We start from the raw sequence: 43478 nt of genomic DNA, 5'->3' as shown, positions 1-43478 counted from the left end.
GGCGTAGCACTGCGCCCCCATTAACGCGGCGGTGACCGTACCGCACACGGAGCCCAGCATGATGGATGGAATCACGCGCAGCGGGTCAGCGGCAGCAAAGGGAATGGCCCCTTCAGTCACGCCGACGCAGCCCATCACCAGCGCCGCTTTGCCGGCTTCGCGTTCTTCATTGTTAAAGTTTTTACGGTTGATAAGTGTCGCTAACCCCAGCCCCAGCGGAGGGACACAGATACCAACAGCAGCGATAGCGACTACGGTGTAGACACCCTGAGAAACACAGATCAGCATGAAGGCGTAGGCCACTTTATTCACCGGGCCGCCCATATCGAACGCCAGCATCAGCCCCATAATCACCGCCAGCACCACGATGCTGCCTTGCTGCATCCCTTGCAGCCAGTGTGTCAGGCTGTTGGTCAGCATGCCAACCGGCTCACCCAGGCCCCACATCATGATGCCAGCCGTAATCAGCGTACCGATAATGGGGATAACGAAAATAGGCATCACCGAGCGCAGGACTTTATGCACCGGAATTTTCTTCAGGTAGTAAACAACGATACCGCCGATAATCCCGGCAATCAGTGCGCCGAAGAAACCGGCGCCAAAGCTGTTGCCGACCCAGGCACCAATCGCGCAGGGTGCCAGAGCGGAGCGCTCGGCGATGGAGTAGCCAATGTAGGCGGCGAGGAATGGCACCATCAGCGTCAGGCCCGCGACGCCAATATCAAACAGTTTTTTCAGGTTAGGATCGGTGGCAACATCCGGGACAGCACCCTTGCCGTACAGCATGACGGAGACCGCCAGTAAGATACCGCCCGCTACGACAAACGGGATCATGTGCGACACGCCCGTCATCAAATGCTGACGGGTATTTCTGAGTATTTGTACTAATTCTTTCATCAGTCGCTCCCGGGCTTTATTTGCCCATGTCTATTAAGGTGTTGTGGCAACAATAGGCAATTGGCAGCGGGACAGACAGTGGATAAAAAGTGCATTTACTGGATTTTTGTAATGTCAGCAGAAAAATGCGAGCGACCTCTAAAGTTGGCGTTATCTCCGTCTTTATAAGCCAGACAGACAACCTGTGAGGTTGGTCTCATTTTCCAATAGGCAATACATTTGTCCAGTTTTTGACATAAATGTCAGATAGCCGCGCCGATAACAAGCCCCCTATTCTGTTACCCATATCGAATGATTTGGGAGATAGGGTTATGACGTTGGTTGTTGAATTTGTCTGCGAATTACCGAATGGCGTGCACGCCCGTCCTGCCAGCCATGTCGAAACGCTGTGCAACACGTTTAGCTGCGATATTGAATGGCATAACCTACGGGCGGACCGCAAGGGCAACGCTAAGAGCGCATTGGCGATTATCGGTACCGATACGCTGGCGGGCGATAGCTGCCAACTACTGATTAGCGGTAATGATGAGCAAGCCGCCCATGAGCGCCTCACCGCATGGCTAAAAGAGGAGTTTCCGCTGTGCGATGCTCCACTGGCTCAGGCGGTCAGCGTGGAACAAGAAGCGCCACCTGAATCGTTAACCCGTTTGAATCCCACGCTGTTCCGCGCCCAGCCGGTCTGCAACGGCAGCGCAGGCGGCGTGCTCACCCCCCTTGCCGCGCTGGATCTTAATAACCTCGGCGAACTGCCACCAGCAAAAAGCCCAGAGCAAGAGCAGTCTGCACTCGATAGCGGTTTAACCCTGTTAGTCAAAACCCTGGAGCTGCGTCTGCTGGAAAATGACAGCACCGCCAGCGCGATTCTCGAAGCTCACCGTTCACTGGCCACCGACACTTCGCTACGCCAGCATCTGCTGGCAGGCGTTAACGGCGGTTTGAGCTGTGCGGAAGCGATCATCGAAAGCACTCGCCACTTTTGCGATGAATTTGCCCGTTCGAGCAGCAGCTATTTGCAAGAACGCGCGCTCGATATGCGCGATGTGGGCTTCCAGCTGCTGCAGCATATCTATGGCGAACAGCGCTTCCCGGCACCAGGGCAGCTTACTCAGCCGTCTATCTGCGTTGCCGAAGAATTAACCCCAAGCCAGTTTCTCGAGCTGGATAAAACGCTGCTCAAAGGTCTGCTGCTGGAAAGCGGCGGCACAACCTCGCACACGGTGATCCTCGCGCGCTCCTTTAATATCCCAACGCTTGTTGGCGTCGATATTTCCGCGCTAATGCCGTGGCAGAATCAAACCGTCTATCTTGACGGCAACGCCGGTGCGGTGGTTGTCGCCCCAGATGAAGCCATCACCCGCTATTACCAGCAGGAGGCCCGTGTACAGGCAGCCGTTCGCGAACAGCAAAGCGAATGGCTTCACAAAGAGGCGCGTAGCGCCGATGGCATTCGTCTGGAGGTTGCCGCCAATATCGCGCACTCGGTGGAAGCACAGGCGGCGTTTGGCAACGGTGCGGAGGCGGTTGGCCTGTTCCGTACTGAAATGCTCTATATGGACCGCACCAGCGAGCCGAGCGAAAGCGAGCTGTACAACATATTCTGTCAGGCGCTGGAGTCGGCTGACGGGCGCAGCATTATCATTCGCACCATGGATATTGGCGGCGATAAGCCGGTGGACTATCTCAACATCCCGGCGGAAAACAACCCGTTCCTCGGCTATCGCGCGGTACGTATTTATGAAGAGTACTCACAGCTTTTCACTACCCAGCTGCGAGCGATTCTGCGCGCATCGGCGCACGGCAGCCTGAAAATCATGATTCCGATGATCTCCTCGATGGAAGAGATCCTATGGGTCAAAGAAAAAGTTGCCGAAGCCAAACAACAGCTCCGTAACGAACACGTGCCGTTTGATGAACGTATTCCGCTGGGCATCATGCTGGAAGTGCCGTCGGTGATGTTTATCATCGACCAATGCTGTGAAGAGATTGATTTCTTTAGCATCGGCAGCAATGACCTGACGCAATATCTGCTGGCAGTGGATCGCGACAACGCCAAAGTGACCCGCCATTACAACAGCCTGAACCCGGCCTTTCTGCGCGCACTCGACTTCGCTGTACAGGCGGTGCATCGTCAGGGGAAATGGATTGGCCTGTGCGGCGAGCTGGGGGCAAAAGGCTCAGTACTGCCGCTGCTGGTTGGCCTCGGGCTGGATGAAATCAGCATGAGCGCGCCATCAATTCCGGCGACCAAAGCGCGTCTGGCGCAGCTTGATAGCCGTGCCTGCCGCCAGCTGCTCAATCAGGCCATGGCCTGCCGCACGTCACTTGAAGTGGAGCACCTGCTGGCCCAATTCCGCATGAGTCAGCAGGATGCCCCGCTGATTACGCCACGCTGTATCTCGCTGGATAACGATTGGCGCAGTAAAGAAGAAGTGCTCAAGGGCATGACCGATAACTTGCTGCTCGCCAGGCGCTGCCGCTACCCGCGTAAACTGGAAGCCGATTTATGGGCGCGTGAAGCAGTGTTCTCTACCGGCCTCGGCTTTAGCTTTGCGATTCCACACAGCAAGTCCGAACATATCGAACAATCGACCATCAGCGTCGCCCGGCTGCCCGCACCCATCGCCTGGGGTGATGAAGAAGCGCAGTTCATTATTATGCTGACGCTCAACAAACATGCCGCCGGCGACCAGCACATGCGCATTTTCTCGCGCCTGGCGCGCCGCATCATGCATGCCGAATTCCGCAGCTCTCTGGTTAACGCCGCCTCTGCCGACGCCATTGCCAGCCTGCTGCAACATGAACTGGAACTTTAAGAGGAAATAGCATGGAACTGTATCTGGATACCGCCAATGTGCAGGAAGTTGAACGCCTGGCCCGAATTTTCCCGATTGCTGGCGTAACCACCAACCCGAGCATTGTGGCTGCCAGCCGAGAGTCTATCTGGGACGTGCTGCCGCGCCTGAAACACGCCATTGGTGAACACGGTACGCTGTTCGCCCAAACCATGAGCCGCGATGCCGACGGCATGGTGACCGACGCGCGTAAACTCCACGAGGCAATTCCCGGCATTGTGGTCAAAGTCCCGGTGACAACGGAAGGACTGGCGGCGATCAAACAGCTCAAAAGAGAAGGTATTACGACTCTGGGCACCGCCGTCTATAGCGCCTCACAGGGCCTGCTCGCGGCGCTGGCCGGCGCGAAGTACGTGGCCCCTTACGTCAATCGCGTAGACGCCCAGGGCGGTGACGGTATCCGCATGGTACAGGAGCTGCAAACGCTGCTGGAGCTGCACGCACCTGACAGTAAAGTACTGGCCGCCAGCTTTAAAACACCTCGCCAGGCGCTGGACTGTTTATTAACAGGATGTGAAGCCATCACCCTTCCTTTAGATGTAGCGCAACAAATGCTCGGCACACCCGCGGTAGAGTCAGCTATAGAGAAGTTCGAGCAAGACTGGAAAAACGCATTTGGAAATCTAAACCTGTAGGGGAGAAATGTATGGATCGCATTATTCAATCACCAGGTAAGTATATTCAGGGCGCCGACGTCATCATGCGTCTTGGTGAATACCTCACGCCAATGGCTAACAGCTGGCTGGTCGTCGGCGACAAGTTTGTGCTGGGATTTGCTGAAGAGACGCTGCGTAAGAGCCTGACCGGCGCAGGCCTGTCGGTCGAAATCGCCCCGTTTGGCGGCGAGTGTTCGCAAAACGAAATCAATCGCCTGCAAGATGTGGCGAGCAGCGCAAAATGCAACGCGATTCTCGGTATTGGCGGCGGTAAAACGCTGGATACCGCCAAAGCGCTGGCCCACTTTATGAATCTGCCGGTCGCCATTGTGCCGACCATCGCGTCCACCGATGCCCCGTGTAGCGCGCTCTCTGTGCTCTACACCGACGACGGTGAATTTGACCGCTACCTGATGCTGCCGCATAACCCAAACATGGTTATCGTCGACAGCAAAATCGTCGCCGGAGCCCCAGCGCGTCTGCTGGCAGCCGGGATTGGCGATGCACTGGCCACCTGGTTTGAAGCGCGCGCCTGCGCTCGCAGCGGTGCGACTACCATGGCCGGCGGCCAATGCACTCAGGCCGCACTGGCACTCGCCGAGCTGTGCTACAACACGCTGATCGAGGAAGGTGAAAAAGCGATGCTCGCCGCCGAGCAGCACGTGGTCACCCCGGCGCTGGAGCGCGTCATTGAAGCCAACACCTATCTCAGCGGCGTCGGTTTTGAAAGCGGCGGCCTGGCAGCAGCGCATGCGATCCACAATGGCATGACGGCGATTCCGGATGCGCACCACTACTACCACGGTGAAAAAGTGGCGTTTGGCACGCTCACTCAGCTGGTGCTGGAAAATGCGTCGGTGGAAGAGATTGAGACCGTTGCCGCACTGTGCCACAGCGTTGGCCTGCCAATTACTCTGGCACAGCTGGATATTAAAGAAGATATTCCGGCGAAAATGCGCCTGGTGGCAGAAGCCGCCTGCGCGGAAGGCGAGACCATTCACAACATGCCAGGCGGTGCCGATCCTGACCGCGTTTACGCGGCGCTATTGGTTGCCGACCAATACGGACAGCGCTTCTTGCACGAGTGGGAGTAATTTCCCCTCGTCGAATGCCACAAACGAAAATCCCCGCTTACGCGGGGATTTTTTTATACCGTTGAGCCCTTACAGCAGGTCAAAACGATCCAGGTTCATCACTTTCACCCAAGCCGCGACGAAGTCTTTCACAAACTTCTCTTTCGCATCGCTGGAAGCATAAACTTCCGCCAATGCGCGCAGTACGGCGTTAGAGCCAAAGACCAGATCAGCGCGGGTAGCCGTGTATTTCACTTCACCGCTGGCGCGATCGCGGCCTTCGAACAGTTCAGAAGAAGCATCGGTCGCTTTCCACTCGGTGCGCATATCCAGCAGGTTGGCAAAGAAGTCAGTGCTGAGTACGCCCACGTTGTCGGTCAGAACACCGTGCTGGCTTTCATCAAAGTTCGCGCCCAGCACGCGCAGGCCGCCTACCAGCACCGTCATTTCCGGGGCAGTCAGCGTCAGCAGCTGTGCTTTATCAATCAGCAGAGACTCAGTGGTTGCTTCGCCTGGTGCTGCGCGATAGTTACGGAACCCATCGGCAATCGGTTTGAGCAGCTCAAACATCTCGATGTCCGTCTGATCCTGACGTGCATCGACGCGGCCCGGAGCAAATGGCACCTTGATGTTCACGCCAGCCGCTTGCGCCGCCTTCTCTACGCCGACAACGCCGGCCAGCACGATGATATCGGCCAGCGACGCTTTGTGCGCCGACTTATAGATACCTTCCAGCACAGGCAGAACGCGTGCCGCCGTAGCGTTGACGTCCCAGCCTCTCTGTGGAGCCAGCGCCAGACGTGCGCCGTTAGCGCCGCCGCGTTTGTCACCGCCACGGAAGGTGGAAGCCGAAGCCCAGGCAACGGAAACCAGCTCACTCACGGTCAGGCCAGACGCCGCGATCTCAGCCTTCAGGCTTTCGATATCATCAGCGGATGGCTGGAAGAACGGATGCGGCAGCGGATCCTGCCAAATCAGATCTTCTTTTGGCACTTCCGGGCCGATGTAACGCGCTTTTGGCCCCATATCACGGTGGGTCAATTTGAACCACGCGCGGGCAAAGGCTTCGTTAAAGGCCTGCGGATCGTTGAGGAAGCGGCGAGAAATTTTCTCGAAGTCCGGGTCAAAACGCAGCGTCAGGTCGGTAACCAACATGGTTGGCTTACGTTTTTTCGACGGATCAAACGGGTCAGGGATCAGATCCGGTGCATCCACCGCTTCAAACTGGATTGCGCCAGCTGGGCTGCGAGTCTGTACCCATTCGTATTTGAACAGGTTCTCGAAGAAGTAGTTGCTCCACTGGGTTGGCGTCTGTGTCCAGACCACTTCCAGGCCAGAAGTGATGGCGTCTGCGCCTGCGCCGCTGCCGAAGCTGTTTGCCCAGCCAAGACCCTGTGATTCAATAGGTGCAGCTTCCGGGTCAGCACCCACGTGCGTAGCTTCCGCCGCGCCGTGAGTTTTACCCAGCGTATGACCACCGGCGATCAGCGCCACGGTCTCTTCGTCGTCCATCCCCATGTTACCGAAGGTGGCGCGAATTGCCGATGCTGCCGACAGCGGTTCACCGCTGGCGTTTGGCCCTTCCGGGTTCACGTAGATGAGGCCCATTTCGGTGGCTGCCAGCGGACGTTTCGCTAGCTCTTCTGGGTCACGGTGCGCCAGCCAGGCTTTTTCATCACCCCAGTTAACGTCCAGATCCGGTTCCCACACGTCTTCACGACCCGCACCGAAGCCAAAGGTACGGAAACCGGAGTTTTCCAGCGCCACGTTACCGGCAAGGATATACAGATCCGCCCAGGAAATTTTCTGGCCGTATTTTTGTTTGATTGGCCACAGCAGACGTCGCGCCTTATCCAGGCTGACGTTGTCCGGCCAGGAGTTCAGCGGGGCAAAACGTTGTTGGCCACGACCTGCGCCGCCACGACCGTCCATTGAACGGTAGGTACCCGCACCGTGCCATGCCATGCGGATAAACAGCCCTACGTAGCTGCCCCAGTCGGCTGGCCACCAGGATTGGGAATCGGTTAACAGCGCGCGAATATCACCCTTTAACGCGGAGTAGTCCAGTTTGCTGAATTCTTTACGGTAATCGAAATCCTCGCCCAGCGGGTTGGACCGATTGGAATGCTGATTAAGAAGATCGACGCGAAGCTGCTTCGGCCACCAGTCTTTGCTACTGGTGCCAGCGCCTGCGCTCTGATCGTGCCCACCACCGTGGTGGAAAGGACATTTACCTGCGTTCTGGTTATCGTCTGGCGTGCTCATCACTATGCTCCCTTACAGTATTTATCGTTAAGATATACACCCATGCTGATAAGTTATAGCTGAAATGACCCACGGATTTGATAGTTAATTCCTCTTATTTTTTCCTTGTCAGAGAGGAATTTCTACGCAGGTCAGTCTTATCCTCACATATTTAGGGGTAATTGACTGTGATCGATAGGGAGAATTAATAATAAACCACTTAAAAAATAGGGATTACCTCAACGCTTAGTGTGAGTGTGCAGCTGGGAGGGCCGTTTTTTCAGGCTGACAATGGCCAGAGCAAAGACAATCAATGCGATGCCAAAACCTTCCAGGATGTCGGGCTGTTCACCTAATAACCACCAGGAAAACAGCACGCCAAACACCGGAACCGCCAACGTACTCAGGCTAGCAATACTGGCAGGTAGATTGCGCAGGACGTATAGCCACAGACTCCAGGCCAACGCCGTCGCCAGAATGGCGCTATAGCCCAACGCCCAGAAGACGCCCGGCTGCCAATCTATCGGCCGTTGCGGAACCAGTAATGCCACGACGCTCATCACCAACGCGGCATACAGCATCTGCCAGCTGGTGAGCGCCAGCAGATCCAACCCGGGATGGCGCTGATACAGACGTTTAGCAACAATCGCGCTCGCCCCCCAACTGATGCCGGAAAGGATCGCCAGCAGTGCGCTTTTTAACGATGTGAGGTCAAGTTGCCACGGCTGCATGACCAAACATAGCCCCGCAGCTGCCACGCCTATCGCGCCATATTGCAGCCGCCGCATACGTTCGCTGAGAAACAGCGCCGCCATAATGACCACCCAAAACGGCATGGTATAGGTGAGGATAGCCACCTTGCCCGCCCCACCGCTCATCAACGCCCACTGGGCGAGGCCAATCATGCCGCAGGTTTGCAGCAGCGCAATAGCCAGGGTGTAGCCGAAGGGCGTTGACCGCATACCGCGACCACGAATAAGTAGCACGATAAACAATAGAAATGCGCCAAAAATACAGCGAAGTGCAGTGAAATCGAAGGCGCCAATGTAAAGCGTCACCTGTTTCATCGCAATCCAGCTGTAGCTCCAGATGAGCGTCAGCAGCAGCAGGCCAACCAGCGCCAGCGGATTGCTTTTCCCTTCGGTAGACATGGTCGTTCCGTAACAGTGATGTGATGACCGTTACTATACTGCGCAAAAGCCCTGTCTAAACAGGGCTTTTATCTGGAACAGCCCGAAGAGGGCTGCTTGATATGATTTACCAGAGAAAGCGTCTATTGCCTTCTGCTGGAAGGTTACGCCGGACGCACACCCAGCGTGTGGCAGATGGCATAGCTCATTTCCGCACGGTTCAGAGTGTAGAAGTGGAAGTCCTTCACCCCTTCACGGCTGAGAATTTTCACCATATCCATCGCGATGTTCGCGCCCACCAGCTTACGGGTTTCGGCATCATCATCCAGACCGTTGAACATCTGCGACATCCAGGACGGAATGCGCACGTTGGTCATGTCGGCAAATTTCTTCGCCTGCTTAAAGTTTGATACTGGCAAAATGCCAGGGATAATTTCTACGTCGATACCGGCGGTTACGCAGCGGTCGCGAAATCGCAGATAGCTTTCCACATCGAAGAAGAATTGAGTGATCGCGCGGTTAGCCCCGGCGTCCACTTTACGCTTCAGGTTAAGCAGATCGGCCTGCGCACTTTTCGCTTCCGGATGCACTTCCGGGTAAGCCGCGACGGAGATATCAAAGTCAGCCACGTCTTTTAACAGCGTGACCAGGTCGGCAGCGTACATGTCCGGCTTGCCGCTGCCCGGCGGCAGGTCACCGCGCAGGGCCACAATATGGCGAATACCGTTGTCCCAGTAATCCTGGGCGATAGCGCGCAGTTCATCGCGGCTAGCGTCAATACAGGTCAGATGTGGCACGGCTTCCAGACCGGTACGATCTTTAATGCCTTTAATAATGCTGTGCGTACGGTCGCGCTCACCGGAGTTTGCGCCGTAGGTTACCGAAACGAATTTCGGCTTCAGGCTGCTTAGGCGATCGATAGAGTTCCACAGCGTTTGCTCCATTTCACTGGTGCGCGGCGGGAAAAACTCAAAGGAAACGTTAATCTGCCCGACTTCGGCCAGACTCTGGTTCAGCGCTTCCCGCTGGTTGGCGTGAAAAAAGCTCATACCTTACCTCATCAATCGCGTGTCATTATTGTTGTGTTGTGAACATCTATCCGTTTAGACGTCTGGATGTAAAAATGCCGCAAAAGGAGACAGGCGTCAATAGAAAGATCGGTTTAAAAAGTGAGTAATCCTCAGCGAAGGTGAAATTAATTCATCTGCCCGCGCATTACCCCATTTACCGTCAACTCCCAGAACGCCATTTTGCTAACAACCTCACTTTTTATACGCAATTAAAATTGGGATGTACATCGCATATTTCTCATACACCCGACGCCGAGACCAAAATTCTATTGCAGACGTTAATGGGTTGTTTCACGATAAGTAGAACGTTCTACTAAAACGTTATACTCACTATAAACAGGGTTATGAAAAGCACGCACGAAGAGGCGGCTATTCGGGGGAAATCAGTATGAGTCTGATATCGAGTGTCATTAAATCGCTTTCTAAACTGTCGATGATTGGTCGCGCGCTGATGCTGCCGATCTCGCTGCTGCCTGCGGCCGGTCTGCTGTTGGCATTTGGGGATAAATTCCATCTTCCGCTGATGATGAACGCAGGCGGGATTATCTTTGATAACCTGCCGATGCTGTTCGCTATCGGTTCTGCGGTTGGCCTGGCGTCTGAATCCGGCATCGCCGCGCTGTCGGCGGCCGTTTCGGTCTTCGTCACCAACATCACCATCAGTACGGTACTCAGTATTACCCCTGAAATGGCGGGACAAGGCGGGAAATACGCGATGGTTGTCGGTATTCCAACCCTGCAGATGGGCGTCTTTGGCGGCCTGATCTGCGGTATCCTCGCCGCCTGGTGCTATAACCGCTTCCATAAAATGCAGTTGCCGGAGTTCCTCGGCTTCTTCTCCGGCAAGCGTTTCGTCGCTATCGCTACCGCCCTGTTGTCATTCGTACTCGGGCTGATTCTGCCGTACATTTGGCAGCATATTCAGGCGGGTATCGATGCGCTGTCCGTGATTATCAACGGCGATAATCAGGCCGCGTCGACCTTCATCTTCGGGCTGGTTGAACGTGCGCTGATCCCACTGGGCCTGCACCACATCTGGTATCCATCTTTCTGGTACTCGTTTGGTGACTACACCACCCACGCAGGCCAGGTGATTCACGGTGACCAGACTATTTGGTTCAAAATGCTGGAAGAGGGTGTCAAATCCTTCAGCAGCGACACCTACCAGGACGCCGGTAAGTTCATGCAGGGTGAATTCCCGCTGATGCTGTTCGCACTGCCGGCTGCCTGTCTGGCGATGTATCACGAAGCGCACACCAAGAATAAGAAAATCGCTGCCGGTATTCTGTTCTCTGCCGCGCTGACCTGCTTCCTGACCGGGATCACCGAGCCGGTCGAGTTCACCTTCATCTTCGTCGCGCCGATTCTCTACGTCTTTAACGCCATCATGGCTGGTCTCTCCTATATGGTGATGTACCTGCTGCATGCGCATATCGCCAAGTCGTTCTCCGCCGGGCTTATCGACTACATCTCGTTTGGTATCCTGCCATCGTTTAACGGCTATCAGACTAACTTCCTCAACGCCATTATCGTTGGCGTGCCGATGGGGCTGATTTACTACTTCACCTTCCGCTTTGTCATTCGCCGTTTCGACGTGAAAACGCCGGGCCGCACGGAAACCACGGTAACCGCCAACGACAAGAGCGACACCGAGCTGGCTACCGATATCATCGGCCTGCTGGGCGGTGAGCAAAATATTGCCTCCGTGGGCTCCTGCATCACCCGACTGCGTCTTGAAGTAGAAGATAAAAAGGCGGTGGATAAGGATGGTCTTAACAATATCGGCGCACGAGGGGTAGTTTTCGTCGGCGATAACGGCATTCAGGTGATATTTGGCGCGCGAGCGCAATTTATCGCGCAAACCATGTCGACGATGATTGGCAAATAATCATAAGATTGTCAGCGGTTGGAGGTTCCCATTCCTGATGGGAGCCTCCTTGTTTTCTGTGGATTAGCGGTCTGCTCAGGGAGCGATTTTGAAGAAAGTCAGCATTATTGATGTCGCCAAAAAGGCGGGCGTCTCGGTCTCGACCGTGTCGCTGGTGCTTCGCCAGAAAGGTAAAATCTCCGATGCGACGATCGAGAAAGTGCAGGCTGCCATCAATGAGCTGGGCTATGTTCACAACATTGCCGCCGCCAACCTTCGCGCCAACACCTCCAATCTGATTGGCCTGATCTTAAGAGACTTTAGCGACAGCTTCTCCATCAAAGTAATGGCCAGCATCGTTCAGGAGCTAGAGTCGCAGGGCTTTATGGTCTTTCTCGGCCAACCGCTTAACGAGCATGAACATCTTGAGCGTTGCCTGCTATCGTTTAAGCAGCAGGGTGTCGCTGGGGTTATCTATCTGGCATCGGATGTAAACCGCGATACGCTTCCCGCACAAATTCGCCAGTGTCCGCTGCCGTTGGTCGTGGTGTCACAATCGCCGATCAAAGAAGCCTGTAATCTGGTGCTGCGCGATAACCAACAGGCAGCAAGCCTTGCCACGCGCTATCTTATCGAACGCGGACATCGTTACATCGCCTATCTGGGCGGACAAAATAACAATCTGATTCGTCAGCAGCGGTTGGAGGGTTTTCGCAACACCTTAACCCGCTACGGCATTACGCCACGGGAAGAATTTATCCCCGCCTGCGGCGATGATACCCACGCCGCCAGTATCGCCACCCGTCAGTTGCTGGAAAACAATAACGCCATCACCGCCGTGCTGTGCCATTCTCCGGACGCGATGATCGGCTGCATTGATGGGATTCATAAAGTGGGCCGCACCGTGGGGAAGGACGTGTTTCTGACCCAACAGGTCGCACTGATTGGCTTTGAGGATATGCTGCACATCAACCTCACTTCGCCGGCGTTTAGCTATGTCTCCTCGGCGAGCGAAGAGACCGGCCGCCAGGCGGCAACGCTGATGATCCGTAAGCTCAGAGAACCGACGCTGCAAAATCAGTCCATCACGCTTTCCGGACAGTTGGTCACCCGCGAATCAGCTTAAAGTAGATCGGCCAGCCCGCGCAGCCGCGCCTCATTTTCCGCCAGCATTACCAATCCACAACGCACGTTGAGCACCCCGTCGCTGAGCGGGCGAAACACCACGCCCTGCCGCTGAATGGCGGCAAACGACGCCGGAAACAGGCTTAAGCCATCACCACGGGCAATGCGCGCCAGCAGGATGTCATGTTCCAGCGGCTCTTCAATACAGGTTGGCGCATAGCCCGCACGACGGAAAATACCCCGCGTGTAGTCAAAAAAGGCGGGGTTACGCTCACGCTTAAACCAAAACAGCGGTCGCGAATTCAGCGCGCTCAACGTCAGCAAATTTGCCTCGGCCTCCGGCCAGCGAGAAGGCAACGCGGCAATCAGCGGTTCTTGTAGAATGAGTGGGATAACGGAAAGCCCTTCCGTCTCTAGCGGCAGCGCCACCAGCGCGGCGTCCAGCTTCCCGCGCCGAACCTGACGCACCAGCTCCGGCGAACCGTGACGCACAATACTTAATGCCTCAAATCGGGCTTCAAGACATATTTCCAGCTCGCTAAACACGCCCTGCTCAAAGGCCGTGGTCAACCCTAAACGCAGCGACGGCACGCCGCTTTGCGCAAACTTAGCGAGTACCGCGTAGGTTTTATCCTGCTGCGACAGCAGCGGGCGGACAATATCCAGCACCCGCTGTCCTTCCTCGGTCAGGGTCAATCCTTTGGTATGGCGAACAAAAAGCGTCAGCCCCAGCCGTTCTTCAAGCTGGCGAATGTGGCGGCTGAGCGGAGGCTGCGACATAAACAGTCGCTGCGCCGCGCGGCTCATATTGTTCTCTTCCGCCACCACGGCAAAGTAGCGCAGCAGGCGAATATCGAGAGAGTGAAGTGCGGAATTCGTCATACCAAAAAGGTATCACGGAATCGGTATTATCCAAATCGTTCTGCGCGCCCTATCCTCACGCCATACCCACATCAATGAGGAATAAGTCATGCCTTCAGAACGCTTTATTACCGGTCAGAAAATGCTGCAACAGGTGGATGGCAAAGGCGGCGATGCGGTCGTCGAGAGCTTAAAAGACATCGCTCCCGACTTTGCCCGCTATCTGCTGGAGTTTCCTTTTGGCGATATCTATGCACGCCCGGGTCTCGACTTACGCAGCCGGGAAATCGCTACCGTCGCCGCGCTCACCGCGCTAGGCAACGCCGCACCGCAGCTGAAGGTGCATATTGCCGCGGCGCTACATGTGGGATTAACCCAAGAGGAGATTATCGAAGTCATCATGCAGATGGCGGTTTATGCTGGATTCCCAGCGGCATTGAACGGGCTGTTTGCGGCAAAAGAAGTATTTGCGAAGCAGTAAACCGACCGACGCATGATGCGCAGGCCGGATAAGAAAAGGCAGGTTACAGCAGCTGTGCCAGGCGGTTGATATCCGACTGAATGGCCCCGGCGGTCACGTCGCGACCGGCACCCGGCCCGCGAATAACCAGTGGGTTATCACGATACCAGCGGCTTTCGATAGCAAACACGTTATCGCACGGCAGCAGCGCCGCCAGCGGATGTTCCTGACGCACCGCCTCTACGCCAACGCGCGCTTTGCCGTTGGCGTCAAAACGCGCCACATAGCGTAGCACCAGCCCCATTTCCTGCGCCGCTTCCAAACGCTGGATCATTTGCTCGTTGAGCTCATCACCATTTTCAAAGAAATGGTCGATAGAGCCACCTTCACAATGCGCGGGAACCAGCGATTCAACGCGTACCTGATCCGGCTCGATATCGTAACCCGCTTCGCGCGCCAGAATCACCAGCTTACGCATCACGTCTTTCCCAGACAGGTCAACGCGCGGGTCCGGCTCAGTTAGCCCCTGCTGCCACGCCTGATCGACCAAATCGGTAAACGGCACGGTGCCATCAAACTGTAGAAACAGCCACGAGAGTGTCCCGGAGAAAATACCGCTGATGGCCAGAATGCTATCGCCGCTGTCGATCAAATCGCGCACAGTATGGTTAACCGGCAGACCCGCACCAACGGTGGCGTTATACAACCAGTGACGGCCGGTTTTTTCGAAGGCATCGTGGATTTGGCGATACTTGTCGCTGGAGCTCGCTCCGGCCAGTTTGTTGGCGCTGATCACATGGAAACCATGGCTGGCGAAATCCAGATACTGATCGGCCAGCTGTTCACTGGCGGTAATATCCAGCACCACTAAATCATCGTATGGGTGAGCGCGCATCCACAGGAATAATGATTCTTCATCCTGCTCAACGGCCTCGTCATCGAAGAAGGCCAGCGCACGACTGGCATCAAGCCCTTCGTAGCTCAGCAGGCTGCGGCGGCTATCCACCACGCCCGCCAGCACAAATTCAAAACCGGTACGCGCCGAGAGCGTACCCTGCTCACGAGCAAACAGCTCCAGCCAGCGGGAGCCGATGTTGCCTTTACCAAACAGCACCAGACCAATGCGTTTTTCCGCGCGGAACAGCGACTGATGCAGCCCCTGAATCAGGCTTTCGGTTGGGCCAGCACGCAGTACGGCCACCAGGCTAATGCCCTCTTCCGACTGCCAGGTAAACTCAACCGGCTGACCCTTAAGCTGCTGCCAGAAACGGTGGCAGTGCAGCGGGTTACGGGTGACACCCGCCCCCACCATCGCTACCAGCGCCAGCCCCTGGCGCAAGCGCAGTTCACCCGGCAGGCCAGCTTCATCAAGAATTCGCAGCGCACTGTCGGCGACTTCGGAGGTATAGCAGAACTGCAGAAGTCGATGATCGGTATGAACACCAACAGCCAGTGGGCGGATCTGCGCACGCTTAAGCAGTTGATCAATTTCTTTATGTGCCAGTTTAAAGTCCTGGCTGCCCGGAACGCGGAACTCGATCAGACAGACGTCATCGTGGCTGGTGACAATGCGTGCGCCCGTACCGGATGCCAGCACGCGTTCAATGCGCGTTGAACCCTGTTCGGGGGTGTAACTACAGCGTAATTGCAGGTCGATATCGCTGCCGGAAACCGGCTGTAGCGTACGGGTATGCAGTACCGGTGCCGCCAGACGCGCCAGCTCACTGGCTTCATCCAGACGCAGCAGCGGCAGCAGACAGGCATCTTTCACTTTACGCGGGTCGGCGCTGTAGACACCGGCGACGTCGCTCCAGATGGTGACGCGGGAAACGCCCGCCAGTGCACCGATTTGCGTGGCCGAGTAGTCAGAGCCGTTACGCCCCAGCAGCACGGTTTCACCCGCGTTGTTGCGGCTGATAAACCCAGTGACTACCAGGCGTTTACCCGGGTGTTGAGCCATCAGCTGTTGCAGCAGAGGATAGGACAAACCTTCATCCACCTGTGGCTGTGCACTGCGCTCCGCGCGTAAAAAGGCGCGCGCGTCGAGCCATGCCGCATCAAGACCCTGTAGCTTCAGCACTTCTGCCATCAGACGCGCCGACCACAGCTCACCGTGACCGACCACTTCCGCATACACAGTATCATTAACGCCGGCATCCAGAAGCCCTGCCAGGCGCTCGAGGTCGTGGATAAAATCGGCAATCATGCCGTCAGCAATTTCTGCCGGCAGCAGGCCGCTAATCAGGTCCGACTGATAGCGGCGCAGCGTCTGCTGAACCTGATGCGCAGAGAGGCGATCGGTCTGGCTGAGTTTGAGCCAGTTGATCAGCTGGTTGGTGGTGCTCCCGGCGGCGGAAACCACCATCATATCGCCGGGCTGCGAGTACTCCGCCATAATCCCGGCAACGCGCAGGTAACACTTCACATCCGCCAGACTACTCCCACCAAATTTATGCAGCTGACGCTCTTTCGCCCCTGCCTGCGCAATCACACTCATGTTTACCCCTCGGCTGCAATCCGGAATCCATTTTCCAGATCGGCAATTAAGTCTTCACTATCTTCAATACCGGTTGAGATACGCAATAGCGTCTCAGAAATACCTGCAGCGGCACGCGCTTCTGGCGCCATGCCCGCGTGCGTCATGGTTGCCGCATGAGAGATCAGGCTCTCTACGCCACCCAGCGACTCTGCCAGCGTGAACAGCGACAGTCCACTCAGGAAACGACGCAGCGTTTGCTCGTCGCCGTCGAGCTCAAAGCTCAGCATCGCACCAAAACCTTTCTGCTGACGCGAGGCAATTTCGTGACCCTGGTTTTCCGGCAGAGAAGGATGATACAGCTTTTTCACCAGCGGCTGTGTTTTCAGGAAGTCGACAATCGCATAAGCGTTGCGTTGCGCCACTTCCATGCGTGGAGACAGCGTACGCAGGCCGCGCAGCAGCAGGTAGCTGTCGAAAGCGCTGCCGGTGACGCCGATATTATTCGCCCACCATGCCAGTTCTGTGACGGTATCAGGATCTTTTGCAATCACCACGCCTGCCACCACGTCAGAGTGACCGTTCAGGTATTTGGTGCAGGAGTGCAGCACCAGATCGGCACCTAACGCCAACGGGTTTTGCAGCGCCGGGCTTAGGAAGGTATTATCCACCACGCTCACCGCGCCAGCTTCGCGGGCCAGCTGGCAGATTTTCGCAATATCAACCACGCGCAGCAGTGGGTTGCTTGGGCTTTCCACCAGCACCAACTTCGGTTTCTCTGCCAGCGCCGCTTTCAGCGCCGCATCGTTACCCTGATCGACAAACAGCACGCGATAGCAGCCGCGTTTAGCCAGGCTGTCAAACAGACGATAGCTGCCGCCATAGCAGTCATGCGGCGCAACCAGCAGGTCGCCCGGCTTCAGGAAAACGGTGGTCACCAGATGAATCGCCGACATCCCCGTATTGGTCATCACGGCGCCAGCGCCCCCTTCCAGCTCGGCCAGCGCCCGCTGAACCACATCGCGCGTCGGGTTACCGCGACGGGAGTAGTCATGCGCACGCGGCTCATTAAAACCGGTGAAGTTGTAGGTGCTGGAAAGATGGATAGGCGGGACAACACAACCGTACTGCTCGTCGTCATTTAAACCGCTACGCACTGCGATGGTGGCCTGTTTACGGGTCATGAGGATTCGTTCCTGGCAAGGTCGGTGAAAAGTCAGACTCCAGAGTAAACATACTTTACATAGCCGTCAATACATCTAGACTTCTAAACTTCTTTGCGTATAGATTGAGCTATTGGCAAATAGCCGTTAAAATTATATGCATTAGCGCACATCTGCGAAGGCTAAACTCGTGCCAGAACGGGGCCCGTACGGTAAACTGCGCGCGATCATGGTCGTGAACCGGCCTGTTAACTAATGACTAGAGGATTAAAGGTATCTCATGGCTGAATGGAGCGGCGAATATATCAGCCCATACGCTGAGCACGGTAAGAAGAGTGAGCAAGTAAAAAAAATTACGGTTTCCATTCCTCTGAAGGTGTTGAAGATCCTCACCGATGAACGCACGCGTCGTCAGGTCAACAACCTGCGTCACGCCACGAACAGCGAATTGCTGTGTGAAGCGTTCCTGCATGCCTTTACCGGTCAACCGTTACCTAACGATGAAGACCTGCGTAAAGAACGCAGCGATGAAATTCCAGAAGCAGCAAAACTGATCATGCGTGAGCTGGGGATTGACCCAGAGACGTGGGAGTACTGATCTCATGAAAAGCCGGTAAACGTCTGCGTTTACCGGCTTTTTCGTTTCATGGGAGGATTATTTTACTTCATACTCCGGTAGCGAGCGGGCGCCAATAAACTGCGCCACCGTCGCGTTATCCGGCACCGCGGTCAACGCGCCTTTTTGCGTGGTCGCCAATGCGCCACAAGCGCTTGCCTGTGCCATCGCCCGATGCAGCTGCGCGAAATCTTCGGGCATGCCATGTTCGGCAATTCCCGACAGCAGCCCCGCCATAAAGGCATCACCTGCCCCGGTCGTATCCACACTCTCAACTGCATAACCATTAAAATGAGTCACCTTACCGTGCCAGAGCACCATCGCGCCCTGCGCACCGTAGGTGATCACTTTCAGCCGAGCAGGATAGGTCGCAATCGCCGCCACCGCCTGGCTGAAATCCTGCGTCTGGGTAAGCCAGTACCACTCCTCTTCCGAGAGCTTCAGAATATCGGCTTGCAGAGCAAACTGGTGCACCGTTTCTAGCATGATTTGGGGCTCAGGCCACATCTGCGCCCGCAGATTAACATCGAAGCTCAGCAGGCCATTTTGCGGCTTAAGCCGCGCAATCGCCTCCGTTAGAGTCTCCCGGCAAACGGGCGCCACCAGCGCCAGGGAGCAGAAGTGCAACATGTCCGCGCCAAAAGCCGGTAACGCCTGCTGGGACAAAAACTGATCGGCTGAGGGACTCACGAGAAAGGTAAAGTTCCGCTCACCCTCTTTGCCCAGCGAAACCACGACGGTACTGGTGCGATGCTGGCTATCCCGTTCTATGGTGTCAATATCGACACCATAGTCGTTTAATGTCTGCTGTAAAAGATGACCGAAGGGATCGTCACCCACCCGACCAATAAAACCGCTGTGGCAGCCTAATCGCGCCGCGCCAACGGCGACGTTCAGCGGCGCGCCGCCAGGGCAGACTTCATACTGATTCCCGGATAAAGGCAGTAGATCGGCCACCGCATCACCCAACGCCCAGATATTCATCATTGTGGTTCCTCGTTATTTATCCAAAGGCCAGTAGCCACCCGAACTCAACGTCGCGGTGCCATTGTTGGCAAACAAACAGAGTTGGCGCTGGGCGTCTTGTGGATAAATACGGCTGCTTAAACAGGCCTCACCATCATTCACGAAGACCTCGATGGAAGAACGGTCGATAAAAATCCGCAATGAAAGACGATCGGCGACAGGCAGCGGCACGCTTCGACTCCCCTCCAACATCAACTGCGGATAGCGGCGCTCCAGCACCAGCCGTTGCGACTGTGCATCAACATAGATCCGCAGACCATCACCCAGTGCGATGCCATAGCATTCGGCGGTTGCGCTGTTGATATCCCACACTAGATCCAGCTCAATCGCCTCAGCATCCTCGACAATTAGCGAAGATTGGTTCTTTAAATGCTGCGCCAGTAACGGATAGTAACTGCCGCGTAGCGTCGCCACCTCTTCTGCGGGCGTCATTCTTAAACGATTATCGGCACCCAAACGGATCTCACGCGGCAAGGAGAGCATACCTGCCCAGCCATCTTGCTGTTCCGGCATAGGCGACTCCCACATATCCAGCCATCCCATCACAATTCGTCGGCCATCCGGCGTCAGGAAGCTCTGCGGTGCATAGAAATCATGGCCGTGATCCATTTCGATAAATTCGCCGTCGGACACAAACGGCTGCCCAGGCTGCCAGTCACCAACCAAATAGCCGCTTTGGAAAAGATTACGGTTGCGGTAACCCTCCGCCGCCATCCCCTGCGGCGAGAACATCAACACCCGCTTGCCGTCGAGTATGAAGAAGTCCGGGCATTCCCACATAAAGCCCATTCCATCTTTTGCTTCGGCGAGAATCCCCTGGTCCTGCCAGTCCCGGAGGTCACCGGAACGATACAGACGAACCTGGCCGGTATCTCCCACCCGCGCCCCTACAACCAGGTACCAATCATCCCCTTCACGCCAGACTTTCGGGTCGCGGAAGTGGTGCAAGCCTGCTGGGGTATCAATGATCTGTCCCTGGCGTTCAAAGTGAACGCCGTCACGACTGGTCGCCAGGCACTGCACCTGATAGAGATTGTCATCGCTGCGGGGATCGCCATGAAATTTATGCCCGGTGTAGATCAGCGCGAGCCTATCGCCATCCACTACCGCCGAGCCGGAGAAACAGCCGTCTTTGTCCTCCGGCCCTTCCGGAGCGAGCGCCACCGGCAGATGTTCCCAGTGCACCAGATCCTGGCTCCGGGCATGTCCCCAGTGCATCGGCCCCCATTTTGTTGAGTAGGGATGATGCTGATAAAACGCGTGATACCAGCCGTCAAACCAGACCAGTCCGTTAGGATCATTCATCCATCCAGCCCGGGCCGCGAGGTGATAGCGCGGATACCACCGCGGATTCAGCGCCGCGCGCCGGGTCTGCAGTTCCTGTTCAGCTTTGGCAATTGAGAAGGTCATAGTCAGTACTCTTTATTCAGACAACAGAAGATTGCGGCAGGAGCGTGCCGGAGGCGGGCTTGCTGGCGCGTAAGAGGAAAATGGAGATAAAGGTGGTACAGAACACCAGCGCCCCCATAAAAAGATAGGATTCGGCAAAGCCATATTTTTCATAGCTGTAGCCCGCGAGCGGCGACAGTACGGTAGCAATCACCGAACTGGTGCAGGCGAACCCCACCAGATACAACGTGGAAGAGAGTCGCTTATCGAAATGGGCGCTGTTGTATTTGAATATGGAAACCAGCAGCACCGGGAGCTCAACACCGTGCAACAGTTTGGTTATCGAGATAAGTACCGGCCCTTCCACCAGCCCGGAAGCCACCATGCGTAGCGCCATTACCATGCCGGCAAAAATCAGCCCATTTTTGGCCCCGATACGATTCACCAACCACGGCGCACAGAACATTCCCGCAGCTTCGAGGAATACCTGGAACGAATTGAGGTAACCGTACATGGCGTTGCCTTCCTGCAACGTCGGAAACTGAGAAGAGAAATAGACGGGGAACTGCTGATCGTAGACGCTGTAAATACAGGTACCGACCACGAAAAATACCAGTGCCCAAAAGCGTGGCAGTACCAGCAAACGCAGCGCGTCTTCCAGCTTCACTTTACCGCCAGCCTCTTCGGCTACTCTGCTTTGCTCATCGGTTGCCACGCGCAAGCGCACCAGTAACAAGAAGAAAACCAGCCCCGAGCATGTCGCGACCACGAAGTTAAGTTTGGGGTTGATATTGAAGAGCAGACCAGCAAAAAAGGTCGCAACGGCCCACCCGAGCGAACCCCACATCCGCGCTTTACCAAACTCAAAATGGGTCTGCCGCGCAACGCGTTCCGTATACGACTCCAGCACGCCAATCCCGCCGTTGAAGGTCAACCCGATGTAGATGCCGCCAAAAATACTACCGAGCAAAATATTCTGTTTGAGCAGGTAGCCGAAGAGCAGGAATGCAGGCCCCGAGAGGATCAGCAAAACGGTGATATACCAAAGCAGATTTTTACGCAGGCCTAGCCGGTCCTGAATAAATCCATAGCAAATCTGCGCAAACAGTGCTGAAACCGACAGCACGGCATAAATAATCCCGGTATCACCAGGCTTCAACCCTACCTCCTGATGGAGCCAGATAGACAGCAGCGAGCCGGAAGAGGACCAGGTGACAAAAAAGAAAAACAGCAAAGCACTGAGTATCAGGTAACTGCGGGAATGATGTTCTTTCATCATGGCGATCTCATCGTGGATTAACGCCACAATGGTAACGTTAACAAAAAACATAACTCATGCGATTTTGCTGCGATATCCGATGTTAATCACAAAAGTTAACGTTAACATAATAAAAGTAAGATCATGATCAATTATTTGATACCATGCCGACGGCATAGAGTGCGTTAGAATAGCGCGCTATCCTTTAACATCAGTGAGTTAGTTGTTTAGTGGCAACGGTGGAGTAACAACATGGCATCCTTGAAAGATGTAGCAAAGCTGGCGAACGTCTCCCTGATGACGGTTTCCCGCGCCCTAAACAGCCCGGAACAGCTCAAGCCGGAAACGCTGGCGCGCGTTCAGTCTGCCATTGCCCAGACCAACTACGTCCCCGATCTGTCGGCGAAGAAAATTCGCGGTGCGCATGACACGGCAAAAACTATCGGCGTACTGGCGCTGGATACGGTGACCACGCCGTTTTCGGTCGAGATCACGCTTTCTATTGAGGAAACGGCGCGGGCCCACGGCTGGAATAGCTTCGTGGTGAACATGTTTTCCGACGACAGGCCGGAAGCGATTGTCGACCTGCTTCTATCTCACCGTCCCGGCGGAATTATTTACACCACCATGGGGCTTCGCCAGGTGCCGGTTCCCGACAAACTGATGACGTTACCGTGCGTGTTGGCAAACTGTGAAAGCCTGCACCATCCGGTGGCGAGCTATATCCCTGACGACGAGCAAGGACAGTATGCGGCGGTCACCGGCCTGCTGGCTGCGGGCTACAAGCGCCCGCTGTGTCTGCATCTGCCGCAAAATCATCTGGCAACCCTTCGTCGCCGTCGCGGGCTGGAACGCGCCTGTCGGGAAGCAGGAATAAACCCGAACGGGCTGACGCATGTCTATATGGAGCACGGCGACGAACACTATCGCGATATTCCCGCCCGTGTTCTGGAGCAAATCGTTCTGGGCAAACCGCTGTTTGACTCTATTATTTGCGGTAACGACCGCATCGCATTTATGGTTTATCAGACGCTGCTGGCGCAGGGGCTACGAATCCCGGAGGACGTGGCGGTACTCGGCTACGACAATATGGTGGGCATTGGCGATCTGTTCCTCCCCCCCCTCTCAACGGTGCAGCTTCCCCACTATGAAATTGGTCGTCTCAGCGCCCTGCATATTATCAACGGCGACAACCATCGGGGTACCGTTCGCGTGTATAGCCCGTGGATACCCGGAAAATCGATATAAAAAAACCGCTTAGATAAGCGGTTTTCTGGAATGGTTTGCGTCTTAGAAGCGCGTAACTTCAGGATGCAGTTCAGACATAGAAATCAGGTAGGAAACAAAAACGTTTTTGATTGCGGTCAGCATAGCCACTCCTTTACCCATGATTATTTTAAGGTCATTTGATGGGCAAATAATAAGCGCATCTGAAACGCTGTGCAATAATTTTGTGATATGAATCACATAATTATTTGGCGATGCCGAAATTCAGAGACAAAAAAAGCGCCCGGAGGCGCTTTTTTTGTTGGGCAACTTACTTGCTGCCTGGGATGCTGAAACGCTTGTTGAAGCGGTCAACACGGCCACCGGTAGCAACGTCACGCTGCTTGCCAGTATAGAACGGGTGGCATTTACCGCACACGTCCAGGTTCAGATCGTGACCTACGGTAGAGCGGATTTTCATGACGTTACCGCAAGAGCAAGATGCAGTAATTTCTTCGTATTTCGGGTGAATATCTTTTTTCATGGGGAAAACCTCGGTTAAGGCCGCGTCGCTCTTCCAGCCCTAACGCCAGACACCACGCGATGTTAATGTAGTATATTTCCTGATGCCAAAATGCATCAAAGGCGGCGAATCATACAGAATTTGACCAGCAGATGCAAACTGATCCGCACTCCTACAATGTGTATACTGTCTCGCCAGATTTCAAGTCAGGAAGAAAACATGCCCGTTGCTCACGTTGCCCTGCCTGTACCATTGCCTCGTACGTTCGACTACCTGCTGCCTGATACTCTCAGCGCCAAAGCAGGCTGCCGCGTACGCGTGCCGTTTGGCAAACATCAGGAGCGCGCGGGAATTGTGGTGGCAGTCAGCGAAAAAAGCGAACTGCCTCGTGATGAGCTAAAAGCGGTGATTGAAGTACTGGACGATGAGCCGGTCTTTTCCTCTGCTGTCTGGCGACTGCTGCTGTGGGCGGCGGACTATTATCACCACCCGATTGGCGACGTGCTGTTCCACGCACTGCCAATTCTGCTGCGTCAGGGCAAACCCGCCAGTGCCGCACCGCAGTGGTTCTGGTTTGCCACTGAACAGGGCCAGGCCGTCGATATCAACACGCTAAAGCGCTCCCCTAAACAACAGCAGGCGCTGGCCGCGCTGCGCCAGGGGAAAATCTGGCGCCATCAGGTGGCCGAAATGGAGTTCAATGAGAGCGCCATGCAGTCGCTGCGGACCAAAGGGTACTGTGAGCTAGGCAGCCTGGCACCGGAAGCTATCGACTGGCGGTCAACCTACTCCGTACCGGGTGAACGACTGCGGCTCAATACCGAGCAGGCAACGGCGGTAGGCGCGATTCACAGCGCCTCTGATGAATTCTCTGCCTGGCTGCTGGAAGGGGTTACCGGTTCGGGGAAAACCGAAGTCTATCTGAGCGTGCTGGAAAACGTGCTGGCGCAGGGCAAACAGGCGCTGGTGATGGTGCCAGAAATCGGCCTGACGCCGCAGACTATCGCCCGCTTTCGCGAACGTTTTAACGCGCCGGTGGAAGTACTGCACTCCGGACTGAACGACAGCGAACGCCTTGCCGCCTGGCTAAAGGCCAAAAATGGTGAGGCGGCGATTGTTATCGGCACGCGTTCCTCGCTGTTTACGCCGTTTAAAAATCTCGGCGTCATCGTCATCGATGAAGAGCACGACAGCTCTTATAAGCAGCAAGAAGGCTGGCGCTATCACGCGCGGGATCTTGCTGTGTGGCGTGCTCACAGCGAGCAAATCCCCATTATTCTTGGCTCCGCCACCCCTGCGCTAGAGACCTTGCTTAACGCGCGTCAGCATAAGTATCGCATGCTGCGTTTAACCCGCCGCGCGGGCAATGCGCGGCCGGCAACCCAGCACGTACTCGATCTGAAAGGTCAGCATTTGCAGGCCGGACTTTCCCCAGCACTGATTAACCGCATGCGTCAGCATCTGCAGGCCGACAATCAGGTCATTCTCTTTCTGAACCGCCGCGGCTTTGCACCAACGCTGCTGTGCCACGATTGCGGCTGGATTGCCGAATGTCCACGCTGCGACAGCTACTACACGCTCCACCAGGCGCAACACCATTTACGCTGCCACCACTGCGACAGCCAGCGCCCTATTCCACGCCAGTGCCCGTCATGCGGCTCCACGCATATGGTGCCGGTCGGCCTGGGGACAGAACAGCTCGAGCAGGCGCTGGCGCCAATGTTCCCTGCCGTACCGCTGTCGCGTATTGACCGCGACACCACCAGCCGAAAAGGGGCATTAGAGCAGCATCTGGCGGAAGTGCATCGCGGCGGCGCGCGAATTCTGATTGGCACCCAGATGCTGGCGAAGGGGCACCACTTCCCTGACGTGACGCTGGTCGCGCTGCTGGACGTCGACGGCGCACTGTTCTCTGCTGATTTCCGTTCGGCAGAACGCTTTGCTCAACTGTATACCCAGGTCTCAGGCCGCGCTGGACGCGCAGGCAAACAGGGCGAAGTGGTCCTGCAAACCCACCACCCCGATCACCCACTGTTGCAAACGCTGCTGTATAAAGGCTATGACGCTTTTGCCGAGCAGGCGCTGGCGGAGCGCCAGACCATGCAGCTGCCGCCGTACACCAGCCACGTACTGATTCGTGCTGAAGACCATAACAATCAGCAGGCGCCTCTATTCTTGCAGCAGCTGCGCAATCTGATTCAGGCTAGCCCATTGGCGGACGATAAACTGTGGGTGCTTGGGCCGGTTCCGGCGTTAGCGCCAAAACGCGGCGGCCGCTACCGCTGGCAGATCCTGCTACAACATCCCTCACGCGTGCGCTTACAGCACATCGTCACCGGCACGCTGGCGCTCATCAATACGCTGCCGGAATCTCGCAAGGTGAAGTGGGTTCTCGACGTTGACCCTATCGAAGGTTAATGCAGAGTTGAGAGCGGGATCGTGAAATAAAACAATCATCACACTTTTGATGAAAATTCTGTAACAGATCCCCTTAACTATCTGATAAAAGTGTGTCAGATGTCAGGTCACACAGGACGTGCCTGCGCCAGTGAGTGAGGAGAGAATCAGGTGAAGGCTAAAAAACCGGTTGTTGCCGCAACCATGAAAGATGTTGCCCTACAAGCGAATGTCTCTACGGCAACCGTATCCCGAGCATTAATGAATCCCGAAAAAGTTTCGCAAGCCACGCGTAACCGCGTTGAGCAGGCGGCGCTGGAGGTCGGCTATCTCCCGCAGCTGCAGGGTCGAAACATGAAGCGCAATGAATCGCGCACTATTTTGGTTATCGTCCCGGATATTTGCGACCCCTTCTTTAGTGAAGTGATCCGTGGAATCGAAGTGACCGCGGCAGCCCAGGGTTATCTGGTTTTGATTGGCGATTGTGCGCATCAGAATCAGCAGGAAAAAACCTTCATTGACCTTATCATCACCAAGCAGATTGATGGCATGCTGCTGCTGGGTTCTCGCCTGCCATTCGATGCCAGCATCGAAGAACAGCGCAACCTCCCCCCAATGGTCATGGCCAACGAATTTGCCCCCGAACTGGGTCTCCCTACGGTTCATATCGACAACCTCACTGCCTCATTCGACGCCGTCAACTATCTGCACGAACTGGGACATCAGCGCATCGGTTGTATCGCCGGGCCGGAAGAGATGCCGTTGTGCCACTATCGCCTACAGGGCTACGTTCAAGCGTTACGCCGCTGCGGCATTACCATTGACCCTCACTATATCGCCCGTGGCAACTTCACCTTTGAAGCCGGGGCCATCGCGCTGGAGCAATTGCTCGCCTTACCGCAGCCGCCAACCGCCGTCTTCTGTCACAGCGATATCATGGCGCTGGGCGCACTCTCCTATGCCAAACGCCGAGGGCTAAAAGTCCCGGACGATTTGTCCATTATCGGATTTGATAACATTTCACTGGCCGAGTTTTGTGACCCGCCGCTGACCACCGTTTCCCAGCCGCGTTTTGATATTGGCCGGGAAGCCATGTTGCTATTGTTGAACCAACTGAGTGGGCAGGTTGTTGATAGCGGTTCGCGTCTACTGGATTGCGAACTGATTATCCGCGGTAGTACAAGCAAAATATGATGCAAAGCCGGGCGCTTTAGGACTTGCGTGTCTGGTCAAAGCCCCGCCGCTTAAGTAACATGTCGGGCTAACTAACGGAAAAAGACAGCGAAACGATAGTGGCACAACGAGACTATGTACGCCGCAGCCAGCAGGCACCTTCGCGGCGCAAGAACGGCGCATCACGGAACACACGGAAAAAGCAGAGTAATTTTCCGGCGGTCTCTCCTGCCATGGTGGCTATTGCAGCGGCGGTAGTGGTCGCTTTTATCGGCGGTTTGTACTTCATTACGCATCACAAAAAAGAAGAGTCCGAGTCGCTACAGAACCGCCAGATAGCGGGGAATGGGCTACCGCCAAAACCAGAAGAGCGCTGGCGTTATATTAAAGAGCTGGAAAGCCGCCAGCCGGGCGTCCGTGCGCCAACCGAACCGTCTGCCGGCGGGGAAGTCATCAACCCTAATCAGCTCACCGACGAGCAGCGCCAGCTGTTGGCCCAAATGCAGGCAGATATGCGCCAGCAGCCAACGCAGCTGACCGAAGTGCCGTGGAACGAGCAAACGCCAGCGCAGCGCCAGCAGACATTACAGCGCCAACGTCTGGCGCAGCAGCAGGTTCAGCAACAGCAGTGGACGCAAACGCAGCCAGTGCAGCAGCCGCAAACGCGTACGACTCAGCCGGTTCAACAACCGCGTCAAACGCAGACTCAGCAGCCAGCGCGATCCACCGCGGCCAATTCCGCCTATCAAGATCTGCTGCAAACACCTGCCCACACCGCGGCTACACAGCCAAAAGCGCAGGCCGCCGCGCCGGTGGTACGTGAAACGACACCACCGAAAGCGACAGAGAAGAAAGATGAGCGACGCTGGATGGTACAGTGCGGTTCGTTTAAAGGTGCCGAGCAGGCAGAAACCGTCCGCGCACAGCTGGCCTTTGAGGGTTTTGATTCCAAGATCACCACCAATAACGGCTGGAATCGCGTGGTTATCGGCCCGGTCAAAGGCAAGGATAACGCCGATAGCACCATTGCCCGCCTGAAAATGGCCGGTCACGGAAACTGCATTAGGCTCGCCTCTGGGGGTTGAAACCCCCAAAATCCCCCCCATCTATAATTACATTCTGCCCCGTACGCGGTACGGGGCCTCTCTATTCGTATTTGCAACAAAGGGGTCTGCTCGTGACAACAATAGTAAGTGTTCGCCGTAACGGCCACGTTGTAATTGCCGGTGATGGCCAGGCCACGCTGGGCAATACCGTCATGAAGGGCAACGTGAAAAAAGTTCGTCGTTTGTATAACGACAAAGTGATCGCCGGTTTTGCGGGCGGCACTGCGGACGCCTTCACGCTGTTCGAACTGTTTGAACGTAAGCTGGAAATGCACCAGGGGCATCTGGTGAAAGCCGCCGTGGAGCTGGCAAAAGACTGGCGAACCGATCGTATGCTACGCAAGCTCGAAGCGTTGCTGGCGGTCGCAGATGAAACAGCTTCACTCATCATCACCGGTAACGGTGACGTTGTGCAGCCAGAAAATGACCTGATTGCTATCGGTTCTGGCGGCCCGTACGCCCAAGCCGCAGCCCGTGCTCTGCTGGAAAACACCGAGCTTAGCGCGCGTGAAATTGCTGAAAAAGCGTTGAATATTGCAGGTGATATCTGCATTTATACCAACCATTTCCACACTATCGAAGAATTACCGTCTAAGGCGTAAGGATCTCCCATGTCTGAAATGACCCCACGCGAAATTGTCAGCGAGCTGAACAAACACATTATCGGTCAGGACGCGGCTAAGCGTTCCGTTGCTATCGCCTTACGTAACCGCTGGCGTCGTATGCAGCTCGACGAAGAGCTGCGCCATGAAGTGACGCCGAAAAACATTCTGATGATCGGCCCAACCGGCGTCGGTAAAACCGAAATCGCCCGTCGTCTGGCTAAACTTGCCAACGCGCCGTTCATCAAAGTTGAAGCCACCAAGTTCACCGAAGTGGGCTATGTCGGTAAAGAAGTTGACTCCATCATCCGTGATCTGACCGATTCGGCGATCAAAATGGTGCGCGTACAGTCCATCGAGAAAAACCGCTATCGCGCCGAAGAGATGGCCGAAGAGCGTATTCTCGACGTGCTGATTCCACCGGCTAAAAACAACTGGGGACAGGCTGAACAGCAGTCTGAACCTTCCGCTGCGCGTCAGGCATTCCGCAAAAAACTGCGCGAAGGCCAGCTGGACGACAAAGAGATTGAAATCGATCTCGCGGCAGTACCAATGGGCGTCGAGATCATGTCACCTCCAGGCATGGAAGAGATGACCAGTCAGCTGCAGTCCATGTTCCAGAACCTGGGCGGCCAGAAGCAGAAACCGCGTAAGCTGAAAATCAAAGATGCGATGAAGCTGCTGATTGAAGAAGAAGCGGCGAAGCTGGTAAATCCAGAAGAGCTCAAGCAAGACGCTATCGAAGCGGTTGAACAGCACGGTATCGTGTTCATCGATGAGATCGATAAAATCTGTAAGCGCGGCGAATCCTCCGGCCCAGACGTCTCTCGCGAAGGCGTACAGCGCGACCTGCTGCCTCTGGTTGAAGGCTGCACCGTTTCGACTAAGCACGGTATGGTTAAAACCGACCACATCTTGTTTATCGCTTCTGGCGCATTCCAGGTGGCAAAACCGTCTGACCTGATCCCAGAACTTCAGGGTCGTCTGCCAATTCGCGTTGAGCTACAGGCGCTGACCACTAGCGACTTCGAGCGTATCCTGACTGAGCCAAATGCGTCTGTCACCGTACAGTACAAAGCGCTGATGGCAACCGAAGGTGTGAATATCGAATTCACGGAATCCGGCATCAAGCGTATCGCCGAGGCGGCGTGGCAGGTAAACGAAACCACCGAGAACATCGGTGCGCGTCGTCTGCACACCGTTCTGGAGCGCCTGATGGAAGATATCTCCTATGATGCTAGCGACCTGAATGGCCAAAGCATCACAATTGATGCGGAATATGTGAGTAAACATCTGGATGCATTGGTCGCAGATGAAGATCTGAGCCGTTTTATCCTATAATCGCGGTCACTGCATTTTCATCTTTAAATTGATGGGGCTGAAAAGCCCCATTTTTATTGGCTGATAACTAATGACAAATACACCTGTAAGCCGCACCCAGGCCTGGCTGGAAAGTCTGCGCCCGAAAACATTACCCCTGGCCTGTGCCGCGATTATCGTCGGCACTGCCCTCGCCTGGTGGCAGGGACATTTTGATCCCACCGTCGCCGTGCTGTCGTTGATTACCGCCAGCCTGCTACAAATTCTCTCCAATCTCGCCAATGACTATGGCGATGCGGTGAAAGGCAGCGATAAACCGGATCGCATCGGTCCATTGCGCGGGATGCAAAAAGGGGTCATCACCCAAGAGCAGATGAAACGTGCGCTGATGATCACCGTCGCACTCATCTGCCTTTTCGGCCTGGCACTGCTGTTTACTGCCTATCAGACGTTAGGAGACTTTATCGGTTTCCTGGTGCTGGGGCTGCTGGCGATTATTGCGGCCATTACCTACACCGTCGGTACCCGTCCTTACGGTTACATTGGCTTGGGTGATGTGTCGGTGCTGATTTTCTTTGGCTGGCTGAGCGTCATCGGCAGCTGGTATTTACAGGCGCACAGCCTGAGCAGCGCGATTATCCTGCCTGCGACCGCCTGCGGCCTGTTGGCGACAGCAGTGCTCAATATCAACAACCTGCGCGATATCGACAGCGATCGTGAGAACGGTAAAAATACCCTGGCCGTACGTTTAGGGCCGATTAATGCGCGTCGTTATCACGTTTGCCTGCTGATCGGGACGCTGGTTTGCCTGGCGCTGTTTAACCTGATTTCTCTGCACAGCCCGTGGGGCTGGCTGTTCGTTCTGAGTGCCCCGCTGCTGGTGAAACAGGCGCGCTACGTGATGAACGAACGTTCACCGCAGGCGATGCCACCAATGCTTGAACGGACGGTAAAAGGCGCGTTGCTCACTAACCTGCTGTTCGTCATCGGGATTGTGCTGAGCAAGGTGCTGGCTTAACTGACAAATATCAATTAACAATTGATGATTTTGCCAACAATGCATAGAGCGCGATATACTAAAATCACTCGCAGCAACTGAGCGTTAATCCTATGAAATACGATACTTCCGAGCTTTGCGACATCTACCAGGAAGATGTCAACGTCGTAGAACCCCTGTTCTCCAACTTTGGCGGACGGTTGTCGTTCGGTGGACAAATCATCACCGTGAAATGTTTCGAGGATAACGGGTTGCTGTACGATCTGCTCGAACAGAACGGCCGGGGCCGCATTTTGCTGGTCGACGGCGGTGGCTCTGTTCGTCGCGCGCTGATCGATGCCGACCTCGCCCGCCTGGCCACGCAAAATGAGTGGGAAGGCATTGTGGTTTACGGCGCGGTACGTCAGGTTGATGATTTAGAAGAACTGGATATCGGCATTCAGGCGATTGCCGCCATTCCGGTAGGCTCTGCCGGTGAAGGCATTGGCGAAAGCGACGTCCGCGTCAATTTCGGCGGCGTGACCTTCTTCTCCGGCGACCATCTCTACGCCGATAATACCGGCATTATCCTGTCGGAAGATCCGCTGGATATCGAATAAGCCCCACAAAAAAGCCTTCTCAATGAGAAGGCTTTTTTTTCGTCCGTTTTTTTACCCGTTTCCGGGCAAGCGGCGAATTAGTACAGCATCTTAGCGCATTCCAGCCAGTCACCCTTGAATGGGCGCTTCATGCTTTCGATAGCATCGATGATGTCATGGTGAACCAGTTTCTCGTTCTGAATACCTACGCAACGACCGCCGAAGCCCTGCTGCAGCAGTTCAATCGCGTATGCGCCCATACGGGACGCCAGGATGCGGTCGTAAGGAACCGGAGAGCCACCGCGCTGAATATGACCCAGGACGGTCGCACGGGTCTCACGGCCAGTCTCAGTTTCGATAAACTTCGCCAGCTCGTCAACGTCACACATGTGCTCGGTAATCGCCACAATCGCGTGTTTCTTACCTTTCGCGATGCCGGCTTTGATTTCAGCAACCAGGTCGTCACGTTTGAATTCAACTTCAGGAACCACGATGAATTCACAGCCGCCCGCAATCGCAGCTGCCAGAGTCAGGTCACCGCAGTAGCGACCCATGACTTCAACAACGGAAATACGCTGGTGAGAAGAAGAGGTGTCACGCAGACGGTCAATTGCTTCTACGACGGTGCTCAGCGCAGTGAAGAAACCGATGGTGTAGTCAGTACCTTTGATATCGTTATCAATGGTGCCTGGCAGGCCGATACATGGGAAGCCCATTTCGGTCAGACGCACGGCACCCATGTAGGAACCATCACCACCAATAACCACCAGCGCATCAATCCCGCGTTTTTTCAGGTTCTCGATAGCCACGGCACGAATGTTTTCATCACGGAATTCCGGGAAGCGCGCGGAACCCAGGAATGTGCCGCCACGGTTAATCATGTCGGACACGCTGTAACGGTCGAGCGGAACCATACGGTCTTCGTACAGGCCAAGGTAACCGTCATAAATACCCATGACTTCTATACCTTCCGTCAACGCTGCGCGCACAACACCGCGAATGGCGGCGTTCATACCCGGCGCATCACCGCCACTTGTCAACACACCGATTTTCTTAATCATGACTACCTCTGAACTTAGGAATGCTAAAAATTAATTCTTCTGCCCGAAGCGCTCCCATTAAAACGGGGGAGAGAACGACTCTATGTAGAGATAGTATATCAAGCGCTTCTTGCTGAATTGATTCAGGTCAGGCTAAACGGCGGTTATTTATACAAATAATGCCTGTATAGCTCACGTTTTGTACAACCACTGCGAAAGTTCAAATTGTTCTGTTTCCCTGCGGGGCAACAGAGCAGGGATCCTGATGAATAATCACATCGGATCCGGGGAAACGATGCAAAATCGCCTGCTCAACCTGGTCGGCAACGTAATGCGCCTGAACCAGAGGCAGGTCATCTTCCATTTCCAGATGGATCTGAATAAAGCGGGTCGGCCCTGACTGCCGCGTTCGGAGATCGTGAGCACCGCTTACGCCCGGCCAGGCGGTCACGATGTCGAAAATTTCCTGTCGTTCTTCATCGGGTAGAGCACGATCCAATAACGACTGAACCGCTTCGTATCCCATGCGTAACGCGCTATATAGAATATAGATGCCAATTCCTAATGCAAACAGCGCATCTGCACGATGCCAGCCGTACCAGGAGAGGCCGAGTGCGATAAGAATCGCACCGTTCATCATAACATCAGACTGATAATGAAGCATATCTGCACGTACAGCCTGACTTTGTGTTCTTCTCACCACCCAGCGCTGAAACGTCACCAAAACTAACGTACTGATGAGCGCAATCACCGTCACAATGACGCCAATGCCCGGTTGGCTCATCGGCTCAGGACGCGCCAGGTGCTGAAACCCGGTTAAAAATAGAAACAGCGCCGATCCCGAAATAAACATACTTTGCGCCAGCGCCGCCAGCGACTCCGCTTTTCCGTGACCAAATGTATGCTCTTCATCCGCCGGCTGCAGCGAGTAACGCACCACCAGCAGGTTGGTCAACGAGGCGGCAATATCTACCAACGAATCGACCAGCGCAGCTAAAATACTCACCGAACCGGTGTACCACCACGCAAAAATTTTAATGATCAGCAACAGCGACGCCATCACCGTTGCCGCTATCGCCGCGCGACTGACCAGTCGGCCATAAGATTGATTCATAAACACTCCCGCCCTTAGATCTGCGTATTATAGCGGAATGTCTGAGCAGTGCGCGGTGACGAATTTAAGACAAAAAAAACCCCCACATCATGTGGGGGAAGACAGGGATGGTGTCTATGGCAAGGAAAAACAGGGTTGTTACTGGTTGCTACGGGTATTGCTACTAAACAGGGTTTTACTCGAACCTTGCTGCATCCGTGCAACATCACGCAGCTGCTCCATGCGCTGCTGGTGCTTCTCGTTTAAAGCCGCTTGCTGCTCTGGTGTAAGCAGGCGGTACATCTGGTTGCGAACCTTCGCCATTTCAACCTGGCGGTTCACTTGCTCCTCAGCCATTTTCTCGGCTTGAGTTCGCACAGCGGCTTCATCAAATTTTTCTGCGGTGACAAGGCGATGCATTGTCTCCATTTCGCTAACATTAACAGGTGGACGCTCGTGTCGTGCCCTGTGCATCAGATCGCGCATTTGCTGACGCTGATGTTCGGTTAAACTAATACCGTCGAACATATGGCCCTGGCCATTACTGAGCGGGTTAGCTTCCGCCGGGTGCCAGTTAACGCTGGTGACGACTTCATCGGCCTGGCTTAGTGCACTGAATGCCAGCGTTGAGGCCATGACGGCAGCGATAACATTGCGCATCACATGCTCCCAAAAACTTTTGTGTCGCGAATCAACGAGAGACAGTTTACGATTCAGGCTGCAAACATGCGTCAGGGGGTGTAAAACAACGTAAAGTCATGGATTAGCAAGCCTTGATGACGTAATTTCTGCCTCGGAGGGATTAAAATATGAATAAAATTTTGTTAGTTGATGATGACCGAGAGTTAACTTCGTTACTCAAGGAACTGCTTGATATGGAAGGCTTTAACGTTCTGGTAGCCCACGATGGCGAGCAGGCGTTAGCGCTGATTGATGACAGCATCGACCTACTTTTACTCGACGTGATGATGCCGAAAAAGAACGGTATCGACACGCTGAAAGAATTACGACAGACACACCAGACACCCGTCATTATGTTGACCGCACGCGGAAGCGAGCTGGATCGCGTTTTAGGCCTCGAATTAGGTGCAGATGACTATCTGCCTAAGCCATTTAACGATCGCGAGCTGGTCGCGCGTATACGCGCTATTTTGCGCCGTTCACACTGGAGCGAGCAGCAGCAAAATAGCGATACCAGTTCACCGACCGTTGAAGTTGATTCCTTAAGCCTAAATCCAGGTCGCCAGGAAGCCAGCTTTGATGGCCAGACGCTGGAGCTTACCGGTACCGAATTTACCCTGCTTTATCTGCTCGCTCAGCACCTGGGTCAGGTCGTTTCGCGCGAACACTTAAGCCAGGAAGTGCTGGGTAAACGCTTAACGCCGTTCGACCGCGCTATCGATATGCATATTTCTAACCTGCGCCGGAAACTGCCTGAGCGCAAAGATGGTCATCCATGGTTTAAAACCCTGCGTGGCCGCGGCTACCTGATGGTCTCCGCTTCATGATTGGAAGTTTAACCGCACGCATCTTCGCCATCTTCTGGCTCACGCTAGCGCTGGTGTTGATGCTGGTTTTAATGCTGCCAAAGCTGGATTCACGCCAGATGACGGAGCTGCTGGATAGCGAGCAGCGCCAGGGCCTGATGATCGAGCAGCACGTTGAAGAAGAACTGGCTAACGATCCCCCGAATGATTTGATGTGGTGGCGTCGGCTGTTCCGCGCAATTGATAAATGGGCACCGCCAGGCCAGCGTCTGCTGCTGGTCACCAGCGAAGGCCGCGTGATCGGCGCAGAACGCAACGAGATGCAGATTATTCGTAACTTTATCGGCCAATCTGACAACTCCGATCACCCACAGAAGAAAAAATACGGCCGCGTCGAGTTGGTCGGGCCGTTTTCTATCCGTGATGGTGAAGATAACTACCAGTTATACCTGATTCGTCCGGCCAGCAGCTCGCAGTCCGATTTTATCAACTTGCTGTTTGATAGGCCGCTGCTGCTGCTGATTGTCACGATGTTGGTCAGCGCCCCGCTGCTGCTGTGGTTGGCGTGGAGCCTGGCGAAGCCAGCACGTAAGCTGAAGAATGCCGCCGATGAAGTGGCTCAGGGTAACCTGCGTCAGCATCCGGAACTCGAAGCCGGGCCCCAGGAGTTCTTAGCCGCTGGCGCGAGCTTTAACCAGATGGTGATGGCGCTGGAGCAGATGATGACCGCACAGCAGCGCCTGCTTTCCGATATCTCCCACGAGCTGCGTACGCCGCTAACGCGCCTGCAGTTGGGCACCGCCCTGCTGCGTCGCCGCAGCGGTGAAAGCAAAGAGCTTGAGCGCATCGAAACGGAAGCACAGCGCCTCGATAGCATGATTAACGACATGCTGGTGATGTCGCGTAATCAGCAGAAGAATGCGCTGTTGAGCGAAACGCTCAAAGCCAATCAACTGTGGGGCGAAGTGCTGGACAACGCTGCGTTTGAAGCGGAACAGATGGGTAAATCATTTAGCGTTGATTATCCGCCGGGTCCATGGCCGCTGTACGGTAACCCAAACGCGTTGGAAAGCGCGCTGGAGAACATCGTCCGCAACGCGTTGCGCTACTCACACACTAAAATCGCCGTGAGTTTCTCCGTCGATAAAGACGGTATCACCGTTCACGTTGATGATGATGGTCCAGGCGTCAGCCCGGACGATCGCGAGCAGATTTTCCGTCCGTTCTACCGTACTGACGAGGCTCGCGACCGCGAGTCTGGCGGTACAGGGCTTGGATTAGCGATTGTCGAAAGCGCCATTCAGCAGCACCGCGGCTGGGTTAAGGCCGACGACAGCCCGCTGGGCGGTTTACGACTGACGCTGTGGTTACCACTGTATAAGCGAACCTAAAATAATATCGGCCTGCGTAAGCAGGCCGATTTTTTTGTTCTCTCACCAACGTTAGCGTTGGGCGATCTCCGCCTATTTACCCCATAGTCTTCGGGAATTATCTTCAATCTTGCCGCTTATACGGCGTTTTTGCATCGTTCTGCTCCAGCTCGCCGACAGCCCAGCGGCGCTCAACAGGCGATGATACTGGTCATCATCAAACGGCATCGACCAGGCAATCACCCCCGCCTCATGCACCGACACATCGCTCAAACGCGATACCAGTTCCAAGGGCGCATCGCTGGACACCTTGCCCGGCGCAATCACCCGATACAGCCAGCCCGTTTTGCCGCTGTTTTGCATAATCGACGCCATGTCGCTGATGGCAAAATGGTAGTTAAGCTTAAAGCAGGGAGAGCGCGGTTGAGTGACCTGGATGAGCGTTTCCCCCCAGCGGTAGATGTCACCGATAAACACATTGTGTTCGGTCATCCCTTCCGTCGACAGATTTTCCCCAAATGCCGGGGCATAGAATAAAGCCGCCTGCTCAGGGAAATCTCGTGCCCATTCGGCATAATGTTCGCGGGGATAATGGCATAGCGCGCGGTCAGGGCCGCCGTGAATTTTCTTTTCGGCCTGTTCATCGCCCTGTAGGCCCAAATCGGTGAGATCCAGCTCACCATCGATTTGTACTTTAGCGATGGCACTAGGGCGGCTACCGTCGTAGTCGCGGATTGTGCCAATAAACACGTCAACCGGATAATGCATCTGCTGCTCCTTACGCGGATACAAAAAAAGCGAGCCATCAGACTCGCTTCTACAGACCGGCAATGCAAATTATTTTTTAGCAGCGAAACGTGCCGCGGCTTCGTCCCAGTTCACCACGTTCCAGAACTCTTTGATGTAGTCCGGACGACGGTTCTGGAATTTCAGGTAGTAAGCGTGCTCCCACACGTCCAGACCCACGATTGGGAAACCGGATGCGCCAGAAACCGCTTCACCCATCAGCGGGGAATCCTGGTTAGCAGTCGAAACAACAGCCAGTTTGTCGCCTTTCAGCACCAGCCACGCCCAGCCGGAGCCGAAACGGGTCGCTGCTGCTTTTTCGAATTCAGCTTTGAAGTTATCAACAGAACCGAAGTCACGCTCGATAGCGGCTTTCAGGTCACCCTGCAGGGTGGTGCCTTTTTTCAGGCCTTTCCAGAAGAAGCTGTGGTTAGCGTGGCCACCTGCGTTGTTGCGCAGAACGGTTTTCTTATCCGCCGGCAGTTGATCCAGTTTCGCGATCAGTTCTTCCGCAGACAGGGAAGCGAACTCCGGCAGGCTTTCCAGCGCTGCGTTAGCGTTGTTGACGTAAGCCTGGTGGTGTTTGCTGTGATGGATTTCCATCGTCTGTTTGTCGAAGTGCGGTTCCAGGGCATCGTACGCATAAGGCAGTGATGGCAGGGTATAGCTCATAATCATCTCCATTATTGTCGGGCGGCAAACCTGTAAACGCCGCGTAATCAGTTGGTTCATTATAGTTAATTAAATGATATTGAAAATGATTATCAATGCCGTAGTTTTTATAAGGATATAACCAAGCGTTATGGTTGGCATTTTGTGAGGAAGAACAGCCGATTGCACCGTTGGCTGCCAGTATTCACTCCAGAATGGCAACGACCGGAAGGTCAAAAAATTGACTAATTTTTACACTCATCCCGTTGGAAGACGATTAGTACGATAAAAATGGATGAGGATAAAAGTAATGAACCATGCAATTACGATGGGTATTTTATGGCATTTGATAGGTGCGGCCAGTGCAGCCTGTTTCTATGCCCCGTTCAAAAAAGTTCAGAATTGGTCATGGGAAACCATGTGGTCGATTGGTGGAATCGTCTCATGGATACTGCTTCCCTGGACTATCAGCGCCCTGCTGCTGCCCGATTTTTGGGCTTACTACCAATCATTTAGTGCTTCAACGCTCCTGCCGGTATTCTTATTCGGCGCTATGTGGGGAGTGGGTAATATTAACTATGGCCTGACCATGCGCTATCTCGGCATGTCGATGGGGATCGGTATTGCCATTGGCATTACGCTGATTGTTGGTACGCTGCTCACCCCGATCATTAACGGCCAGTTTGGCGTGCTTATCCACACTAAAGGCGGCCAGATGACGCTGCTCGGCGTGTTGGTTGCCGTCATCGGCGTCAGTATTGTGACGCGGGCTGGCCAGCTAAAAGAACGCAAAATGGGGATTAAAGCGGAAGAGTTTAATCTGAAGAAAGGCCTGGTGCTGGCCGTCATATGCGGCATCTTCTCCGCCGGGATGTCCTTTGCAATGAACGCCGCCAAACCGATGCATGAGGCCGCAGCCGCATTAGGCGTCGATCCCCTGTATACCGCCTTACCTAGCTATGTGGTCATTATGGGCGGCGGCGCACTGGTCAATCTGGGCTTCTGTTTTATCCGTCTGGCAAAAGTCAAAAACTTGTCGATAAAAGCAGACTTCTCGCTGGCAAAAACGCTTATCGTCAGCAACATTCTGCTGTCGGCGCTAGGCGGGTTAATGTGGTATCTCCAGTTCTTTTTCTACGCCTGGGGCCACGCCAGTATTCCCGCGCAGTATGACTACATGAGCTGGATGCTGCACATGAGCTTCTACGTGCTGTGCGGCGGTTTAGTCGGCCTGGTATTGAAAGAGTGGAAAAATGCGGGCAGACGCCCTGTCAGCGTGCTGAGTCTGGGCTGCGTGGTGATTATCATCGCGGCCAACATTGTGGGCTTAGGAATGGCCAGTTAAGTCTCTCAGGCGGCAATGCGACTGCGTTGCCGCCATTGTCCCGGCGTGACGCCGATTTCGCGGTTAAACACCACGGAAAAATAGTTACTGTCTTCAAAACCGCACTGCATGGCGACTTCACCAATCAGCATTTCGGTGTGCTGTAACAGATACTGCGCATGGCAAATCCGTAGCTGGCGCAGATAGTGATTCACCGTCATCCCGGTTTGGCTTCGGAATTGCTGGCGAAGCGCGCGCTCACTGCAGCCTTGCTGTTCACAGAAAGTATCCAGCACAAACGGCCGATTAAGACTGCCGGCCAACACCGTCAGCAGTTTATCCAGCAGCGCTTCGCTCTGCGTCGCCGCCTGATTATCCGTGGCATAACGGTAGCGAGTCAGACACACCACCAGCTGAGCAAATAACAACTCAGACATCTCATTGGCCAGCGCGTCATCTTTACGGCTCTCTTGCTCCAGTTGGGTCATAATCTGCCGCGCCTGGGCCATGCCGGTGCTGCCAATACGCCAGTGCGGCGCCCAGTGCGAGCCGTGTAGACCCGGAATGTGCGAAACCCAGTCAACGTTGAGCTTTAAACGCTCGGGGCAGTAGATAATATTCTGCAAAACCAGATCGTTAACGGAGGCGTAGGAGTGTTTGTCTTCGGCGCGTATGTAGAAGAGATCGCCGCGGGTAATGCGGTAAGGACGGTCGTTAAGGATGTGTAGTCCATTGCCGCGCCAGACCATCACCAGCTCGCAAAAATCATGGGTGTGTTCGGCAAAGACATTTTGCGGATAGCGGTCTGCCACCGCGACGGCCTGCGTCGGGCTGGCAAAAAAGTCGGTTTTTCGAAGAATAAGCTGACCTGACACGCGGATACCTCACGGCTAACAACTCTTTATTATTAGCCGTTTTGAGGTAAAAAACGGTGATTATCTTCGCGTTACTGAAGCATCGTGTCTCGGCCCTGGCGGATATCGCGAGGTGACCAGTTAAATTCCCGGCGAAACAGGGTCGAGAAGTGATTACTGTCGCCAAACCCACAGCGATAGGCAATATCAGTGACGCTATCATCGCTGTGACGCAGCAGATGGCGGGCTTTAATCAGGCGTAAACGATTGAGATAGCGCTGCGGCGTCAGCCCGGTACAGTGCTTCAGCTGGCGGTGCAACGTACGCAGAGAAAGCGAAAAGCTCTCCGCCAACTCTTCCCAACACACCTCTTGCGCAAAGTGCTCCTCCAGCCAGGCCATCAGCTGGTTCAGGCGCGCGTCGTTATCTTCCGCTCCCTGCTCCTGGCTGCCTTTACGCAGCAGAACCAACAGCTGCATAAACAGAATTTCGCGGTTAGCCAGCGACATCATATCGGTACTGTCCTTCACGTCTTCCATCTGGCTAACAATCGCCCTGACCTGCTGCAACGTGCTCTGGTTTACGCGCCAATGGGAAGGGTAGTGGCCGTCCTGCTCCTGCGGCAGCAATTTGTGGAGACCTGACAAGAACTGGAAGGCATCTGGCGCACGATATAGCACGTTAGTCAGGCACAAATTATCGGTGTGTTCATACAGGTGTCGATCGAAGTCACGTACAAAGCAAACGGTGCCACCACAAATAGTATGTGGCTGACCATTAAACACGTGAATACCTGACCCATGTTCAACAATAACAATTTCATTGAAATCATGGTGATGCTCAGGAAATGCAGCCTGCGGAAGTCGTGGTTCGATAGCGACGGGTAGCTTACCTGATGAGAAGAAATCCACGCTGTGTAGTACGGTCATAACGACTCCCGACAGATGAGAAAAGTTATCAGGATAGTAATATCCGATGACCGATCTGACCTTGACGTTTTGACAGCAAAGCGCGCAAACCCGGTCATTTTTTCAAGAAACAGCCGGAAAGATCGGGAAATGCGGTCACCATCACACCCCCTCAACGCCGCCTCATCGCAGGAATTTGTGAACTCTCTCACGTTCATCTTTGCTTTCTTGCCAGCGCCCTATTTCGCCTGTCAGTAGTGAGAAGGTTGTCTTCTTGCCCTTTTTCTAGACTGAGCGGTAATGACTCATAGAAGGACTCTTACCATGACTTTTCGCCATTGTGTGGCCGTCGATTTAGGCGCCTCAAGCGGACGTGTAATGCTGGCGCGTTTTGATGCCGAGCAGCGTTCGCTTTCACTGCGCGAAATCCACCGTTTCGTAAACAGCCTGCATAAACAGGACGGTTTTGAGACCTGGGACATCGACGGCCTGGAAGCCGAAATCCGCACTGGCCTGAATAAAGTGTGCGAGGAAGGCATTCTTATCGACAGCATCGGTATTGATACCTGGGGCGTGGACTACGTGCTGCTGGACAAAAAAGGCCAGCGGGTCGGGTTGCCCGTGTCGTACCGCGACGGTCGCACCGATGGTGTGATGGCTATCGCCATGGATCAGCTGGGCAAAGGTGAAATATACCGTCGCAGCGGCATTCAATTTCTTCCGTTTAATACGCTCTACCAGCTGCGCGCGCTGGTTGAACAGCAGCCCGAGCTGGTATCACAGGCCGCTCACGCGCTGCTGATCCCTGATTACTTTGGCTATCGTCTGACCGGCAAAATGAATTGGGAATACACCAACGCCACCACCACGCAGCTGATTAATATCGACAGCGATAACTGGGATGAAGACCTGCTGAACTGGACCGGCGCACCGGCATCGTGGTTTGGCACACCAACGCATCCGGGCAACGTGGTGGGGCATTGGATCTGCCCGCAGGGCAATCATATTCCGGTGGTTGCCGTTGCTAGCCACGACACCGCCAGCGCCGTCATTGCCTCACCATTGGCGAGCGTTGACGCCGCCTATCTCTCTTCTGGCACCTGGTCACTGATGGGCTTTGAAAGCAAACAGCCCTACACCAGCGAACAGGCGCAGCGCGCCAACATCACCAACGAAGGCGGCGCTGAAGGCCGCTACCGGGTGCTGAAAAACATCATGGGGCTGTGGCTGTTACAGCGCGTACTGAAAGAGCAGAACATCAGTAACCTACAGGCGCTGATTGCCGAAACGGCGGCGCTGCCGACCTGCCGCAGCCTGATTACGCCAAACGATGACCGCTTTATCAATCCAGAAAATATGAGCGCCGAAATTCAGGCCGCCTGCCGTGAAACCGCCCAGCCGGTCCCCGAGACCGCCGCTGAACTCGCGCGCTGCATTTTCGATAGCCTCGCCCTGCTTTACGCCGACGTACTCAACGAGCTGGCACAGTTACGCGGTAAGCCCTTTAACCAGCTGCATATTGTTGGCGGCGGCTGCCAGAACCAACTGCTTAACCAGCTGTGCGCCGACGCCTGCGGCATCACCGTGGTGGCGGGCCCCATCGAGGCCTCCACCCTCGGCAACATCGGCATCCAATTAATGACGCTGGACGAACTGTCCAACGTTGACGATTTCCGCAAGGTGGTCACCGGAAACTACGGTCTCACCACCTTTACCCCTAATCCAGACCATGAAATTGCCCGCTATGTTGCGCAGTTTCAGCAACAACGACAGACAAAGGAGCTTTGCGCATGACCACTCAACTCGACCAAGCTTGGGAACTCGCGAAACAGCGCTATGCCGCCGTCGGTATCGACGTCGAAGAAGCGTTACGCCAGCTCGACCGTTTACCTGTATCGAT

General features: G+C 54.9%; 38 protein-coding genes (1 of these 38 only partly in view). 20 read left to right on the top strand and 18 right to left on the bottom strand.

Translation table 11 applies throughout. The annotated features are described in order from the left end of the window. A partial coding sequence (locus KP80_RS13870; protein ID WP_052284240.1) for a PTS fructose transporter subunit EIIC occupies nt 1-897 on the bottom strand: 897 nt, incomplete at its 3' end. Between the two features lie 311 nt (nt 898-1208). Between KP80_RS13870 and ptsP the strand changes: the two genes are divergently transcribed. From ptsP to gldA, 3 genes are read left to right on the top strand one after another with little or no spacing between them, the layout of a single operon-like run. Beyond that, complete coding sequence (ptsP, locus tag KP80_RS13865) at nt 1209-3710, top strand: phosphoenolpyruvate--protein phosphotransferase (RefSeq protein ID WP_052284239.1); 2502 nt, start codon at nt 1209-1211, stop codon at nt 3708-3710. An 11-nt stretch (nt 3711-3721) separates the two neighbouring features. Next, complete coding sequence (fsa, locus tag KP80_RS13860) at nt 3722-4384, top strand: fructose-6-phosphate aldolase (protein WP_052284238.1); 663 nt, start codon at nt 3722-3724, stop codon at nt 4382-4384. Between the two features lie 11 nt (nt 4385-4395). Further along, complete coding sequence (gene gldA / locus KP80_RS13855) at nt 4396-5499, top strand: bifunctional L-1,2-propanediol dehydrogenase/glycerol dehydrogenase (RefSeq protein WP_052284237.1); 1104 nt, start codon at nt 4396-4398, stop codon at nt 5497-5499. A gap of 69 nt (nt 5500-5568) precedes the next feature. Here the strand turns inward: gldA and katG are convergent, their stop codons facing one another. The 3 genes from katG to metF form a co-directional block, all read right to left on the bottom strand. Beyond that, nucleotides 5569-7743 carry a catalase/peroxidase HPI gene (gene katG, locus KP80_RS13850; RefSeq protein ID WP_052284236.1) on the bottom strand — a complete coding sequence of 725 codons (2175 nt, stop codon included), beginning with the start codon at nt 7741-7743 and terminating at the stop codon, nt 5569-5571. A gap of 218 nt (nt 7744-7961) precedes the next feature. Further along, nucleotides 7962-8873 carry a DMT family transporter gene (locus KP80_RS13845; protein ID WP_052284235.1) on the bottom strand — a complete coding sequence of 304 codons (912 nt, stop codon included), beginning with the start codon at nt 8871-8873 and terminating at the stop codon, nt 7962-7964. A gap of 143 nt (nt 8874-9016) precedes the next feature. Further along, nucleotides 9017-9901 (bottom strand): methylenetetrahydrofolate reductase, encoded by an 885-nt coding sequence (gene metF, locus KP80_RS13840; protein ID WP_052284234.1) that lies wholly within the window; start codon nt 9899-9901, stop codon nt 9017-9019. A 409-nt stretch (nt 9902-10310) separates the two neighbouring features. Here metF and KP80_RS13835 point away from each other — a divergent pair, with 409 nt between their 5' ends. After that, nucleotides 10311-11810 (top strand): PTS transporter subunit EIIC, encoded by a 1500-nt coding sequence (locus KP80_RS13835; protein WP_052284233.1) that lies wholly within the window; start codon nt 10311-10313, stop codon nt 11808-11810. 88 nt (nt 11811-11898) lie between these two features. Next, nucleotides 11899-12915 carry a Mal regulon transcriptional regulator MalI gene (gene malI / locus KP80_RS13830; protein ID WP_052284232.1) on the top strand — a complete coding sequence of 339 codons (1017 nt, stop codon included), beginning with the start codon at nt 11899-11901 and terminating at the stop codon, nt 12913-12915. Here the strand turns inward: malI and KP80_RS13825 are convergent. Then, nucleotides 12912-13796: a LysR family transcriptional regulator gene (locus tag KP80_RS13825; protein ID WP_052284231.1), complete on the bottom strand. Its 885-nt coding sequence runs from the start codon at nt 13794-13796 to the stop codon at nt 12912-12914. The two genes, malI and KP80_RS13825, sit on opposite strands and share 4 nt — an antisense overlap. Before the next feature lie 88 nt (nt 13797-13884). Here KP80_RS13825 and KP80_RS13820 point away from each other — a divergent pair, with 88 nt between their 5' ends. Beyond that, the gene (locus tag KP80_RS13820) at nt 13885-14256 is read left to right on the top strand and encodes a carboxymuconolactone decarboxylase family protein (protein WP_052284230.1); all 372 of its coding nucleotides are present in this window, start codon (nt 13885-13887) and stop codon (nt 14254-14256) included. Between the two features lie 43 nt (nt 14257-14299). Here KP80_RS13820 and KP80_RS13815 read toward each other — a convergent pair whose 3' ends face one another. After that, complete coding sequence (locus KP80_RS13815) at nt 14300-16732, bottom strand: bifunctional aspartate kinase/homoserine dehydrogenase II (RefSeq protein WP_052284229.1); 2433 nt, start codon at nt 16730-16732, stop codon at nt 14300-14302. A gap of 2 nt (nt 16733-16734) precedes the next feature. After that, entirely contained in the window at nt 16735-17895 is a 1161-nt protein-coding gene (metB, locus tag KP80_RS13810; protein WP_052284228.1) for a cystathionine gamma-synthase, read from the bottom strand. Nucleotides 17896-18154: 259 nt separating this feature from the next. Here metB and metJ point away from each other — a divergent pair, with 259 nt between their 5' ends. Beyond that, the gene (metJ, locus tag KP80_RS13805) at nt 18155-18472 is read left to right on the top strand and encodes a met regulon transcriptional regulator MetJ (RefSeq protein WP_052284227.1); all 318 of its coding nucleotides are present in this window, start codon (nt 18155-18157) and stop codon (nt 18470-18472) included. Between the two features lie 57 nt (nt 18473-18529). On the opposite strand, the gene KP80_RS13800 is transcribed toward metJ, so the two are convergent. The 3 genes from KP80_RS13800 to KP80_RS13790 are packed head-to-tail and all read right to left on the bottom strand — an operon-like array spanning nt 18530 to nt 22184. Then, nucleotides 18530-19474: an aminoimidazole riboside kinase gene (locus KP80_RS13800; protein ID WP_052284244.1), complete on the bottom strand. Its 945-nt coding sequence runs from the start codon at nt 19472-19474 to the stop codon at nt 18530-18532. 15 nt (nt 19475-19489) lie between these two features. Next, nucleotides 19490-20926 carry a glycoside hydrolase family 32 protein gene (locus KP80_RS13795; RefSeq protein ID WP_052284226.1) on the bottom strand — a complete coding sequence of 479 codons (1437 nt, stop codon included), beginning with the start codon at nt 20924-20926 and terminating at the stop codon, nt 19490-19492. Between the two features lie 16 nt (nt 20927-20942). Then, a complete protein-coding gene (locus KP80_RS13790; RefSeq protein WP_052284243.1) occupies nt 20943-22184 on the bottom strand; it encodes an MFS transporter in 1242 nt (413 codons plus the stop codon). A 231-nt stretch (nt 22185-22415) separates the two neighbouring features. Here KP80_RS13790 and KP80_RS13785 point away from each other — a divergent pair, with 231 nt between their 5' ends. Next, on the top strand, nt 22416-23411 hold the full coding sequence (locus KP80_RS13785; RefSeq protein WP_052284225.1) for a LacI family DNA-binding transcriptional regulator: 996 nt from the start codon (nt 22416-22418) through the stop codon (nt 23409-23411). 289 nt (nt 23412-23700) lie between these two features. Here KP80_RS13785 and rpmE read toward each other — a convergent pair whose 3' ends face one another. Continuing rightward, nucleotides 23701-23913 (bottom strand): 50S ribosomal protein L31, encoded by a 213-nt coding sequence (gene rpmE / locus KP80_RS13780; RefSeq protein WP_052284224.1) that lies wholly within the window; start codon nt 23911-23913, stop codon nt 23701-23703. 198 nt (nt 23914-24111) lie between these two features. Here rpmE and priA point away from each other — a divergent pair, with 198 nt between their 5' ends. From priA to rraA, 7 genes are all read left to right on the top strand, one after another. Continuing rightward, a complete protein-coding gene (gene priA / locus KP80_RS13775) occupies nt 24112-26310 on the top strand; it encodes a primosomal protein N' (protein ID WP_052284223.1) in 2199 nt (732 codons plus the stop codon). A 150-nt stretch (nt 26311-26460) separates the two neighbouring features. After that, nucleotides 26461-27483: a DNA-binding transcriptional regulator CytR gene (gene cytR, locus KP80_RS13770; RefSeq protein ID WP_052284222.1), complete on the top strand. Its 1023-nt coding sequence runs from the start codon at nt 26461-26463 to the stop codon at nt 27481-27483. A 98-nt stretch (nt 27484-27581) separates the two neighbouring features. Next, the gene (gene ftsN, locus KP80_RS13765; protein WP_072129121.1) at nt 27582-28547 is read left to right on the top strand and encodes a cell division protein FtsN; all 966 of its coding nucleotides are present in this window, start codon (nt 27582-27584) and stop codon (nt 28545-28547) included. Nucleotides 28548-28639: 92 nt separating this feature from the next. Beyond that, a complete protein-coding gene (gene hslV, locus KP80_RS13760) occupies nt 28640-29170 on the top strand; it encodes an ATP-dependent protease subunit HslV (protein ID WP_052284220.1) in 531 nt (176 codons plus the stop codon). A gap of 9 nt (nt 29171-29179) precedes the next feature. Then, complete coding sequence (gene hslU, locus KP80_RS13755) at nt 29180-30511, top strand: HslU--HslV peptidase ATPase subunit (RefSeq protein WP_052284219.1); 1332 nt, start codon at nt 29180-29182, stop codon at nt 30509-30511. A 70-nt stretch (nt 30512-30581) separates the two neighbouring features. Beyond that, on the top strand, nt 30582-31508 hold the full coding sequence (gene menA, locus KP80_RS13750; protein ID WP_052284218.1) for a 1,4-dihydroxy-2-naphthoate polyprenyltransferase: 927 nt from the start codon (nt 30582-30584) through the stop codon (nt 31506-31508). 92 nt (nt 31509-31600) lie between these two features. Further along, nucleotides 31601-32086, top strand: coding sequence for a ribonuclease E activity regulator RraA (rraA, locus tag KP80_RS13745; RefSeq protein WP_052284217.1), 486 nt, complete (start codon nt 31601-31603; stop codon nt 32084-32086). Nucleotides 32087-32163: 77 nt separating this feature from the next. Here the strand turns inward: rraA and pfkA are convergent, their stop codons facing one another. From pfkA to cpxP, 3 genes are all read right to left on the bottom strand, one after another. Continuing rightward, complete coding sequence (gene pfkA, locus KP80_RS13740) at nt 32164-33126, bottom strand: 6-phosphofructokinase (RefSeq protein WP_052284216.1); 963 nt, start codon at nt 33124-33126, stop codon at nt 32164-32166. A gap of 199 nt (nt 33127-33325) precedes the next feature. Continuing rightward, nucleotides 33326-34219 (bottom strand): CDF family cation-efflux transporter FieF, encoded by an 894-nt coding sequence (fieF, locus tag KP80_RS13735; protein ID WP_052284215.1) that lies wholly within the window; start codon nt 34217-34219, stop codon nt 33326-33328. Between the two features lie 138 nt (nt 34220-34357). Beyond that, nucleotides 34358-34858 carry a cell-envelope stress modulator CpxP gene (gene cpxP, locus KP80_RS13730; protein ID WP_052284214.1) on the bottom strand — a complete coding sequence of 167 codons (501 nt, stop codon included), beginning with the start codon at nt 34856-34858 and terminating at the stop codon, nt 34358-34360. Nucleotides 34859-35007: 149 nt separating this feature from the next. Here cpxP and cpxR point away from each other — a divergent pair, with 149 nt between their 5' ends. Beyond that, nucleotides 35008-35706, top strand: a complete 699-nt coding sequence (cpxR, locus tag KP80_RS13725; RefSeq protein ID WP_052284213.1) for an envelope stress response regulator transcription factor CpxR — start codon at nt 35008-35010, stop codon at nt 35704-35706. Beyond that, nucleotides 35703-37076: an envelope stress sensor histidine kinase CpxA gene (gene cpxA, locus KP80_RS13720; RefSeq protein ID WP_052284212.1), complete on the top strand. Its 1374-nt coding sequence runs from the start codon at nt 35703-35705 to the stop codon at nt 37074-37076. The genes cpxR and cpxA overlap by 4 nt, the downstream gene beginning before the upstream one ends. 72 nt (nt 37077-37148) lie before the next feature. Here cpxA and yiiM read toward each other — a convergent pair whose 3' ends face one another. Together yiiM and sodA are read right to left on the bottom strand one after the other, a co-directional pair. Continuing rightward, nucleotides 37149-37823, bottom strand: a complete 675-nt coding sequence (yiiM, locus tag KP80_RS13715; protein WP_052284211.1) for a 6-hydroxyaminopurine reductase — start codon at nt 37821-37823, stop codon at nt 37149-37151. Nucleotides 37824-37892: 69 nt separating this feature from the next. Continuing rightward, nucleotides 37893-38513 carry a superoxide dismutase [Mn] gene (gene sodA, locus KP80_RS13710; RefSeq protein ID WP_052284210.1) on the bottom strand — a complete coding sequence of 207 codons (621 nt, stop codon included), beginning with the start codon at nt 38511-38513 and terminating at the stop codon, nt 37893-37895. Between the two features lie 289 nt (nt 38514-38802). Between sodA and rhaT the strand changes: the two genes are divergently transcribed. Next, nucleotides 38803-39837, top strand: a complete 1035-nt coding sequence (gene rhaT, locus KP80_RS13705) for an L-rhamnose/proton symporter RhaT (RefSeq protein WP_052284209.1) — start codon at nt 38803-38805, stop codon at nt 39835-39837. A gap of 5 nt (nt 39838-39842) precedes the next feature. Here the strand turns inward: rhaT and rhaR are convergent, their stop codons facing one another. Continuing rightward, a complete protein-coding gene (gene rhaR, locus KP80_RS13700; RefSeq protein ID WP_052284208.1) occupies nt 39843-40691 on the bottom strand; it encodes an HTH-type transcriptional activator RhaR in 849 nt (282 codons plus the stop codon). Nucleotides 40692-40762: 71 nt separating this feature from the next. Next, nucleotides 40763-41599 (bottom strand): HTH-type transcriptional activator RhaS, encoded by an 837-nt coding sequence (gene rhaS, locus KP80_RS13695; RefSeq protein WP_052284207.1) that lies wholly within the window; start codon nt 41597-41599, stop codon nt 40763-40765. 303 nt (nt 41600-41902) lie between these two features. Between rhaS and rhaB the strand changes: the two genes are divergently transcribed. Further along, on the top strand, nt 41903-43372 hold the full coding sequence (rhaB, locus tag KP80_RS13690) for a rhamnulokinase (RefSeq protein ID WP_052284206.1): 1470 nt from the start codon (nt 41903-41905) through the stop codon (nt 43370-43372). Next, a protein-coding gene (rhaA, locus tag KP80_RS13685; RefSeq protein WP_052284205.1) for an L-rhamnose isomerase crosses the window boundary here: on the top strand, nt 43369-43478 show its 5' portion. Its footprint extends 1150 nt past the window's final position; 110 of the gene's 1260 nt are visible here — the first part of the coding sequence; it begins with the start codon at nt 43369-43371; the stop codon falls past the right edge of the window. Before rhaB ends, rhaA begins: the two co-directional genes overlap by 4 nt.

The organism is Kluyvera genomosp. 1 (assembly GCF_001266615.1).
Classification (GTDB): Bacteria; Pseudomonadota; Gammaproteobacteria; order Enterobacterales; family Enterobacteriaceae; genus Kluyvera; species Kluyvera cryocrescens_A.
The sequence above is the reverse complement of the archived record's forward strand: the minus strand, read 5'-3'. Positions and strand labels throughout refer to the sequence as shown.

Bases quoted from the DNA above. Each gene is read 5' to 3' on its own strand.
- KP80_RS13795 (WP_052284226.1), bottom strand. From the start codon at position 20,926: ATGACCTTCTCAATTGCCAAAGCTGAACAGGAACTGCAGACCCGGCGC.
- rhaT (WP_052284209.1), top strand. From the start codon at position 38,803: ATGAACCATGCAATTACGATGGGTATTTTATGGCATTTGATAGGTGCG.
- KP80_RS13825 (WP_052284231.1), bottom strand. From the start codon at position 13,796: ATGACGAATTCCGCACTTCACTCTCTCGATATTCGCCTGCTGCGCTAC.
- priA (WP_052284223.1), top strand. From the start codon at position 24,112: ATGCCCGTTGCTCACGTTGCCCTGCCTGTACCATTGCCTCGTACGTTC.
- rhaS (WP_052284207.1), bottom strand. From the start codon at position 41,599: ATGACCGTACTACACAGCGTGGATTTCTTCTCATCAGGTAAGCTACCC.
- KP80_RS13815 (WP_052284229.1), bottom strand. From the start codon at position 16,732: ATGAGTGTGATTGCGCAGGCAGGGGCGAAAGAGCGTCAGCTGCATAAA.
- hslU (WP_052284219.1), top strand. From the start codon at position 29,180: ATGTCTGAAATGACCCCACGCGAAATTGTCAGCGAGCTGAACAAACAC.
- fieF (WP_052284215.1), bottom strand. From the start codon at position 34,219: ATGAATCAATCTTATGGCCGACTGGTCAGTCGCGCGGCGATAGCGGCA.
- menA (WP_052284218.1), top strand. From the start codon at position 30,582: ATGACAAATACACCTGTAAGCCGCACCCAGGCCTGGCTGGAAAGTCTG.
- metF (WP_052284234.1), bottom strand. From the start codon at position 9,901: ATGAGCTTTTTTCACGCCAACCAGCGGGAAGCGCTGAACCAGAGTCTG.
- fsa (WP_052284238.1), top strand. From the start codon at position 3,722: ATGGAACTGTATCTGGATACCGCCAATGTGCAGGAAGTTGAACGCCTG.
- katG (WP_052284236.1), bottom strand. From the start codon at position 7,743: ATGAGCACGCCAGACGATAACCAGAACGCAGGTAAATGTCCTTTCCAC.
- KP80_RS13820 (WP_052284230.1), top strand. From the start codon at position 13,885: ATGCCTTCAGAACGCTTTATTACCGGTCAGAAAATGCTGCAACAGGTG.
- KP80_RS13790 (WP_052284243.1), bottom strand. From the start codon at position 22,184: ATGATGAAAGAACATCATTCCCGCAGTTACCTGATACTCAGTGCTTTG.
- KP80_RS13800 (WP_052284244.1), bottom strand. From the start codon at position 19,474: ATGAATATCTGGGCGTTGGGTGATGCGGTGGCCGATCTACTGCCTTTA.
- rraA (WP_052284217.1), top strand. From the start codon at position 31,601: ATGAAATACGATACTTCCGAGCTTTGCGACATCTACCAGGAAGATGTC.
- cpxP (WP_052284214.1), bottom strand. From the start codon at position 34,858: ATGCGCAATGTTATCGCTGCCGTCATGGCCTCAACGCTGGCATTCAGT.
- yiiM (WP_052284211.1), bottom strand. From the start codon at position 37,823: ATGCATTATCCGGTTGACGTGTTTATTGGCACAATCCGCGACTACGAC.
- ptsP (WP_052284239.1), top strand. From the start codon at position 1,209: ATGACGTTGGTTGTTGAATTTGTCTGCGAATTACCGAATGGCGTGCAC.
- metB (WP_052284228.1), bottom strand. From the start codon at position 17,895: ATGACCCGTAAACAGGCCACCATCGCAGTGCGTAGCGGTTTAAATGAC.
- sodA (WP_052284210.1), bottom strand. From the start codon at position 38,513: ATGAGCTATACCCTGCCATCACTGCCTTATGCGTACGATGCCCTGGAA.
- rhaB (WP_052284206.1), top strand. From the start codon at position 41,903: ATGACTTTTCGCCATTGTGTGGCCGTCGATTTAGGCGCCTCAAGCGGA.
- pfkA (WP_052284216.1), bottom strand. From the start codon at position 33,126: ATGATTAAGAAAATCGGTGTGTTGACAAGTGGCGGTGATGCGCCGGGT.
- gldA (WP_052284237.1), top strand. From the start codon at position 4,396: ATGGATCGCATTATTCAATCACCAGGTAAGTATATTCAGGGCGCCGAC.
- cpxR (WP_052284213.1), top strand. From the start codon at position 35,008: ATGAATAAAATTTTGTTAGTTGATGATGACCGAGAGTTAACTTCGTTA.
- KP80_RS13835 (WP_052284233.1), top strand. From the start codon at position 10,311: ATGAGTCTGATATCGAGTGTCATTAAATCGCTTTCTAAACTGTCGATG.
- rpmE (WP_052284224.1), bottom strand. From the start codon at position 23,913: ATGAAAAAAGATATTCACCCGAAATACGAAGAAATTACTGCATCTTGC.
- cpxA (WP_052284212.1), top strand. From the start codon at position 35,703: ATGATTGGAAGTTTAACCGCACGCATCTTCGCCATCTTCTGGCTCACG.
- KP80_RS13785 (WP_052284225.1), top strand. From the start codon at position 22,416: ATGGCATCCTTGAAAGATGTAGCAAAGCTGGCGAACGTCTCCCTGATG.
- KP80_RS13845 (WP_052284235.1), bottom strand. From the start codon at position 8,873: ATGTCTACCGAAGGGAAAAGCAATCCGCTGGCGCTGGTTGGCCTGCTG.
- metJ (WP_052284227.1), top strand. From the start codon at position 18,155: ATGGCTGAATGGAGCGGCGAATATATCAGCCCATACGCTGAGCACGGT.